Genomic DNA, 49,763 nt, shown 5'->3' on the forward strand with positions numbered 1-49,763 from the left:
GGCGCGGAGCCGGGCCACCACGGCCTCGATTCCGTCGCGGTCGATGGTTTTGATGCCCTTGGCCGAGACGGTGAGGGTGATCCGGCGGTCCTCGCTGGGCAGGTAGTAGGTCTTGCGCTGGATATTGGGGTTCCAGCGCCGGTTGGTGCGTTTGTGTGAATGCGAGACGGCTTTGCCGAACCCGGGCTTGCGGCCGGTGACCTGGCAGTGGGCCGACATGGCGGCTCCCTTCGACGGAGGACGGTGGCGACCGCAGCCCCCAACGATGATGACAATCGTTTTCGACAACGGCGAATCGACACTGTAGCGTGTGCCCCGTCCTAAATGAAAATCATTTCCGAAAGGGTCGTGGTGTCCACCTCCGCACAAGCATCAGCAGGCCGTCGCGACCGCCGCACTCCCGTCGTGGTGGTCGCCGGCCTGCACGGCGATCCGGCGGATACCGCCGGTCTCGTCGCCGGTGCCCTCGGCGCGGCCGACGGCACCGTGGTCGTTCGCCACGATCTCGCCCAACTGCACGAGGGGATCGTTCGCCGTACGCTGCAGATCGCCGGAACGACCTCCGAATCCGTACACGAACTCGCGCACGGCTGCGTGTCGTGCACGCTGAAGGCGGATCTGCTACCGCTGCTGTGCACACTGGCCGCCCGCGATTCGGTGCGGCGTATCGTCCTCGCCCTGGACCCCGCGTTCGAGGCAGAGGCCGTCTGTACAGGGATCGCGGACATATCGGTCACCGGCATCGTCGGCCGGGTGGACGGACCGGCATCCCGTGATGTCTGCGTCGCCGCCGTGCTGACCGCGATCGACGTCCGCACCTGGCCGGCCGCCGCGACGGGCGACGAAACGCTCGAGGAACTCGGCTGGGCCTGGGCCGACGACGATCGCACGGTGGCCCAATTGGCAGTAGGGCAGGTCGATTTCGCCGACGCGGTCGTGGTGGCGGGCGGTGCGGAGGTGGAGCCGGTGGAACGCGCCCGGCTGAACGCCGTGCTGTCCCGTCTGGTGCCCTCGGCACCGGTGCTCTGGCCGGAATCGGCCGATGCGATCACCCCGGGTGCGGTGGACGCGCTGCTGAGCCTGGTTCCCGCGGATTCGCGCCGCGGCCGGAGCTTCGACGCGCACGCGCCGCTACTGCGTGGCCGTCCGCCACTCGGCCCGGAGCACGGCGTGGAACTGGTGGAGTTCGCGGCGCGCCGGCCCTTCCACCCGCAGCGGCTGCACGCCGCACTGGACATGCTTTTCGACGGGGTGGTGACCGCCCGTGGACGGGTCTGGCTGGCCACCCAGCCGGACGAAGTGGTGTGGCTGGAATCGGCCGGCGGCGGCCTGCGGATCGGGGGAGCGGGCCGGTGGCTCGCGGCGATGCCGGCCGCCGAACGTGCCGGCGCCGATCCGGAGCGCCTGGCCATGGCGGCGCTGCGCTGGGACGAGCAATTCGGCGATCGCGATATTTCGCTGGTGATTCTGGTGCACGACGCCGATCCGGCGGAAATCCGGGAGGCATTGCACTGGGCGCTGGTGGACGAGACCGAACTCTTGCAGGTCGCCCGGGCGCCGCAGTTGGTGGCCGAATGGCCGGATCCGTTCGGCGAATGGCATGCCGACCCCTGCGAATCGGAGGAACCGAGCCCCGCCGCCGCCGGTGACGGGCTCGGCATGGAGACGGGCGATCGCGCCCGGAAGGAGAAATGATGAAACCGGGAATCCATCCCGAGTACGGGCCGGTCGTCTTCGAGGACGCGAGTACCGGCAAACAATTCCTGACCCGGTCCACGGCCACCGGCGATCGGACGATCACCTGGGCGGACGGCAATACCTATCCGCTGATCACGGTGGACGTCACCGCGGATTCGCATCCCTTTTGGACGGGCGCGAACCGGCTGCTCGACACCCAGGGCCGGGTCGAGAAATTCGAGCGCAAGTACGGCAAGCGCGGCGTGCGGGCGCGGAAGGAGAGCTGAGATGGCAGTCCCCAAACGGCGTATGTCGCGGTCGAATACCCGCAGTCGCCGCGCGAATTGGAAGGCGACGGCGCCCGATCTGGTCCCGGTCACCGTGGGCGGTGTCGTCCATCGGGTGCCACGCCGGTTGGTGGCGGCGGTGCGGCGGGGCCTGGTGGACCCGAAACAGCGCTGATCTGTCATGCCCCCTGGATATGAATCCGGCCGTCCGGCAGGGGTATCCGGGTGTTCTCCGGCCCGGATTCGAGGGTCCAGGCAAACATCTGGCAAGTGCCCGGCAAGGCTCGACCTGCATTTTTTCGCTTGCTGTGCGATAGCCGACCAGGGGACTGCTGTAGGCGGCTATTCCGTACTTCCACACTGTGAGAGCCGGAAAAACTTGCCGGCGGGCTGATTTCCGGTGCTGTTCCGGTTATCCTCGTGCGTGAGGGCGGGTCTCCCAGCAATGGAAGACCCGCTCATCGCCACTTCTAGGGGGTTTCACCTCGGGTTTCCGGACGGTCTTCCCGATGCACCGGTTCGCATTCCGCCCGCAGCGCCCGCGCGAGATCGTCCACCTGCCGCACCAGCGCCAGGGCCAACGCGGCCGGCAGCAGCAGCACCGAAACCGGCCAGGGCAACTGCACGCGGCCGGGATCATCGACCCGGTTCACCAGATCGGCGACCGTGGCCTCCATTTCACTGATCTCGACGCGCAGTTCGGATACTTCGGTCCGGAGGGCGTGGAGTTGCGCCCACAACTCCCGCAGCAGTGTGTCCTGATCCACGATCACGCGAGGAAGCCCGCCGGATCAGCGGGCCGGTTCGGGCAGCGGCTGAGAACGCTGTGCCAGGGCCGCGGTCGCGGAAGGGCGTGTCTTGCGGTCCGCCGCGCCGGGGCCGGTCGAATCGCCGTCGGCCGGATCGTCGTTCCCCGGAACCGCCGATCTCACCGGTTTCCTCGGTGCGGGCTGTTCGTCCCGGCGCTCGGGAGCCACCAGGACCGCCGTGATCGGGACGGCGAGCGCGAGCAGGCCGATCACCAGCATCGGGAACGCGTAACCGAACAACTCCATCCCCTCGGCCGGTGTGGCCTCGGGGTCGATCCGGAATTCCAGGCTCGAGATACCGCAGAAGTAGAAGACCGCCACACCGGCGGCGAACATGAGGATCGACCCGACCCGTGCCGCCGGGAAGCGGAATCGCTGGAACAGCCAGACGCACAGCGAGGACGCGACCACCGCGAACGCGAGCGCGACCAGATACAGCCAGATCGTCACCGATACCGAACCCTGGACATCGATCGAGGCCAGCTGGAGCCACAACATGATTCCGAAGCCCACTCCGATGGCCGCGGCGGCCGTGGCCATCCGCCGCACGTCGAATTCGCGGCCCGCCAGCAACAATCCGAGGAAAACAGCGGCGACGGCGAACACCAGGGAGAGCGTGAGTTCCGAAACGTCGTAGCGCAGGATCGTGCCCGGAATGGACACGCCGAGCAGGGATACGGTGCTGGCCAGCCAGACTCCCACACCCCCGATGGATACCGCGGCCGCGGCGATCCAGACCGGCCGGAACCGTACCGAACGGCGGCCGTTGATCGCGCACGCCAACCCGACGAACATGCCGACAGCGGAGACCACTGCGGTGAGCAGGGTGAGCCAGTAGCCCATGGTGAACAGTTCGACGGTCGCGACCGTCTCCGCGGCCAGCAGGTCAGCCATGCCGGGCGACTCCCTCGTACTCCTGTGTCTTCAAACGGTTGATCGCGTACTCGGTGACGGCCGCCAGGGCCTGACGCACCTCTTTGGCATCCCGGGCGTCGATATCGACGATCGGAACCCCTTCGCGCACCGAGAGCGCCTCCCGGAGTTCGGCCATGGCGAACCGCGGCGCGTTCGGGAAACGGTTGACGGCGATGAGGAACGGCAGCTTACGCGCCTCGAAGAAATCGACGGCGGCGAAGCTGTCCTCCAGCCGGCGGGTATCGATCAGCACCACCGCGCCGATGGCACCGCGGATGAGGTCGTCCCACATGAACCAGAACCGCCGCTGACCGGGGGTGCCGAACAGATACAGGGTCAGGTTGCCGGGCAGGATGATCCGCCCGAAGTCCATGGCCACGGTGGTGGTCTGCTTGTCCGGCGTATCGTCGAGATTGTCGACACCGTCGGAGAAACTGGTGACCATGGCCTCGGTACGCAGCGGTACGATCTCCGATACCGCGCCGACGAATGTGGTCTTCCCCGCGCCGAAACCACCGGCCACCACGATCTTGGTCGATGCGACGCGGGTGTCGGATTCCGGCGCGCCACCACCCTGAGTCTTGCTAAAGGGCTCGGAGTCCACGCAATGTCCTCTCCATCAGCGACCGGCGTTCGTCGTAGCTCGCCTGCTCGGTCAAAGTCGAATGCACTCGCAGGTTGCCGTCCACGACGAGATCGCCGATGACGACGCGGACCATACCGAGCGAACGATCGAGATGCGCGGCGATTTCGGCGACCGACAGCTGGTGGGTTCCGAGCCGGAGTATCTCGGCCCGGATATCACCGGACGGCCAATCGAATTGTGCATGATAGGAGATGGTTTCGATAACCGCCTCCATCGGCAGATCGACCGCCGGCCGGGTGCGGCCCGCGGTGAGGGCGTAGGGGCGGACCCGGCCGGCCCGGCGCGAATTGTTCGGCTGCGGCTGGGGCCGGAACCGGTGGGTACCGGTGTTGTACTGCGGAGATGTGGGACCGCCCGGCTGCGCGCCGGGCCCGAAGTTATGGGCGCCGGGCCCGTAGTCGGGTCCGCCGCCGTGGAAATCGGGCATACCTTGGCCGAATTGGGACATGGTGCTCAGACGGTGGATCGGGCGGTCGCGCTGACCACTGAGCCGACCCGGTCGACCAGTAGTGCCATTTCGTAGCCGATCCGGCCGATATCGTGCTGCTTGTTGGCCAGTACAGCGATATGCGACCCGTTGCCGACACTCATCACCAGCAGGTAGCCGCGCTGCATCTCCACGATCGATTGCATGACCTTACCGCCGTCGAACAGCTGGGCCGCGCCGGTGGACAGGCTGGCCAGGCCCGCGGTGACCGCGGCGAGCTGTTCGGCACGGTCGGCGGGCAGATGCGGGCTCACTGCCTGCAGCAGGCCGTCCGCGGAGACCAGGACGGCATGGGAGACACCCGGAACGTCGCGGGTGAATCTGGCGACCAGCCAGTTGAGGTTCTCGTCCGTGCTGCTCTTCGGGGTGGTCATGCAAGCCCTCCGTCATTGTGCTGCGCGTCGGCCCGCCCACTGCGGACCCCGCTCAGATGCCTGGTCAGATTGCTCCGGATCTCCTCCGGATTCCGCGGGGCCTCGTCTTCGACGGGGGCGAGCCCGCCGGGCACGAGCTGTGCGCCCGGCCGGCGGATCGGGAGCCCGTTCGCGGTCCTGGAGTCCGAACTGGGTCGGGCCGCGTCCTCGGCGGCCAGCCAGCCGATATCGGCCGGTGAAGTCCAGTCCTGGCGCGGCTGGTCTTGGGTGGCCGCCGGTTCGACCAGCCATTCCGACACCATGCGCTGGTAGATCGGGGTGGGGGTCGCGGCGCCGACCGGCTGCAGCCGGGACGATGTGGTCGTGGCGGGTTCGTCGAGTCGCTGGTCGGGTCGCCCGAACGGGTCCTCGCGCGCCATATCCGGGCGGCGGATCGGCAATCCCGACCGGGAAGTCAGCGACGCGGGAGGTTCCGGCGCCGGCGCCGGGCCGGGGTAGCCGTGATCGGCCGGTGTCGCGCCGTAGGTGCGGTCGGCCGACGCCGGGAACGATTCCGTTTTATAGGTTTCCGACCACAAGCCGGTCGGGGTTTCCTCCGGTTCCGGCTCCGGTACCGGGTCGAACGCGGAGAACGTATCGCGGGACCCGTTGCCGTTGCTGTTGGACCAGCCGGAACCCGTGCCGCCGCCGGCCGTGCTGTCGCCGCCGGGCCGGCGTTGTGGCAGGCCGGAGGGGGTCGCGCCGAAATCGGCGGTGACCGGTGCCGGAGCCGGGGTCAGCGGGCGCACCGGAGGTTCGGGCCGGGAGGACCAGGACTGCGCCGGCGGCGAACTCGGAACCGGCATCAGCTGCCGCGGCTGCGGCTGGGGCTCGAGCTGCGGCGGGGCGGGCGGGGTGAGGGGCGGGAGCGAGAAATCCGAGGTGAGGGTGTTGGGGTTGTCCGCGCCGGTATCCGGGGATACCAGCAGGCCGGGCAGGTGCAGGCTGGCCGTGATTCCGGGCTGCTGCGCCATGGTCGAGGTGCGGCGCAGGCCGACCGTGATCTGATGGCGTTTGGCCAGCCGGCCGACAACGAACAGGCCCATCCGGCGCGCGGTTTCGACATTGATCTCGCCACCGGAGGCCAGCCGGGCATTGGCGGCCTGTAGGTCCTCGGTGGCCATCCCGAGCCCGCGGTCGGTGACCTCGATCAGGTAGCCGCCGTCCACCGCGCGGGAAACCGTCACCGCCACCGGTGTATTGGGCGGGGAGTAGCGCAGGGCGTTGTCGATGACCTCGGCGAGCAGATGCTCGATATCGACGGCGGGCTCACCGGCCACGATACCGTCGGGTACATGGCCGATCTCGACCCGCTGATAGTCCTCGACCTGTGATACCGCACTCCACAGCATATCCGAGAGCGGAACCGGTTCGAGCTGACCGCGGCGCAACGCGGTGCCGGCCAGCACGAGCAGGTTGTCGCCGTTGCGGCGCATGCGGGTGGCGAGGTGGTCCAGCCGGAACAGGTTCTGCAGGCGGCCGGGATCGTCCTCGTCGTGTTCGAGTTCCTCGATGATGCCGAGCTGCTGTTCGACCAGCGATTGGCTGCGCCGGGACAGGGTTTCGAACATATTGCCGATCTGCACGCGCAACCGGGCCTGATCGGCAGCCAGGTTGAGGGCCTGCTGGTGCATTTCGTCGACGGCCCGGGCGAGCTGGCCGATTTCCTCGGTGCCCTGTACGCCGACCGGTTCGATCTCCGGGGTCTCGGCGCCGCCGCGCACCTGTTCGAGTTCCTCGGGCAGGCGCACATGGGCGACTTCCAGTGCGTCGCGGCGCAGCCGGCGCACCGGGACCACCAAGGTGCGGGCGACGGCGAGGGCCAGGGTCAGGCCGCCCAGCAGCGCGGCGATCAGCAGCGCGGTTTCCCGCAGGGCGCTGTTCTGCGCGGAGACGGTCGCATGGTGCAGGGCGCCGGCGATGGTGGCGGTGAGCTGATCGGTCGTGATGTCGTAGGCCTGCGAGCTGGTGTCCAGCGAATCGCGCGCGGCCGGGTCGGTGAGCGCGCCCTGGGTGCCCTGGCTGAAGATCGCCAGCCGGGTCTGCACCGCGTCCAGCAGTGGGCGCATATTGCCCGCCACATCCGGCATGATCTGGCCGTACTGGTGGATCATGGTCAGCTCGGCGCCCCCGGAGGTGAGGACGCGGGCACGCATCGCCGGATTGTCCTCGGCAGTGGGCGAACTGATCACCAGGCGTTGTGCGGTGAGCGAGCGGCGAGCATTCTGGATGGCGCTCACCTGCAGGAAATAACGCTGAATCGACAGATCGTCGACCGTGGGCGACTGCGCCAGCGCGTTACCGATCCGGACGGCGATCTCATCGGCCTGGTCGCCGACCATCGCGGGAGATCCGGTGCCGATACCGCTGCGCATGGTGCTGCCGAGGGTCAGTGCCGACGCGAGTTCCCGGGAGACCTCCGGGCGGATCCGATTGGCGTCCAGTGCGCGTTCCAGCGCCTGGTGGGCGGAGTCGAACCGGGCGAGTGCCGCGGTCGCCTGCGCTTCGGCGTCGGCGTTCTTGCCGGCGGTCGCGCGTACCGCCAGATTTTCCGCGGCGGCGTTGTAGTCGACGATCGGCTCGATGACGCGGGACTGTTCGGTCGCGGCCTCGAGCTGTTCGAGGGTGCGTAGCTCGTTGTTGATGCGCAGCACCGCGAAGAGGGTGGCCAGGACCACCGGCAGCACGAGGACGATACCGACCTTGCGGGTGACCGACCAGTTGGACAGGCTGAATTGCCACGGTCGCGGGGTTTCCATCCGCCTCTGTCGCCTCCGCATCACGATCGACCTCTATTTGGTGCGTGGCCGTTTCAGTTATGGTTGAATGCACACCCGAACCGACCAGAGGTCTAGTTTTTACCGCTCGGAACATACCGTGCATGGTTGCGGTCGGCAATCGGGGTGTTCAGACGGTTATACCCCGAATAAAGCGGATGGGGAACAGGTTTCGTGGCATATCACAGATCGGTATCCACAGGTCCGGTAATCGGATGAATTCCCTGGTCGTCCGCTTGCGCCGGACACCCGGCGAGCCCTCTCAGTAGCCTCTCAGTCGTCGGCGGCAAACTGGTGCAATGCGCATATTGGTGGTCGACGACGATCGTGCGGTGCGAGAATCGCTGCGCCGATCACTGACCTTCAACGGCTACACGGTCGATCTGGCGGTGGACGGTATCGACGCACTCGAGAAAGCGACCGCCGAACGGCCCGACGCGCTGGTACTCGATGTCATGATGCCCAGGCTGGACGGGCTGGAAGTATGCCGCCGGCTCCGCAGCACCGGCGACGACCTGCCGATCCTGGTACTGACCGCGCGTGATTCGGTCTCCGAGCGGGTGGCCGGCCTGGACGCCGGCGCGGACGACTACCTCCCCAAGCCGTTCGCCCTCGAAGAGCTGCTGGCCCGGCTACGCGCGCTGCTGCGCCGCCGCGCACCCGACGTCGGCGAAGTCTCCGAGACGATGCGGTTCGCCGATCTCTCCCTGGATCCCGTCACCCGCGAGGTCGCCCGCGGTAGCCGTTCCATCTCGCTGACCCGCACCGAGTTCTCGCTGCTGGAAATGCTGATGGCCAATCCGCGCCGGGTGCTGACCCGCGGCCGGATCCTCGAGGAGGTGTGGGGATACGACTTCCCGACCTCCGGTAACGCGCTGGAGGTCTATATCGGCTATCTGCGCCGGAAAACGGAGGCCGACGGCGAACCCCGGCTCATCCACACCGTCCGCGGCGTCGGCTACGTGCTGCGCGAAACGCCCCCGTAAGCGCGGATATGGCACGAACTCCCCGCTCGGCGGCGAAGAAACATACGGTGGCGACGCTCGGCCGGCCCTGGCCGGACGAGCCGGCACCCATGCGTCCGCCGACCCCGCTGACCCGCACCGTCTCGCTGCGCTGGCGGGTCACCCTGCTGGCCGCCTCGCTGGTGGCGATCTTCGTGGCGATCACCTCGATCGCCGCCTACGCGATGGTCGCCCGGGCGCTCTACGGTCAGGTCGACGCCCAGCTGCATGCCCGTGCGGCCACCATGATCAGTGGCGATATCGACAACATGGCTTTCCAGTCACTGGGTGTCGCGACACTGTTCTCCAACGATATCGGTGTCGCGCTGATCTATCCGGTGCCGCCGTCGGAGGCCGAGAAACCGGCGAGCATCCCCGTCTATCTGCCGCCGCAGCCCACCACACCGCCCATCGGCACCGAGGAGGTCGCGGTGGCGCAGGGGAAACGGGAGTCGTCGCTGCGCACCTACAACAGTCAGCGGGTGCTCGCCGAGCGGATGGATTCCGGGGTCACACTGGTGATCTCGCAGCGCCTGGAACCCACCCGCGAGGTGCTGGACCGGCTGGCGTGGTTGCTGTTCGCCGTCGGTGCCTGCGGCGTGGTACTCGCGGCCGGCGCGGGGACGACGGTGGGCCGCACCGGGTTACGTCCGATCGCGCGGCTCACCGCGGCCACCGAACGGATCGCCCGCACCGACGATCTGACCCCCATCCCCGTGACCGGTGACGACGAACTCGCCCGGCTCACCGAGAGTTTCAACACCATGCTCCGGGCGCTCGCCGAATCCCGGGACCGGCAGCGGCGGCTGGTGGCCGACGCCGGCCACGAACTGCGCACCCCGCTCACGTCGCTGCGCACCAATATGGAACTGCTGATCGCATCCAGTCGTCCCGACGCGCCGGCCATTCCGGAGGAGGATATGGCCGAATTGCGCTCGGATGTGATGGGGCAGATCGAGGAACTGTCGAATCTGGTCGGTGACCTGGTGGACCTGGCTCGTGAGGACGCGCCGGAAACGGTGTACGAGCGGGTCGATCTCGGCGAGGTCACCGAACGTGCGCTGGAACGGGTCCGGCGCCGTGGTGCTGTCGCCTTCGCCGCCGAACTGCGGCCGTGGTTCGTCTACGGCCACGAGGCCGCACTCGAACGCGCGATTCTCAATGTGCTCGACAATGCGGCGAAATGGAGTCCGCCCGGCGAACCGGTCCGGGTGCGGATGGCCGAAACCGGCCGCGGTCTGCTCGAATTATCGGTCGACGATGCCGGCCCGGGAATCCCCCCCGCCGAGCGGGAACTGGTTTTCGAGCGGTTCTACCGGACCACCGCCTCGCGCTCCATGCCGGGTTCGGGCCTGGGCCTGGCGATTGTGAAACAGGTTGTCACCAAACACGGCGGCACCATTGCGATCGATACCTCCGAGCGCGGCGGTGCCCGCATCCGGATCGTGCTGCCCGGCGAAACTCAATAGGAGCCCGGCCCCTGGGGCCGGAGCGACGCAAATTCACACACCGATCTCAGTCGACTCTCAGTCGTGGTCTGCACTCTGGACAGGGAATATGAGCAGAATAGAGAGACTATGACCGAGGATTTCACCAATCGGCCGGACCGGCCGCAAGAAGGATCGGTGCCGCCCTCGAACGACCGTCCCCAGCCGGGTACGGCGCCGGGGCCCGGACCGGAGGGCGGTGCGCCACCCGACGGCCGGCCGGGCGGCGCGCACTATCCGGGTACGCAGCCATTCCCGGGTGGGCAGCCCGGTGATACGGCCGCTTACCCCGCTCAGGGGTATCCGTACGGGGCGCCGCCGCCGGGTGGCCCGCCGCCCGCCGGCACCGGGCAGTTCTTCGCGGCCGGCCCGCCGCCCGCGCCGCGCAAGAGTTCCCTGCGCACCGGGCTGGTGGCGGGCGCGGTCGCGCTCGCACTGGTCAGTGGTGGGATCGGTGGTGTGGTGGGCGCCCTGGTCACCGATTCCGGTAACGGCCCGGCGGTGACGAACGCACTGGACGCGCCGGTGCCGGAGATCAAGGACGCCGCGAACGCGCCCGCGGGTTCGGTGCAGGCGGTCGCGCAGGAGGTCACCCCGGCCGTGGTGATGATCGAGGTCGCCAGTAATCGGGGACAGGGGGAGGGGTCCGGCGTGGTGCTCTCCTCGGACGGGCTGATTCTGACCAATAACCATGTCGCGGCCGGCGGCGGCGCGAACGGCGATATGCGGGTCACCTTCGCCGACGGAAGTACCGCCGCGGCGACGCTGGTGGGGGCCGATCCGGTCTCGGATCTGGCGGTGATCCAGGCCCGCGGGAAAACGGACCTGAAACCGATCGAACTGGGTAGTTCGGCCGGGCTGCAGGTGGGACAGCCGGTGGTGGCCATCGGCTCGCCGCTGGGTCTGGCCGGCACCGTGACCACCGGGATCGTTTCGGCGCTCAACCGGCCGGTATCCACCACCGGGGAGGGTGGCAGCGACCCGACCGTGCCGAACCCGGTGATCGATGCGATCCAGACCGATGCCGCGATCAACCCCGGTAACTCCGGCGGTGCGCTGGTCGACGGGCAGGGCCGGCTGATCGGTATCAATACGGCCATCGCCAGCCTCGGTTCCTCGGGCGCGGCCGGGCAGCAGAGCGGCTCGATCGGGCTGGGTTTCGCGATTCCGGTCGATCAGGCCCGGCGGGTCGCCGATGAGCTGATCAAAACCGGGCACGCCACGTACGCTCAGATCGGGATGACGGTGCAACGCGACGAATCCGTGCACGGGGCGCGGATTCTGGATGTCACCCCGAACGGCCCGGCGGCGCAGGCCGGGATCCCGGCGGGATCGATCGTGACGAAGCTCGACGATCGGACGATCGATTCCGGTGACGCCCTGGTGGCCGCGGTGCGGTCCAAACAACCCGGGGACAAGGTTTCGGTGACGTACACGAACGCGCAGGGCGGCGGTTCCGAGACGGTCGAGGTGACTCTCGCCGCCGCAGCGGTGGAAGGAGCAAGGTGATGCAGCTGGTGACCGGGGGCGGCCACGCGGGGACCGATATCGGCGCTACGGTGAGCGGTATGGAAATCGATGCTCCTGTGGCGGGGCGCGCACTGGTGGTGGTCGTCGACGATCGAACGGCGCACGGCGGTGAGGATTCGCTGGGGCCGTTGGTCACCGAACTGCTGACCGAGGCGGGGTTCCTGGTCGATGCGTCCGTATCGGTGGAGGCCGACGAGGTCGCGATCCGCAATGCCTTGAACACCGCGGTGATCGGCGGCGTGGACCTGGTGATCTCGGTCGGTGGCACCGGTATGTCGCCGCGTGATGTGACGCCCGAGGCGACGGCCGAGGTGCTCGACCGCGATCTGCCGGGGATCAGTGAGGCGCTGCGCGCCTCCGGCCGGGTGGCGGGGTCGCTGGATGCCGGCCTGTCCCGCGGGCTGGCGGGTATCTCCGGCAGCACCCTGGTGGTGAACCTGCCGGGCACCCGGGCTGCCGTCCGCGACGGTATGGCGACGCTGGGACCGTTGGCGAGTCGCGTCGTCGGCGAGCTGTCGGGGCTACTGGAATGAGCCGGAGCGCGCGGTATGAGTGAGGGCGAGACCCCCGAGGTCCCCCGCCGGGCAAGGCGCCGGGCGGGGGACCTCGCGCGTGTGGACCGGATCTTCGGCGAGGTGCTGCCGAGCACCACACGCGACGAATGGGATGACGGCGCAGCGCCGGATCGCGGCGGCGACGACTGGTTGCGATCCCAGGTTCCGCCGCATCACGGCGATACCGGCTGAGCCGATTATGTTGGCGCCGAACGTTTTTGCGTTTGAATACGGCGTGAATGCGCTATCTCGAGGGGGTAACGGGGTGGATTTCCGGGCGAATTGTCCAGGTTTGGATTCGGCGGGATTCCGATAACGGCGGCGGGGCGGTGTTCATTACCCGCGGGTGCCGGCCGGTGACGCCGATATGTTTACGGAATTTTTCCGTTCCGATGTGCCCGTTCGATGCTTCTGCTAGGGCCGCGGCGTGCACGTGCACGGGTTGCTATACATGGATGTGAAATGGATCACATCAATGTATAGCGAAAAGAAGCTTTGTCCAATCTGTTACCGACCGTTTAATCTCGGTGCGTCGGCCGCCGCAAAGGCGGCTCGGCGGGGCTGAGCATTATGTCCCCGCCGGTCGTTTTCGTGTGCATTGTCCGGTTTGTGGCGTTGCATCGAAATAACAACAGGTCACCTGTAGGTAACAAACGAGCGAAACACTGGTCGGAGCCGGAGAGCGGTGTATCCGAGCTCGAAGGCCTGCTGTTTGTCCGAATGATGAGGGGAAATATGAGCGAGAACCGCACCGACGGTGTACGTAAAGGCGCCAGGATCGCGGGTATCGGTGCCGCGTCCGCTGTCGCCGTTGGCCTCCTGTCGGTGGGCGCTGCCAATGCCGATACGTTCGTGCCGCTACCGGACGGCCAGAAGGCCGGCCCGGGCGTCACCATCACCCGTACCGGCGAGCACGCCGTTATTTCGCCCTCGATGGCCGCCAACGGCGCGGGCCGGGTCGTCTGGGTTTCCGGCAACGCGGCCGCCGATGTCGCCGTAACCCCCGAGGGGGAAGTCGGCCCGAACAACGGCCCGACCGGTGCGGACGGCACCAACAACTCCTCGACGCACGGCGCTTCGCAGCTGAACACCGGCTATATCGTCGGCTGCCAGGTGAGCATCGGTGACGATGCCATCGGCCTCGGCGGGTCCCTCGGCGTGAACCTCAACGGCGGCAACATCGGCGGCTCGGTCGGTGTGGAGCTCGGCCCGGGTGAGGTCAAGTTCGTCCAGATCGACTACAAGGACATCACCAAGCCCGGCCGGTACTCGGTCGAGTACCAGGATGCCGAGATCGAGATCCAGGGTTGCGCGGGTTACGCGCAGGCGCGGTCGTACACGGTGGTCGAGATCATCGGCGACCACTACTCGAAGACGACCCTGTACGGCCAGCCGTTCAGCATCGGCTGAACCGGCGGATCCGTCCACGTCGTATCGAAACGAACCTCCCCTCGCGTACTGCGCGAGCTCTCCCCTCGAAGGGTCCAACCATGATCAACCGCAAGAAAGTGGCACGCCTTGCCGGCGTCGGTGCCGCTGCCACCATCGCCATGGGTCTGTTCTCCACCGGCGCCGCCAATGCCGATACCTTCGTACCGCTGCCCGGCGGTGAACTCGTCAAGACGCTGTCCGACGGCACGGTGGTGACCGTGCGGATGGTGGGCGAGTCGGCCACCATCAGCCCGTCCATGGGGTCCACCCCGGTACACCGCAACGCGTGGGTTTCCGGTAGTGCCCAGGTCGAGATCGCCGGCGGCGCGGATGTCGGCGGCAAGATCTACCCCGGCTATGTGGTGGGCTGCCAGGTCAACATCGACGGTGGTGGCGCCGAGGCCGGCGCCAGTGCCGAGGTCGATTCGGAAGGCGCGGTCAGCCCGAGCGCCGAAACCGGCGGCAACCTGACCATCGGCCCCGGCCAGGCGAAGTCGTTCTACGTGCTCGATATCGAGAAGGCCGACGACTACGGCAGTGAGGATCACTCGACCAACAACAGCTTCGACGGCAACAGCGGTTCGGTCACCTGGTCCGACCAGACCATCGGCCTGAACGGCTGCGGCGGCTACGCCCAGGCGCGGTCCTTCATCAGCGTCGAGGTGGAAACCGAGAACGTGATCAGCTACGTCACCCTGTGGGGTCAGCCGTTCAGCCTCGGCTGACGAAGATCAAACTGCCATACTGGCACGGATACAGGCCCGTCGCAGCCGCGGCGGGCCTGTCTCTTACCCCGGTATTCCGGGATATCCGGTGTTAGGGTTGCGTTTTCCCAGCACCCGTCACCTTCCGGCCATCTGGGAATCACTCCGAAGACACACCGAGTCGGCGGCACGGTAGCCAAGTGTTCACCGGTTGTGTGGTTTCGGGTTCATCTTGTGGCTACAGCCGTAACCCAAGCTCTATGGAGCCTGTTCTTGGGCCGCCCCGACCTCGATCGCTGCGATGTCGGGTGTCGCTGTAAACCTTGATGAGGGGAAATATGAGCAAGAACCGCACCACCGGTCTGCGCTACGGCGCGCGCGCCCTGGGCGTGGGCGCCGTCGCTGCTGTGGCCATGGGTCTGTTCTCCACGGGTGCCGCCAACGCGGATACCTTCGTACCGCTGCCGGACGGTGAGAAACTGGGTCCCGGTGTCAAGATCACTCGCACCCACGAGAGCGCGCTCGTCTCGCCGTCCATGGCGGCCAACGGTGCGGGCCGGGTCGTGTGGGTCTCGGGTAACGCCAGCGCCGACGTCTCGGTTACGCCCGAGGGCGAAGCCGGTCCGAACAACGGCCCGACCGGTGAAGACGGCACCAACAACTCGTCCACCCACGGTGCCTCGCAGCTGAACACCGGCTACATCATCGGCTGCCAGGTGAGCATCGGTGACGACGCCATCGGGCTGGGCGGCTCCCTCGGTGTCAGCCTGGACGGCGGCACCCTCGGCGGTTCGACCAGCGTGGAGCTGGGCCCGGGTGAGGTGAAGTTCGTGCAGATCGACTTCAAGGACATCGAGAAGCCCGGCGTCTACTCCGTCGAGTACCAGGACGTCGAGATGCAGATCCAGGGTTGCGCCGGTTACGCGCAGGCCCGCGCCTACACCGTGGTCGAGATCATCGGTGACCACTACTCGAAGACCACCCTCTACGGGCAGCCCTTCAGCATCGGCTGAGGCGCTGACACCGGTCGAATTCACCCCACCAAACTCTCGCTGTAGCGAATTCAACCCCAGAGGGGCATATACACATGTTCACCCGTAAGAATCTGGCGCGCCTCGCCGGCGTCGGTGCGGCCGCCTCGGTCGCGCTGGGCCTGTTCTCCACCGGCGCCGCCAATGCCGACACCTTCGTACCGCTGCCCGGCGGCGAAATCGTCAAGACCCTCTCCGACGGCACCGTGGTCACGGTGCGCATGGTCGGCGAGTCCGCCACCATCAGCCCGTCCATGGGCTCCACCCCGGTGCACCGCAACGCGTGGGCCTCCGGTAGCGCCCAGGTCGAGATCGCCGGCGGCGGCGAAGACGTGGGCGGCAAGATCTACCCCGGCTATGTCGTGGGCTGCCAGGTCAACATCGACGGCGGCGGTGCCGAGGGCGGCGCCAGCGCCGAAGTCGACTCCGAGGGCAGCGTCAGCCCCGAGGGCGAGGTCGGCGGCAACCTGACCCTCGGCCCCGGCCAGGCCAAGGCCTTCTACGTCCTCGATATCGAGAAGCCGGACGACTACGGCAACGAGGATCACTCCACCAACAACAAGTTCAAGGGCAACACCGGTTCGGTCACCTGGTCCGACACCACCATCGGCCTGAGCGGCTGCGGCGGCTACGCCCAGGCGCGGTCCTTCGTGAAGGTCAAGGTCGAGACCGACAACGTCATGTCCGTCGTGACACTGTGGGGCCAGCCGTTCAGCCTCGGCTGATACCCCTTGTCCGGCCGGGCCACCCGCTCCGGTCGGAATCGGATACCCGAAAGGGCCCGTCGCGGACCACGCGGCGGGCCCTTTCGGCTGTCAATGGAAGATCACCGTGAGCGCGCTGCTCAGCGAGGCCGCGGCGACGGCCGCCGCGCGGCGGCCGTCCAGGGCGAGGAGTACCACCCGCTCGGCCCGGCCCGCGCTGGGTTCGCCGGGGGTTCCGGAGACCAGAACCACCGCGGCATCGGTGGCCAGGGTGGTGGCCCGGGACGGATCGGTGGTGTCGGCGGCGACCACATCCACCCGGTCGCCCGCGCGCAGGATCTCGGTGATCGCGGTATCGGCCGGCCGGATCGGTACGATCCGGGCATCCCGGGCGCCCGTGGCGATTTCGGCCAGCCGCGGGCCCACGGTCCGCACATCGGTGAGCACTTCGCCGGGCCGCAGGGCGGCGGTGAGTACCGCGCCGGTCAGCGCATCGGGATCGTGGGCGGCGCCGGCGGGGGCTACGCCCGGTGGAATCCGGGCCAGCCGCAGATCGGCCGGCTCGAGCAGATGGCCGGGCGGGAGATCACGGGCGGCGACGACGACGGAGACGCGGGTGCGCTCGGGGTCCTCGCGGAGGAACAGGACCACGGCGGCCACCGCGCACAAGCCCGCCAGAATGCGTCGCAACAGGACCGCGTCCGCCCACGGGGGCCGGTTCTCGAATGCTTCGCGCCAGGTATCACCGGACCCCAGCCGGCCCCGGGCGTTGCCACCGGGGCGCGGGCGTATACGACTCATGGGCCGAGCGTAGGGTGCGAAAACCCGGCCGACCCGGCCCTGTGGGCAGCTGTGGACAACCCACGGCCTGTGGATGAAACGGAGCCGGGCGGCATCCCCGCCCGGGGAGCCGGGCTACTCGCTCAGCTGGCGGCGGCGGCAGGCGTCGACGAGGCGCCCGACGAGCCGCTGTCCGAAGAAGACGACGAAGACGAAGACGAACTGGAACTGTCCGATTTCGCCGGTTCGCTGGCGGTCGACGCACCACTGCGGCTGTCGGTCCGATAGAAGCCGCTGCCCTTGAAGACGATGCCCACCGAGTTGAACAGCTTGCGCAGCGCTCCGGAGCATTCCGAGCACACCGTGAGCGCATCATCGGTGAAGGACTGGACGATGTCGAAGCGGTTGTCGCACTGGGTGCACGCGTATGAATAGGTTGGCACTGGGTCCTCCGCGGTATTCGTGAATTAGCACTCTACAGGCCACAGTGCCAACAGTGCCAATCCCGGTTTGATTCCCGCTGGTCGGGGACTGTGCCGGACGCCACGACGGGGCCCCGGTTCGCCCTCCGCTGTTCCCCATGTATTCAGGAGTGGGCGCTGTCCAACTCGACCGGGCCGGTGGTGGGGGTGAGCACCCACTGCATGCGGATGTCGTGTGGTTCCTCGGGGAGGTGGTCGACTATCTCGTCGTCGCGGACCACGGTCACCAGGCGGGCTGCCGGGGCGGCGAGGGGGAGGGTCCGGTCGTAGTAGCCGGCGCCTTGGCCCAGGCGTACGCCGCGCCGGTCCACCGCTAGCGCGGGGACCAGGATCAACCCGGCATCTCCGACGGTTTCGGGGGCCAGGATCGGGCCGCTCGGTTCCAGCAGGCCGTATCGGGCCGGTCGCAGTGCTTCCGGGCCGGTGTACTCGGCCCAGTAGAGCGGTCCGGGCTCGCGTGTCACCGGCAGCAGCACCCGGCTCCCGGCGGCCCGCAGCGCATCGGCGATCGCTACGGAACCGGGCTCGCCGCGCACCGGAACATATGCGCACACCCACTCGGCCGGAGCCAACCGGCCCGCTGCCGCGGCCAGCGCGGTGTCCTCCGCCGCGCGTACCGTCTCGGGCACTTGTAGACGCCGCGCGCGGATCACGGCCCGCCAGGCCTGCTTGTCGATCTCCTCGGGCATCCGCACGCGACAACCCTAGGCGCCGCCGCTGGGCTGCGGTCGGCAGCCGGACCATAGGAAGTCGAAGCCCGCGCGCCGAACACCACAACCCCGTTTGAACGGGAGTTCCGGTGGCTAGGGTGTGTATATGACAGCAGAGGCCGCAAAACAGGATAGCGGGGGCGTCCGCCCGTCGGGACCGGAATTCCGGACGGCCGTCGTACCTGCGGCCGGGCTCGGGACCAGGTTCCTGCCCGCCACCAAGACGGTTCCCAAGGAACTGCTGCCCGTGGTCGACACCCCGGGTATCGAGCTCGTTGCCAGCGAGGCGGCCGAATCCGGCGCCCAGCGGCTGGTGATCGTGACCTCGCCCGGCAAAGACGGGGTCGTCGCGCATTTCGTCCAGGATCTGGTGCTCGAGAGCACCCTCGCCGAGCGCGGGAAATTCCAGCTGCTGGAGAAGGTGCGCAAGGCGCCGGGTCTGCTCGATGTCACCTCGGTCGTCCAGGAGGAGCCGCTGGGGCTGGGCCACGCGGTGGCGCAGGCCGAGGCGGTGCTGGATCCCGACGAGGAGACCATCGCGGTCCTGCTGCCCGATGATCTGGTCCTGCCGTGCGGGGTGCTCGATGTGATGAACCGGGTCCGCCGCAAGCGCGGTGGTTCCGTGCTGTGCGCCATCGACGTTCCCAAGGACCAGGTGAGCGCGTACGGCGTTTTCGATGTGGCCCCGGTGCCCGACGCCGTCAATCCGAATGTGCTGCGGGTCAAGGGCATGGTCGAGAAGCCGAGCCTGGAGGAGGCACCGTCGACCTACACCGCGGCGGGCCGCTATCTGCTCGATCGCGCGATCTTCGACGCGTTGCGGCGGATCGGTCCCGGCGCGGGCGGGGAACTGCAACTCACCGACGCGATTTCGCTGCTGATCGACGAAGGACACCCGGTGCACGTGGTTGTCCACCGTGGGTCGCGCCACGATCTGGGTAACCCGGGCGGCTATCTTCGTGCTGCGGTGGATTTCGCGTTGGAACGGGACGAATACGGTCCCGCGCTACGCGAGTGGCTCCAGCACCGGCTGAGTCCGGAGTGGGACCCACAGCTCACCGTGGACGAATGAGTTCGCCTGCGCCGGCGAGGACATCGGGAAGGGCTGGATGCGCTCTGTCGAGGATCAGCAGATCAAGGTGACGGCCGCGGCCGTCGCGCCGCGGCCGGTGCGGGTCGCCATCTCCGAGGCCCAGGGTCTGCTGTGCGCCGAGGATGTGGTGACCGAGCGGCCGCTGCCCGGTTTCGACCAGGCCGCGATCGATGGATACGCCGTGCGCAGTGTGGATGTGGCGTCCGCGGGCGCCGATATCCGCGACGAGGACGGTGAGCTGGTCGATCTGACCCTGCCCGTGGTCGGTGAGGTGCTGGCCGGCTCCCGCCAGCCCATCCGGCTGCAGCCACGCCAGACCGTGCGGGTGGCGACCGGCGCGCCGCTGCCCACGCTGGCCGACGCCGTGCTGCCGCTGGATTTCACCGATGGCGGCCGGGGGCGGCTGAAGGTGTTCGAGCCGGTGCGGTCCGGCGATTATGTGCGCCGCGCGGGCGACGATGTGCAGCCGGGAGATGTGGCGGTGCGGGCGGGCACGATCATCGGTCCCGCGCAGGTCGGGTTGCTGGCCGCGGTGGGGCAGGACAAGGTGCTGGTGCATCCGCGGCCCCGGCTGTCGGTGATCTCCATCGGGGAAGAACTGGTGGATGTCGACCGCGTCCCCGGGCCCGGGCAGGTCTACGACGTGAACTCCTATGCGCTGGCGGCGGCCGCGCGGGACGCGGGCGCCGATGTGAACCGGGTCGGGATCGTCGACGCCGATCCGCGGCGGCTGCGCGATGTGGTCGAGGGGCAACTCGTGCGGGCGGAGGTCGTCGTGATCGCGGGCGCGGTCGGCGGCTGGGCGTCCGATCAGGTGTGTGAGGCCCTGGAGGGGCTCGGCGAACTGGAGATCGCCCGGGTCGCCATGCATCCGGGCTCGGTGCAGGGGTTCGGCCGGCTCGGTCGCGACGAGGTGCCGACCTTCCTCTTGCCCTCGAATCCGGTGGGTGCACTGGTGGTTTTCGAGGTGATGGTGCGGCCGCTGATCCGGATCGCGCTGGGCCGGCGGCAGCCGATGCGCCGGATCGTGCGGGCGCGCACGATCACGCCGATCCAGTCGATGGCGGGTCGCAAGGGATATCTGCGGGCCCAGCTGATGCGCGACGAGGCCACCGGCGAATATCTGGTGCAGCCGCTGGGGAACAGTGCGAGCGCCTCGTCACATCTGCTGGCCGCCATGTCGGAGGCCAACAGCCTGATCGTGGTCGAGCCCGACGACACCGAAATTCGCACCGGTGACAAGGTTCGGGTCGCGTTCCTGGCGCAGCGCGGCTAGAAGTGGAGTCCATGAACGTATTCCGGGCTACACAGCATCCGGGGTGGCCCGCGCATCTGGGTCCGGTGCGGGTGGCGGCCGGAGAGGTCACGTTGCGGCCGGTGCGGTTGCGCGACGCGGCGGCGTGGAGCCGGATCCGGTTGCGGGATCAGGATCATCTCGAGCCGTGGGAGCCGACCGGCCGCGGCGCCTGGGATGCGCGTAATCACGCGTCGAATTGGCCGCCGCTGTGGTCGAGTCTGAAGGCCGAGGCCCGCCGTGGGGCAATGGTGCCGCTGGTGATCGAGGTGGACGGCGCGTTCAGCGGCCAGCTCACGGTCGGCAATATCGTGCGGGGGGCGTTGCGTTCGGCGTGGATCGGGTACTGGGTCACCCGCGACCTCGGCGGGCAGGGGGTGGCGACCGCGGCGCTGGCGCTGGGCCTCGACCACTGCTTCGGGCCGGTCGGGTTGCATCGGGTCGAAGCGACTGTCCGGCCGGAGAATCTGGCCAGCCAGGCGGTGCTGCGCAATGTCGGCTTCCGTGAAGAGGGTTTGCTGCGCAGGTATCTCGATGTGGACGGGGCGTGGCGCGATCATCTGCTGGTCGCCATGACGGCGGAAGAGTTGTCCGGCAGGGTCGTCGACCGGTTGGCCCGGGAAGGGCGGTTGACGCTGCGCTGAAACCGGGCCGGGGATCGGCCTGTTCGCCACCGGCGATGGTGGAAATGTGACTCATGTGGCGGAAGTGCACGGCGCGCCTGCCGTGCCGTACCCCTACTCGGAATTAACCTACGGACGTCGGTGGTGCGTCTTGCGTCACCGGCACCGAAGCTCGTACCACGATCTGCGAGACGTGCCCGCGGGGAAGAACTCCGGCGTCGGGTCGCACAAGGTCTGGCCTGAGCTGCGACGACGACCATGCGGGACGGAGGTGCTGACGACGATGCCGAACTCGATCCTGTGGATCGGCTTGGTCGTGCTGTGGGTCTTCGTCCTGTTCCCCATCCTCGCCGATCGGCATCCGCGAATCCGCCGGACCACCGATACCGCCCTGGCCACGCGGGTACTGCACCGTGGAGATTCCAAACGGCGCAAAGGAAGTGGCCATGCCCGTAAGAAGCGGTCCGGCCGGTCATACCGAAAGCGTCACCACGGCAACGATGCGGAGGATCGCATGACCACAACAGCCGAGGAGACAGTCACCGAGGCCGAGGACGAACACCTGTTTCCGGGCGACGACGAGCCGGCCGGCGAGTTCGACGACGGCGACACCGCCGAATCCGCCCACCCGGATCCCGGCGCCGGCGACGAGCCGGAACCGTTCGATGATTCCGCGGCCGATACCGAACTCTCGTCCGCCTTCGAGGACTCCGCGCCCGCGCGGATCCCGCCGGTCCGGGCGACCACCCGGCAGGCGCCCGCCGAAGCGGACGACGCGGATTTCGTCCCCTCCCGCCGGGGCCGCGGCGGCTACGACCCCGAGGCCGATGCCATCGCCCGCGCCGCCCGCTACACCTTCCGGCAGCGTGCCGTGGTCGCGTTGATCCTCGCCGCGGTGCTCTGCGGTGGACTCGCCGTGGCCCTCGGCCCGATCTTCTGGTGGGGTTGCGGTGGTGCCGCGCTGTCGCTGGTCACCTACCTCGGCTACCTGCGTAAACAGGTGCGGATCGAACAGGAGATCCGGCGCCGCCGCAGCGCCCGGCTGGCCGACCGCGACCACGAATCGGAGGAGTCCCGGTTCGAGGACGACGAGCGGACCGGGCAGGCCGGGGCCCGCCCGGGTATGGACCGCGATACCGCCCGCGCGCTGCGCCGCCGCGCCCAGTTGCTCGAACCGGACGACGAAGACCCTGCCTTCGAGCACCTGGACGCCTACGACGCCACCATTGCCCGGACGGTGCGCCACCGCGCCAGCGGCGGGGATATCCGCCGGGCAGCCGGAGCCTGAACCCGGGCGGCCGGTAGCCGTCCGGTCACGATGTGGTTTGTAAAAACCCCAGGTCACCCCCTCGATTCGGTGTATGGTTATCGGGTTTGCTAGAGTGGCACAGCGCGGTCGGCAGACCGCACGGGGCTATAGCGCAGTTGGTAGCGCGTCTCGTTCGCATCGAGAAGGTCAGGGGTTCGATTCCCCTTAGCTCCACCACGACCGTGCAGGTCACGGCTACGATGGTAGCTCATAACGAGCAGCCATCAACAGCCTTCATCAACACCTGCACGGTTTTTTGCGTCTCGGGGGCGCACTCGGGCGGTTGCGAGAAGGCTCGAACGGAGCCGAGAAGATGTCCAGCGTGCGCGTCTGTACCCGCAAGGACGGCAGCGTCTACACCCAGGTCCTGTTCCGGGAGTTCGACCCGGCCAAGGGGCGACGGGTCCAGGCGTCGGTGTCATTCGATGACCACAAGGCCGCGTTGTCGTGGCAGAAGATCCTCGACCAAGTCGGTCCTGAGAAGGCGCGTGCCATGCTGGCGGCCGAGGAGACCGTGCAGGGCGAGAAGACGGTCACTTTGAACGACTCGTGGGCCGAGACCTACATCTCCGGGCTTACGGGCGTCGAGCAAGCCACCAGGAACCGCTACCGGCGCTATATGGCCAACGACATCGGCCCGGCTATGGGCGACCTCCCGCTGCCGGCCTTGTGTGCCGCGACGGCCGATCAGAACACTGTCGTGCAGGAGTGGGTGAACGAAATGGAGGCGGACGGGGTCGCACCCAAAACGATCGCCAACAAGCACGGGTTCCTGTCCGGGTGTTTGCGCGCCGCGGTGAAGCGTCACCTGCTGCCGTTCAATCCATGCGAGGACACGAAGTTGCCGAAGCGTCGGCGTGAGTGCGTCTTCTTGGAGCCCGAGGAGTTCGACATCGTTTACGAAGCGGCTCCGGCGAAGTGGCGGCCGCTCACACTGTTTCTTGTGACAACGGGTGCCAGGTATTCGGAGGCAACGGCTTTGCGGGTTGGGGATATCGCCCGGAATGTGGACCATGAGGGCAACGAATTCTGGACCTGTCGAATCGCCAAGGCATGGAAATATACGGGCACCTCGGACTATAAGTTGGGCGGGCCGAAAACCCAACGGGGATACCGCACGATCAACATTCCGAAAGAGACGGTCGATGCCCTACGTCTCGCTGGGCGGAACAAGGACCAGCTACTTTTTCGAACCCGCAATGACAAGAGGATCATTCCCCAGCAATTCCACAATCTGTGCTGGAAGCCAACGATGGACCAGGTTGCCGGCAGGATCGGCAAGCGCCCCCGGCCTCATGACCTACGGCATACGTGCGCGAGTTGGATGTTGAACAACGGCGCCGAGATTACCGACGTCAGCGCACATCTGGGGCATGAAAGCATCAAGACGACGGTAGACGTGTATGGGCATCTTGACCGACGTTCTGGGCATCGTGCTTCAACCGCAATCTCTCGCGCTCTGGTGCGGACGGCGGTACAAAAGGGGTGATTTGTCGAGCCCCGTTGCCGCGCACCAAGATCGGTAGCGAACTGTCAGCGTTTCACTTTTCCGGCACGCTATTCGGTAGCGGGGTGAAAAAGTAACGTTCCGGTCAAGAATCGCCCAAGTGTTCGATTCACGGCGCGGACCGGGTAACACGGAACTAACATCTAACGAAATGTCGGTGGTGGTGGGCATTTTGACGGGAAGTTGGGGAGATAGCAGAGCAGGGTGCGATGCGTGAATACGCGAGCCCAGACGAGTTGCTGGGCGAATTGCAACAGGTCGATGTGACACCGCTGGTGTTGCGACTGAATGAAGGCGCCCTGGAGCGACTCGGGTCTGGTGACCTGACCATCTCCGAGATGATGGTGGCCGCGGAATGGTTAGGCATGGAGAAACCCGAAGACATCTTCCGCGGAATGTGAAGTTCAGCCGGCGGACTCGCCCTGGGTCTCCAATGACCGGGCGAGTTCCATCGCCGATTCCATGAAGGCATGCATCGTTGTGCCAAGCGCTACGCAGATCGGGTAGAGCTGCTCGGCGCGTATCGAACGTGACCCCTGCTCGAGCCGATAAATCGTGCTCTCCGAGATCCCGCTGGCGGTCGCCAGTTGTTCTTGACTCAGGTTGCGCTCCGCGCGGAGCCCAGCGAGCTTCCGCCCGATGGCCTGGTCGATCGTCGCGGTATCCATGCGGAGCATTGTCCCGTCCAAATGGACGTCTGGCAAGCATTGTGCCTGGTCCCACGGCTGAGAAGGTTGCCCTAAGTTAGCGACAGCCTTCCGTATGGACGAACTCACCGTCTAAACAGGTTGCTAACCCGTCCGTTTGGACGGTATTGTCTTCCGTATGGACGAACTCGTAGCCAAGCTGGTTACCTCAGCGATGGAATCTGCGGGACTCAACAAGGATCAGCTGGCCGACGCCAGTGGAATCGCCCGCGTAACACTGCGCCGGCGCCTCAAGGGCAACGGCTGGAAGATCGAGGAACTCGAAAAGGTCGCGGCGGCGCTCGGCGCCGAAGTCGCTGACTTCGTTCCCCGCCTTAAGGCGGCAGCGTGATGACCGCCCCGGTGGAGCTCTACACGCTCGAAGAAGCGGCCGAGATGTTGCACGTCACCCGCATCTGGTACATGCGCAGGCTGCGCGACCGGACGTTCCCGGGTCGCAAGGTGGGCCGCAACTGGATGCTCACCCCCGGTGACATCGAGGCCGCCGTGGAGAAGATGGCGAGCCCGGCCGCTGTTCCGCTGGGCGATCCACATGGGCTCACCCGCACCAGTCGCCGCCGGGTCACTCGCCGGGGAGGTGCAGCATGACCGCCGATCTGATGCCGTTCGTCTACGAAGGCGCCACTGTCCGCACGGTCGTCATCAACGGGGAGCCTTGGTTCGTCCTCGCAGATCTCTGCGTGGTGCTCGACATAGCGAACCCACGGAACGTCGCGGCCCGACTTTCGGAGGATCAGAAGGGTGTCCGCTCGGTGGACACCCCCGGCGGCCAACAGCCGATGACCCTTGTCAATGAGTCCGGGATGTACGAGGTCGTCATCCGGTCAGATAAGCCGGGCGCCGTGACGTTCCGTCGCTGGCTCACCGCCGAGGTTCTGCCGGCGATCAGGAAGACCGGCAACTACTCCACCGCCCCAGCGCTGACCGAGGACGAACTGATCCATCGCGCGCTGGAAGTGTCGGCCCGCCGTGTGGCGGTGCTGACCGAGCGTGTCGCCGAGCTGGAGCCGAAGGCGGAGGTCGCGGACAAGCTGCTGACCGCCGACGGTGATCTCTCCGTTCGGGACGCCGCGCAGGCGTTGACCCGCGCGGGGATCAAGACCGGTCAGGGACGCCTGTTCGCCACGCTGAACGACCGCCGGTGGATCTCCCGCGCAGGGGACGGCCGATGGCGGGTCATGCAGTCCGCGATCGACCGCGGATATATGTCGGTGCTGCCGCAGTCGCACTACCACCCGAAGACCGGGGAGTTGGTGATGGATCCGCCGCAGCCGCGGGTCACGCCGAAGGGCTTGCAGCGTCTGCTCGCTGACCTCGACTCCACGTAGTAAGGCGACCCCGCCGGGATGCAGCCCAGCGGGGTCAGAACAACCCATCCACAACCAAAGGAGAAATGGGGTGTCCGAAAGCAAGGTTATCGGTCTCCACGACGACAGCGGGACCGAGGTGTCCGACTTCCGGGACGAGATGCACGAACTCGGTATGGCAGTCAGGAATCTGGCGGACTTCGTCGACCGCATGGAGATGACCTCCTACCTGGGCGGCCGACACTACACGGTCTGGTGGGACAACCTGCAGAAGCTCATCGGGATGCGTACTCGCCTGGAGGAGCTGGAAGCGAAGGTTGCCTACGCGGATTACGTGAAGCGGCAGTCGCTCGTGCCGTATCGGATCGCGTCATGACCCGGGCGGAGCGGGAGTTCTACCGGTACCTGCTGGCGCTGGTCGTCGGCGTGACCGCGGTCCTGATCTGGCTGACCTATGTCCACCCATCCCCGGTGTCGAGCCCTGGTGATGGGCGTGTCCCGGCGGTAACGGGCACCGCCGGGACTTCCACCACCCAGTGACAAGCGAACGGGGCCGGTGATTACAGCCACCGGCCCCGCCCAAACAACATCCGAAGAAGAGAGTACCAAATGACCACCATTCATACGCCGGCGTGTGACAGATATCTGTCCGCCGCGCAGGACGATCCGCAGTTCGCTGCGATGGTCGCCGAGTTCGCTCCGCTGTCCGATGCGGAGATCCGGGATCGGATCTTGCGGTACCGGGATGACGATGAGGGCACGCCGGTGGGGGATTTCATGCGCCGCCTGTGGCCGCTGCTCACCGAGGGGGCGCAGCGATGAAACACCTCTGGGAGTACGACCACCCGTACTACTGCAACGAGGGCAACTACCTGCACTCGCCCGCGCAGCATTCGAACGTCGTCGTGCACGACACCTTCCCGTCGTGGCAGGCGTTCAAGGACGAGCCAGGTGGCTTCTACGACGCCGACCCTGAGCGGAATCTTCTGTGGCGGTGGGACTGGAAGGCGTGGCACCTCGAGCACCCGGAGGACTACACGGCCGGCGAAGAGTGTCACGTCCTGATGTTGTTCTTCATGCTCCAGCGCAAGGCGCTGTCGCGGTCGCTGTATGTCGATGTCACCGGTGCGGATGAGCCGGAAATCCGGGCCTGGTTGGCGGAGCGTGCGCAGTCCATCCGTGACCTGTGGGCGCCGCTGAACCTTGGGGAGGTGGCGTCGTGATCGCCATGTCTGCCGCCTCCATGTTCATCTCCGAACTGCTGGCTGCCCCGCCCGAGTCTGTCGATCACTGGATCGCTGATGACCTGTGGGATCTCGGTTCCGGTCTTCCCGCGATGTTGGCGTATCTGGCGGGTGTTATGTCGATGCATCCGCCGGTGGATCGGGCGTATGAGGTGGCGGCCGAGGTGCTGCGGCTGCTGGTCGGCGGTGCTAAGGCGGTGGTCCAGTGAGCCTTCTCGCCGAGAAGGGCGCCGGCCACTTCGCCTTCGCCCTGATCTCCGCCCTGCCGCCTGCGCCGCGGACGCGCCTGCTGCGCCAGGCCGCCGATGACCTCACCACTCCCGCTGCGGTTGAGCGGTGGAACGAGTGGTCCCCGATCCATCAATTCATGGCCGAGCACGGCGCGAAGGGAACCAGCGATGTCTGAGGAAGAACTGATCCGGTCGATCCGCAACGACCCTCGTGGCTGGCTCGCCACCTTGGACGAGCGGAACGACCGCATCAAAGCGCTCGCAGGCGAATGTGCCGAGTTGCGGGACAGTGCACGCGGATACGAGTCGATTCGCCAGCACCAGGGCGCCCGGATCGCCGAGCTGGAGGCGCTGGTCGGTCAGGTCCGCGCCGCTCTGGCGGGCCATCCTCGCTGCGATGTGCACCCCGATGCCGATCCGGTGTCGTGCGGGTGGAAGCGCGCCGTGGCTGATGTCCAGCGGGCTCTGGATACGGGGGGCCCAGTGGCCCAGGTTCAGTCCGATCAGTGGATGGCCGAGCACGGCCGCAAGGAGAAGTCCGATGCGTAAAAGCCCTGACGAGTTCGAGCTTCCCGAAGCCGAGCTGCGTGCCGTTGCCGAATCCGAGGCGAGTGGCCTCTGGGTGCGCCCGCTCGCGGGGGAGGTTCTCAGTGCCCGCGCGGTCATCAAGAACGTCCTCGCGCTGACCCGGCAGGAAGACGACGACCACTCCGAATTCGGTCACGGTCACGAGCAGTCGAGCGAACTCGAATGCCCGGCGTGCTGGGCCGAGGAGATCCGGGACGCCGTCCAGCCGTACATCGACTACCGGGAGGCGTTCCGCAATGCCTGACCAGACACCTGCCCTACTGGCCGATGAACACCTCCAGATCGTGGCGGACGCGAGCCATCCCGACTGTCACCCCGACGGGCAGGTCCGCGACATGGCCGCCGAGCTGCTCGCCGCCCGGGCCCGTATCGCCGAGCTGGAGCCCGAACGGGACGCCTGCCGCCGTGCCGCGCAATCCTGGCTGTCCGTCGTCGAACGCCAATGCCGGGACGTCCTGGACGCCACCGGGATGCACGACATCATCGACGAGTCGGGCGACGGTGATTGGGCTCTGGTGTGGGAGCGCATCGCAACCATGGGTGCGGACCTCCGTGCCGCTCAGGCCCGTGTCTGGGAGTTGGAGGCGTTCGTCGCGGACGTCGCCTCCCACGGCCTCCGCTGCGACCTCAATCCCACGATGGACTGCTCCACTCCGGAGAAGCACGCCGAGGGGATGCTGCGGTACCTGCGGTCGGTCGACGCCACGATGCGGAAGGAAGCGCGCCGGTTCGTCCCGGATGCGGAGCGCCGTCCGGGCAGTGCTGGCCGGCCGCGTCCCGCCCCGCGGGTGGAGGTCGTCGCCGAGTCCGTGACGGAGCTGGATCTGCTGCGCGCCCAGGACGGTGACCGGTGACCGCTGTCGAATTCGTTCCGGAGCTTCCCGGTTCCCGGCGGGGCGGTCGCCCGGTCGCCAACGCTGGTTTCGCTGCCGCTCTCCGTGAGCGCCCCGGCGAGTGGGCGGTGTGGCCGAAGCCGATCACTACGGAAACCATGCGGGTGTACCGGCGGTCGATCCCGCGGGGGATCTTGCGGGCCTTCCACGGTGGCGGGTTCGAGGCGGCTGTCCGTGAGGGGCGCCTGTACGTCCGCTATGTCGGGGGTGCCCAGTGACCGGGACCGCGATCCGCACCCCGTACCCGGCCCCGGAGTCGGGCGTGATCTACGCCGTCCACCCGCCGGCGGTGATCCAGGGCAGTGAGGTGACGCCGTACGTGTACGTCACCTCCTGCCCGCAGGTCGGGGATACCCAGGTGCTGCCGTGCACCCGCGACGGCCATGTCCTGCGGCTGGTGCTGCTCGGGTTGGTGTCGACCCAGGATCACGCTGCGGCGCTGCTGGATGCGGGCTGGGAGCTGGAGGAGGTGACCTCCTGTGTCGTCGCGTGAATCCCGCCACCGCAATGAGGGCCTCTTCGACTGGCTCGACCGCACCACTCACCCGGACGCCTTCATGCACACGGCGAGCGGCGACCGGGACTGCTGCCGCCGCAACCGGGTCGACAGCGTCACCGAGACGCGCGCGCATCTCGTCTCGGACTTCTACGGAAAGGAGCAGTGATGTCGCTGCTGGAGTTGGCTCTCGCATCGGTCCTGTACGCGTTCGTCGGCGCCACTGTCATCGGTGCGCCGTCGGCCGTGATCTACGCGCTGTGGCTTCATCTCGGGGCGCGCGTGGACGCGTCTGTCCGGTACGAGGAGTCGCTCGAGCTGGACCTGGAGCGTGCCGCATGAGCATCAGCCAAGGGGCGCTGACCAAGAAGATCGACAAGAACCCGTTGTTCGGCAAGACGCCGGAGGAGCGGCAGAGCGTGCGACTTCGGGCTGCCGAGTCCGGGAAACGCCAAGGGATCCCGCCGGCCGAGGTCCGGAAGTTGCTGGACATGCTCGGTCTCCTCGACGACGCCAAGCCGGAGACCCCGCAGGGTTGCCGGGTCTGTGGTGGGGAGTTGAAGGCGTGGACGCTGGCGCCGAAGGCCGGGATGAAGGGCTGCTGCTCGCGGCCGTGCCGCGCGAAGTTCCTGGAGGGGTCCGTCCCGGCCAAGGCAAAGCCTCCCGTGCAGAACACGGGCCGCTGCACAAAGTGCGGCGTGTCCACCTTCCATGGGCAGACCGAGGAACCGATCCCCGGCGGGAAACGGTACGGGGGTCGCGGGATGTGCGCGGCCTGCTACGCGGTGGTACGCCGCGCCGAGCGGAAGGCGGACGCCCAGTGAGCGATTACCACGACCGCTTGGCCGAGGAAACACTGCGTCTCGCGGAGAACCTTCGGGAAATCGACCCCGCCATCCTCTACGCCGATCTTGTTGCCCGCGGCCGGACTGAACCGGAGCGGGTCGCGCAGATGCTGATGTGCGCCCTGGTGTGGCTGGACGTCGATGTCACCACCTCGGAGCTGGTGGCGCGCGCGGAGGCGGTGGCCGCGGACCGCAGCATGAAGGCCGCCCCGGTGGGGCAGGTGGAGGTGATCCTGTTCAAGGACTTCCTCACCGATACCGGTGTCCTACCGGCGGGTTCCCGCTATCTCGCTACCCCGGTGGAGGGCGGCATGTGGGAGCTGCGGGTTACGGACTCGACCACGGTGACGGTGCCGGAGGCGGTGATCCGGGCGGGCGCCCGGAAGCGGGGGACCCTTCTGCGGAACCGGGATGCCCGGGAGGAGTACGGGTTCGCCCGCCGCACGCTGGGTTTCGGGCATCACGCCGCGGTGGCGTGGCTGCGGTCGCACTACCGGGTGAGTGATGAGCAGGTGGAGCGGTGGCTGTCCATCGGCCGGCTGGAGGTCGCGTCATGACCGCCCAGTTCCTGCAGCTCTCCGATGGTCTCGGCTCCGCCCGGTTCGAGGAGGTCCTCGACGGCCTCACCGGCAGGACCCGGGTGGCTATCCAGGCCGAGTACGGGACGTACGGGCCGGACGACCTTCGGAATCTGCGCGCGTTCCTGGACGCCGAGATCAAGCGGATGGAGGACTCGCCGTGGCGGTGACCGAATGGAATGACATCTGCCCGACGACCGATTTGGATCGCGGCGCCTGCTGGCACTGCAAGGCGAAGGCCGCGCCCGCCCTGGTCGCCCCGACCGAGCCGGGCCTCTACCCGGACCTGCCGGAGGACATCTACCACTCGGACCCGAACAGCCTGTCCAGTACTGGCGTCCGGCTGCTGGTGAAACCGGGCGGGCCCGCGAAGCTCCGGTACGGGGTCCACGAGGACAACGACGACTTCGACATCGGTACCGCTGCGCACACGCTGCTGCTCGGCACCGGTACCGGCATCAAAGTGGTGGAGGCGGCGACCTGGCAGGGCAAGGAAGCCAAGATCGCCCGGGCACAGGCACGCGCCGAGGGGAAGGTGCCGCTGCTGCGCAAGCAGTACAACGCGACCCGCGCCATGGTCGACGCCGCCCTCGCCCGGCCGGAGGTGGCTGCCCTGTTCCCCCGTGAGGAGAACTGTGCGGCGGAGATGTCGGCCTACGCCCTGGATCTGGATACGTGGGTGATGCTGCGGGCCCGGTTCGACTACATCATCTTCCTCCCCGGCAAACGGGTTCGGGTCCGGGATTACAAGACCTCGAAAGACGCGGCCCCGAAGCCGTTCGAGAAGGGCGCGGCGAACCTCGGCTACTACGTCCAGGTCGCCCACTACATCCGAGTCCTGAAGCTCCTCGGCTACACGGTCGAGGAGTTCATCCTCCTGGCGCAGGAGAAGACCGAGCCGTACCTGACGAGCCTGCACGAGTTCGATGCCGAGGCGATCGCCGCGGGCGACGAGATCGTCTCCGCCGCCGCGAAGTTGTTCGCCGAGTGCAGCGACTTCGACCAGTGGCCCGGCTACGGCAACCAGATCAATCAGATGAGCCTGCCCCGGTGGGCGAGGGAGTGGTGAGCATGAGCGAGAAGAAGATCGAGCTCGGCGATTACGTCGAGGTAGCGCAGCGTATCGCCGAAGTGCGGGAGAAGCTGCACCCGCAGGGCTCGTTCCAGCCGGCCGATCCGGCCCGCCCGTATGCGATCGAGGTGATCGACGGCCAGACCTACCTGATCGTGGTGGCCGCCTTCTACCGGACGCCAGAGGACACGATGCCCGGCATCGGTATGGCATGGGAGCAGGTGCCCGGCAAGACTCCGTACACCCGGGGCAGCGAACTGCAGAACGCCGAGACCTCCGCGTGGGGGCGCGCACTCGTCGCCGCCCTGGCGGCTGACACGAAGAAGGGTGTCGCCTCCGCCGATGAGGTTCGGAACCGGGCGATCTGGGCGGCCAAAGATTTGGAGCCGGCGGACCTGGCGCGCGCCGAGCTGCTCGGCCTACTGAACCGACGCGGTATCGCGGGCGGGACCGCGGCGGAGTGGTTCACCGCGAATCATCCGAACGCCGGGGATATCCGCAGCAGCATGGACACCGAGGCGCTGCGGGCTGCGATCAAGCACTTCTCCGGCGGTGAGTCGTGACCGAACACAATCCCGTCAAGATCGAGGAAGCGATCCGGGGAGTCGCGAACCAGATCGCGAACAGCGTCACCGCCTGCGGCGACGCCTACATCGCGTTCCTGAAGGCCGACCACGAGTACGACGTGGCCTACGCGCACGCCTACCTGAACGCCCCGGGCCCGGCCCATGGGAAGCGGTACGACGCAGAGCTCGCCACGATCAACGAGCGCCGCGCCCGAGACGTCGCCGACGCCACGTACAAGCATGCCGACCGTCGGGCCAAGGCTCTCGATGCCGAGCTCCGTGCCTGGCAGTCGGTGGGCGCCAGCGTGCGCTCCATGTATGGCGCTGCCGGGCGGGGGGAGTCATGATCCGCCAGTCCTGGCCGAAGACCCAGCCCCGCCGGTCGCGGCGCGGGCGTGCCGGGTTCTCGCCGAAGGTGAGAGCGGGTGTCGCCGAACGGTCCAAAGGGCTGTGCGAGTTGGACGCCTGCGGGCCGGCCGGGCACATCCACCATCGGGCCCCGCGTGGCCGCGGCGGTTCACAGTTGGAGTGGATCAACCGGGCGGCGAACGCACTGCACGTCAGCGCCCGGTGCCATGACCGGATCGAGCGCAACCGTGCCGATGCGGTGGCGAACGGCTGGCTGATCCTGCGCAACGGTCAGGCCACTGCTGTGGAGACCGCGGTGTTGTATCGGGGTCGGTGGGCGCATCTCACCGACTACGGGCTGGTCGTGCCCACCGGGGACGGTGCCGCATGAGACTTCTCGACCTGTTCTGCAAAGAGGGCGGCGCCTCGATGGGCTACCACCAGGCAGGGTTCGAAGTGGTCGGTGTGGATATCGACCCGCAGCCGCGGTACCCGTTCGAGTTCCACCAGGGCGACGCCCTGGCCTTCCTCATCGCCCACGGGGACGAGTTCGATGCCTTCGCCGCCTCACCTCCCTGTCAGGCGCACTCGAACGCGCAGCGGATCCAGGGCCGGGAACATCACGACTTCATCCGCGAAGTCCGGGGGCTGTTCCGGGCGTTCGGTAAGCCGTACGTGATCGAGAACGTCCCGGGTGCTCCGCTGCTGGATCCGATCGAGTTGTGCGGCGCCATGTTCCCGGGGTTGCGGACCTACCGGCATCGGCTGTTCGAGACGAACTTCCCTGTCGTGGTCCCGCCGCATCCGGTGCACACGGTCCCGACCACGAAGATGGGCCGCCCTCCGCAGGCTGGCGAGTTCATGCATGTGGTCGGCAACTTCTCCGGGGTGGCCGCGGCGAAGGCGGCGATGGGCATCGACTGGATGTCCCGGGACGGGCTGCGGGAGGCGATCCCGCCGGCGTTCAACAGAGCTGATCGGCCGACAGCTGATGGCCCTTCTCGCCGCCGAGTCTGCTGGGGGTGCGGCATGACCTGGACTCAGCCCATCTGCCAGCCCTGCTGGTCCTTCACCTATCCGGGAAGCTTCCCGCCCCGGGTGCTCGACGACCACTCCCGGATCTGCTGCCGATGCGGCGCCGCGACCACATCCGGGCTTTACATCCGTATCGATCCGGCCTCTGTGCCGTACCCGAGCGAGGACTGATGACCGAGACATCGTTGGCCCGAGTGTCGGTCGCCACCGCCGCGGGTGTCGGCCTGCTGGGGTCGGTACTCCTCGCGAACTGGCTGACCGAGAAGTACGGGTTCATCGCCATCGGGCTCGGCCTGTCCACTACTGCGGGAACGTTGGCCGCCGGCGCCGCACTGGCACTGCGCGATGCGCTCCAGGACACCGCCGGTAAGGCTGCGGCGATGGGGGCGGTCGCGATAGGTGCCGCCCTGTCGTTCGTGGTGGCCTCGCCCGCGCTGGCTGTGGCCTCCGCTGTGGCGTTCGCGGTAGCGGAGTTGGCGGATCTGCTGGTGTACACGCCGATCCGATCCCGCGCCCGCTTCGGCTCCAGCCCCTGGGCCGTCGCGGTCATGCTCTCCGGAGTTATCGGTGCGGTGGTGGATACCGCGCTGTTCCTGGGGATCGCGTTCGGGTGGGCGGCGGTGATGCCCGCGATGCTGGGCCAACTCGTCGGCAAGACCGGTGCGTCCCTGCTGTTCGTGATCGCAGGGAAGGGGGTGAGTGGTGTTGTATCTGACTCCTCCGACCGGCAGTCCGCGCGTGCATGACGCGATCCGCTGGGGCGTGCTCGGCGGTATGGCCACCCCGGAGCAGGGCAACGTCCTGATCCCCGGATCCCGTATCGGCTTCGACTCCGGTTGCTTCGGTAAGGGCTACCCCGGCGATGAGAAGTGGCTGGCGTGGCTGGACTCCATGGCCGACAAAACCGAGCCCGGACAGCGCCTGTGGGCCACCGCTCCTGATGTGGTGGGTGACGCGGCCGGGACGTTGAAGCGGTCCCTGCCGTTCCTGCCCAAGATCCGGGACCGGGGATTCCCTGCGGCGTTCGTGGCCCAGAACTTCGCCGGCAACCTGCCGTGGGATGAGTTCGATGTCCTGTTCCTGGGCGGGATCATCGAATGCCCCAGCTGCCTGTACCTGTGGCCGCTGGAGGTGAAACGCACCCGCCGGATCGAGCGCTGCCCGTTGTGCTTCCACCCGATGTTCGAGTGGAAGCTCAGCCCCGCCGCCCGAGACCTCACTGCTGAGGCGAAAGAGCGTGGCAAGTGGGTGCACATGGGCCGCGTCAGCTCCCAGATGCGGATCGTCTACGCGGTGAATGCCGGCGTGGACTCCGCCGACGGCACCTATCTCACCAAGGGTCCCGACATCAACCTCACCAAATTGCTGGGCTGGCTCGACGCCATCGACCGCCTCGACGACGAGCCCGGCTTCTTCGAAATCCTCCCGGAGGTCTCTGTAATGAACCCGACCCTTCCTCGCCGCGTCCCCACCTCCGGCAAGGGACAGATGATCGTCAAAGGATCGCTGCGCCATCTGTGCCCGTTCAAGGACGAAGACGACGACGGCGTGATCCTCCTGTGCTGGGAGTTCGACGGCGAGACGTTCGAACTGCATTCGCTGGCTGCTTACCTGAATTCCTTCCGTCACGAGAAGGTCACTCACGAGGAACTCTCGCACCGCATCGCCTCCGACCTCGCCCCGTGGGGTGTGGATGTGCGCACGGAGTTCACCACCGCCGCCCTGGAGGTCACGGTGCTTCCCGAGGTCTCGCAGGAGCGGGTCGCAGCATGACCGCCCAATCGATCTGCGAGCCCTGCTACCGCCGCACCGGTGGCCCTGCCTGGCTCTCCGCTACCCATTTCCGCTGCTGCTGTCGCTGTGGGGCGGCGACTTCCGCGGGGCTCTACATCCGTATCGATCCGGCCTCTGTGCCGTACCCGAGCGAGGACTGATGACCAAGACATCCATCGAATGGACAGACGAGACCTGGAATCCGGTCACCGGGTGCGACAAGGTCAGCCCGGGGTGCGACCACTGCTATGCGGAGGGTATCGCCAACCGGTTCGCCGGCACCCCGCAGTTCCCGAACGGCTTCGCGGTCACCCTGCATCCGGAACGGTTGACCCACCCGCTGCGGTGGAAGAAGCCGCGGCGCGTGTTCGTGAACTCCATGTCGGATCTCTTCCATGATCAGATCTCGGACCGGTACATCGCGCAGGTCTGGGCGATTATGGCTGCGACGCCGCAGCATACGTACCAGGTGTTGACGAAGCGGCACGGCCGCATGCGGTCTCTGCTGTCGTCGACGGAATTCGATCTCGCGGTCGCTGAGGAATGGACGAAGCTCGGAACTACCGCGGGCTCCGTCCGTGAGGACCACACTCCGCCGTACCCGCTGCCGAATGTGTGGCTCGGCGTGAGTGCCGAAGATCAGCGATGGGCCGATATCCGGATTCCCGCGCTGCTCGACACCCCGGCTGCGGTCCGGTTCGTGAGCGCCGAGCCGTTGCTCGGACCGATCGACCTCGACGGCCCGCTCGATCAGACGGGCGCTCACCGACCGAAGCTGACCTACTGGCTCACCGGTCGGCCGGGTTTCGCTGAAGACGGCACTCTCACCACCGGCCCCCGTCTCGACTGGGTGATCGTGGGCGGGGAGTCCGGCCACGGTGCCCGGCCGATGGATCCGGTGTGGGCGCGATCGCTGCGCGATCAGTGCACGGCCGCAGGGGTCGCTTATCTGTTTAAGCAATGGGGTGAGTGGGTTCCGACCGGTTTCGGGTTTGGGCAGTTCGATCCACCCGACTATCTGATCGGTTCACCTGTCGATGATCTCGGGTTCCGGCAGATAGTCCGCCGGGTCGGCAAGAAGAAGGCTGGTCGCGAGCTCGACGGCCGCACCTGGGATCAGTACCCGGGCGGTGCGGAATGACCAAATACGCTGCGCTGCTTCTCGCCGGGACCGGCTTCCCGGACGGCGGAGACGGCATCTCCGAACTGTTCCTGTCCCATCTCGACGAACGGTTCCTCCCGCAGATCGTCCGCTACCCCGCGGCAGGATTCGGGACGGGCGGTATCAGCTGGGCGAAGTCCCGCGCTGCCGGGAAGCAAGCTCTCATCGACGCCACCCGCACCACCCCGTATCCCGCGATCTGGTGCGGATATTCACAGGGGGCCGGTATAGCCGGGGACGCTGCGGCGGAGTACGGCGCCGGGAAACACCGGGACCTCGAGGTGGTCGGGTGCGCCCTGATCGCCGACCCGGGCCGCCCCGCCGGCGGGACGATGCCGGGCGTTCCCGCGGCGTCGGGGTACGGGATCGTGAAATCCCGCCCGATCACCGGGATGCCCTCGTGGTTCGCCGCGGTCGAAGGCGACCCGATCACCAGCCTCCCGGCGGGGTCGTCGCTGCGCGGGATCGCCGATACCGTCGACTATTTCTCCCTGGCGTCCCCGCAGGATGCGCTGGCGTGGGGGTTCGACCTCTACGACCGGGCGATGCGCCACAACTACCAGCCGTTTTGGAAGTTGGAGTACTGGAATCAGTGGGGGCGTGCGGCCCGGTACGCCTGGAACTATCTGCCGCCTCCGCTGGGTGGGGGTTTGCACACGTACGCGTACCGGGATCAGGGGCTGTGCGTTCGTCTGGCCGACGCGGTCAACAAGGGGGTGCGGTGATGTTTGCCGGAGATCCATTTGGAATGCCGCCGAGTGACGTACATCCCTTGGATGACATGGGAATTCGCTCAGGTCCGGCGCCTGTGCTGTCACGTAGCTGGGGTAAGATCGAAGCGGCCCCGAGGGCCGGTGCGCCAACACCGGAATCACCCCAGGGCCTAACCACCAACTTCGACTACACCGAAGAAGGGGCTCGCGTGAGCATACCCAAATCACCCCTGCCTGCAGTTTCTACCCCGCGGGAATCCGTTTCCCCGGACGAGGCCCGGCCGTACATCGTCGACATGCTCGACTCGATCCGCCGGCAGCAGGAATCCCTCAACGTCAATCGTCCGCGCTACATGCTGCTCGCCCGGGAGTACGGGCTGAAGCACGCGGAGATCGCCGAAGCCCTCGGCATGACGGAATCCGGTGTCCGCCAGGCTGTGCACCGCGCCAAGGACACCCCCGGTATGGAATTCGGAGGTGATGCCTAATGGCGTGGGGCCGTCTCGACGACAAGCTGCACAGCCACCGCAAGACCTTGGCGATTCCACGCGCTCACCGATGCGCGGCGATCGGCCTGTGGACCCTGGCCAACTCCTGGTGCAACGACCACGAGACCGACGGACTGATCCCCGCGTACATGGTGGACGAGCTCGCCGGGTCGATGGATCTGGCGGAGCAGTTGTGCCGCACCGGCAAATGGCTCCCTGTCCCGAATGTGTCCCGGTGGGACAAATCCGGACGTCCGGGACATGTCCCCGAAACCGTCCCGGATCGCGCAGAAATCGAGTCGGCGGAAGCGTTTCTGGTGCTGAACTGGGAGCAGTACAACTTCACTGCGGCGCAACTTCAGGAGCGTCGAGCGGCCGAAGCGGAGCGGAAACGCAACTGGCGCCAGGCGAAAAAGGCCAAGTCAACGGCTAGTCCCGAGGATGTCCCACCGGGACATACGGGACAGTCCGAAACGGTCCCGCCGGAGTCCCCTCTTAACCCGGACCCGAACCCATCTCTATCTCCTAACGGAGATAGAGAGAGGTCGCGCAAGCGCGGAACCCGCCTCCCTGACGACTGGATGCCCTCCGAAGACACGATCGCCTGGGCGAAACAAGAGCATCCGAACGTAGACCTTCGCCGCGCTCACGAGAAGTTCATGAACCACTGGCCGGCCCAGCCCGGGCAGAAGGGTGTGCGCGCCGACTGGGACCGCACCTGGCGGAACTGGATCATCCGCGAAGACGAGCAGGCCTCCCGTCGCGCCGGTACCGACGGCGGTCCGACGAGGCGGCAGCAGAAGGTCGCGGCGGGCGAGCGCTTCAAGACCAACCCGAACCCGAACGTCATGGCGTGGGGCGGGGTCAATCAATCCGGCATCACCGAGCAGGGCTCACTCCCGATGCTCACTGCCGTTCCTGGAGGTTTGCAATGACGACACCCGACATTCCGGGGCTGACCAACGACGAGGTGGTGACCCTGCTCCAGGTGGCCACCGGCTACGACGGCCGCGAGATCGACCACTTGCTGATCGCGCTCTGGTCCGAGGCCGCTCGCCGGCGCCGCTGGTCCTTCGCCGAGGCGGTCGACGCCGTGCACGAGCACTTCGCAGACGAAACCACCTGGATCATGCCCGGCCACGTGACCCGGCTCATCCACCGCCGTAGGGGTGCAAATTGGCAGGATTGAGCGACCAGAGCGACACCCCGTACGACGAGCACGCGGAGGCGGGGCTCATCGGGGTGACCATCCTGTCCCCCGACGTGTGCCGGCAGACCTTCCTGTCGGTGCGGCCCGAGGACTTCCACGTCCCCGGCGCCAAGCACATCGCGACCGTCCTCCACGGGATGTTGCTGGCGGGCAAGCCGGTCGACCCGAACTCCGTGATAGTCGAGGCGCAGACCCGAGGCCTGATGCCCGGACGGGTTCGACCGCGCGACGTCCTCGAGTGCGTAGAGAAGGCGTGGCAGCCGTCCACCGCTCCATTGCTGGCCGAACGCATCCGGGAGCTGTCGGCGGCCCGGAAGCTTTCCGAGGCAGCGATCCGGTTGCAGCAGCGGATGGAGTCGGCCTGGCAGAACGGTGTCGAGAAGACCGACCTCAACGCCGCGTTGTCGACGATCCGCCGCGAGTGCGACGAGGCCGAGAAGATCGCCGCCGACATGACCGCGAGCAAGCCGACCCCGATGGGCGACTTCCTGTCCACCACCGTGCATCACGACTGGCTGGTCCCGGACTTGCTGGAGCGGATGGACCGCATCGTCCTTACCGGCGCCGAGGGCGGCGGCAAGTCGGTGGCCTGCTCACAGATCGCCTGCACCCTCGCGGCCGGACTGCACCCGTTCACCGGAAACGTGCTCGGCGCGGACCGGACCCGCGCCCGGGTGCTGATCGTGGACTGCGAGAACTCCCCATCGCAGTGCATCCGCCGTTACAGCTGGGTCACCGGGATGGTCGACAAGCGGCGCCGGAACCACGGCCTGTCCCCGATGGACTGGAACGACACCATGTCGATCGAGGTCCGGCCGGCCGGTATCGACCTGCTCACGAGCCTCGACACGGCGTGGCTCGAGCGCGCCATCACCGACACTGCACCGGATCTGCTGGTGCTGGGTCCGCTGTACAAGCTGCACCACGAGAACCCGAACGACGAGAAACCCGCCCGCGAGATCGCCTGGGTCCTCGACGGACTGCGGGAGCGGTACGGGTTCGCCCTGCTCACCGAAGCCCACGCGGGGAAGGGATCTGCCGGCGACGGCCAACGGAACATGGCTCCGATCGGGTCGAGCGTGTGGATGCGGTGGCCGGAGTTCGGGTTCGGCCTACGCCGCGCGCGGGAGGACCCCGGCCACGGCCGCGCCGAGATCGTCGATGTCGTCTCCTGGCGCGGAACCCGCGAGGAGCGCTCCTGGCCTTCGAAGCTCCAGCACGCCACCGCCCTGCCGTGGATGCCCGCGGACGCCGACTACTACGCCAACCAATCAAGGAAGACCGCATGATGACCGACCTCAAACCCATCGAGACCAGCTATGCCGGCTGCCGCTTCCGGTCACGCATCGAGGCCAGGTGGGCTGTGTTTTTCGACCACCTCGGTATCGGCTGGGAGTACGAGCCGCAAGGCTTCGACCTTCCCTCGGGGCGGTACCTGCCGGACTTCCTCCTCGACTTCCCTGCCTACCCAGGAGAGCACTTCGGGCCTGACCCGGCCCGGGATGGCGTCTGGTGGGAGGTCAAAGGCGCGGCGCCGACGCAGCACGAACTCAACCTGTGCTGGGAGCTACTGGAAGCGACGCACCGGCCCGTCTACATCGCGCATGGTGCGATCCCGCGAGATCACGTGGAAGAGACGCGTATCCAGCACATCGGGTTGACGCAGGTCCGGTGGTTTATCCGAGCGAACTCGATTGGGTGGGCCCCTGAGCTGCCCGGCTACCTCGCACAGGGAATCGGCCATCCAGACCTGCTCGACGCCTATCGCGCCGCGCGATCGGCTCGCTTCGAGCACGGCGAGACCCCGGAGGCGACCCGATGAGCCAGAAACCCGCTCGGCGTATGCAGATCACCCGGATACCCCAACCCGCACCCCCCGGCCCGTCCAGGAGGCAGCCAGCGCCCCGCACGGTGCCTCCCAGTGCGGACGGTTGCCCCCGCTGCGGCGCCCTGATCGTCAACTCGGCCACTCATGCGACGTTCCATGAGGGTTTGGATCGGGCGGATCGGTGGATGCAGGCGGCGACCGAGTTTCTGCGGTTGTTGGCGGCGGATCGCCCGGAGTTGGGGAGCTTTCCCGCTCAGGGGGATACGGCCAGTGGTGGGGACACCACCACCACGGATGGGGAGTGACTGGACCAATGCCTGATCAGACATACCGTGATCAGCTCGCTGAGCTGATCGATGACGACATCACCCGACAGGTCCAGGCCCACGGGTTGTACATCTCGGAAGGGCCGTACCAGGGGGAGATCGCGGACGCCATTCTCAAGGCTGGGTGGCGTCCGCCCGCCCAGCGCATCACGGAGAACCCAATGCCTGAGCGGGAACCTGCCGAACAGCTCCGCATCATCGACCGCGCGCTCTGGGTGGACCACGGCGGCGGCAGCCTGTCGGCGCTGACCGGTGAGTTGCCGATCTGGGCGGACGACTGGGCGGAACGGATCGTCGCTGCCGTCAACCGCCCACCCGCCCGCGTCATCCGCTACCGCGCCGAACTCGACCGCCTACCCGACGACACCGTGATCCACTGGGAAGCCGAAGACGGCTTGTCCCGCGGAATCCTGGAGAAAGGCGACGACCGTTGGTGGGCGCCCGGCGCGGCGCACAGCATCATCACCGACTACCTCACCCTGCCGGTCACCGTGCTGTACAGCCCCGCGAAGGGCGGTGGCACTGATGACTGACCAGACGCCGGCCGAACAGCTCGCCGAGATCTTGCACAAGCAGGGCGCCTATTGCGGAGGCTGCGACTACGAGTCCCGCTGCCCGGACTGCGACAAGGTTCTCGATAGCTACGCCGTGGCCATCCTCGCCGCGGGCTGGCGTCCACCCACCCGCGTCATCACCGACCCCGCCGAACTCGACGCGCTACCGGCCGGCTCGGTGGTCATGGACTCGCCGTACCCGGAGGGAGATGTCTACCGGCGCACCAGTGATGGCGCGTGGGAGGAGCCGGGATTCGACGCCACGTGCACCTCACGGTCCCTGTCCCTGCCCGTCGTTGTTCTGCACACACCCCAGAACGGAGAAACCGAATGAACCCCCGCGAAGGACTCGCCGTCGGCCGCCGCATTATCGCCGAAAGAGGAATCGACCTCGCCGCCGCTGGCCTGGCCTACAAGTCGATGCATCCGCAGGTCGACCCGGCACAGGTCGAACTGGCCCTCACCTTGGAGATCGCGATCCTCTCGGAACTGAAGCCGCCGATCACCGTGGAGTCGGTCGCCCAGCAGATGGCGGACAATTCGGGCGCGTTCCCATGGGATGGCCCAGTGGGCAACGGGTTCACGCGGGAGGAGTACCGGGAGCGGTTCCGTGAGATGGCGCGGCCAAAGGTGTTCCTGTCCCAGCAGCTCGGATTTCCCGAGAACGGAGACACCGAATGACCGACCTCAACCGGTTGTCCCGCGCCATAGTGCTTGACCACCTCACCTACCCGATCAACCCTGCCGAATACCTACCCCGGTCCGTGTGCGAGCAGCTCAGCCCCGAGGACACGCACACCCTGTCCGTGTTGTGCGTCGGCCTGCTGGCGTGGGTGCGCGCCCAGGTCGCCGAGCAGCTCGACGCCCCCGAGAAGGAGACACCGAATGAGCGACACCGCTGACCTCAACGAGATGCTCGCCGCCGCCCGCGCGAAAGAAGCCAAAGCGCTGGCGGACATGTTCTTCACCCCCGGCATCTGCAAGCAGTGCGGCGCCCAGGTGGTGTTCCAGGAGCAGCACAAGGCGTTCCATGACGGCATCGAGGCCTGGATGAAGAACGTCGTGAGGGCGATGGAGAAGGCAGGATTCGAGACCCCAGTTCAGCGAATCCAGCGCCGCAGACTCGCCGCCGAGCATCGCGCCGAGTCGGCCAGGGCGGGCGCCGAGGCCGCTCCTGACGCTGCCCGCGAGACCGCTGACGTGTTGGCGGATGCGGCGGAGTTCGACGACGGGATCCCGCGATGACCGCGCGCATCGAGCCCACCATCACGCACGGGATCGCCAGGGACCTCCCACGCTGCCAGCGGGCCCTGGAGGTTCCTCTCCCGGATGCCGGGGACGGCTACGAGAACTCGACGCTGGTGTTGCAGTGCGAGCGGGACGCCGGCCATCGGGGCACACACCGATACCCCGGACCCATCACCTGGACCACACCGAAGGAGAACGCCGATGTCCAAGCTCGCACGTAGCCTTGCAGATCAGATCCGGACACAGGCGGCCATCGCCGCCCGACCGGGACAGGCCGTAGTGCTGGAGCGGATCGCGGACCAGGTCGCCGAGTTGGAGGCGGCTCAGCGTCCCCCACTCGGGTACGTCGTCGGCTTCGTCACCTCCGCCCACGGGCTGACCTTCGCCAAGGACTACGGCGGCCCGAACCTCACACGCGCCGCCGCGGAGCAGGAGTTGGCGCATGAGGCCGAGGAGAACCCTGGCGTGGAGTTCAAACTGCTCGAGCTGCGGGAGGCGCGGTCGTGAGCAACTACTGGGATCTCGAATGCCGCACCTGCGGCGACACCTGCGACCTCCACTGGAACCGCGGCGGCGACTACATCCAGCAGCTCATCCAGTACATCCCCGATATCGCGAAGATGGGCCCGGTCGACGACATCCTGTCGATGCGAGCGGATTTCCAGTTCCCGTCCGGCCTGCTGTGGTTCGCCAAGGCGCACGAGGGGCATGACCTGATCGCGGTGGACGAGTACGGCGCCTACCACGGGGACTGCTCGAAACGGTATGTGTGCGCGTGCTGTGAGACGCGGTTGCACTGCCGGAAGCCGCTCGGCCACGAGGGTGACTGCGGGAAACCGGAGGCGTCGGATGGTTGACAACGTTGTCACGCTCGACTCGTACCGGGAGCGTCAAACCACCCGCCAAGCCCTCTCCGTGTCCTGTCCGTGGTGTGGTCAGCCTCCGGGGCAACGCTGCCTGATGTACGACATCGATGGTGGTTGGGCGGGGTTCCTGCCGGAGAAGTATGTGGCGCATTGGAAGCGCCGCCAAGCAGCCCGAGGAGGGCCCGATGCCTGAGCAGAGCGAAGACCAAGGGGGTGTGTGGATCGTCGCCGATCACATGGGCGATAGCGACAACATCGTCGTGTTCCCCACGGAGCTGGAGGCGTTGCGGTTCGTGAACAGCGCGGACAACTACGCGATGAACCGGGCCCGGTTCCTTCGGTTCGGGGAGAACCTCCACGACCTCAACTACCCACCGAAGGGCGTGACCGCGTGAACGCCGAACAGATCCGGGCCGAGGCCATCGAGGCACTGGCGCGCTCACGATACGAGCGGGTCCGTCTCGCATCGAACAGCCGGAGCATGCCGCCATGGGACGACGAGCCGGGGGAGCCGTATGACATCGGCGGGGTGACTGCGGTCCAGGTGGGCTCGTTCGATCCGCGACGTCGATACAGGGTGCAGGCTGCATTTGAGGTCGATGCTCTTGCCGCGGCCGGGCTACTGCCGACCATCGTCGAGGAGGTGGAGACCGGCGTGTGGGGTGTTGACAAGCCTGTCCGCCGCCGCGTCCGCTACCTCACCGAGTGGCGGGAGGTGTCCGAGTGACCCACCACATCCTCGACATCCCCCTACCCCGGCCGCCGCTCACCTCCAACCAGCAGCGCGGCGCCCACTGGTCGAAGGTGAAAGCCGCCCGAGATGCCGTGGCCTGGCACATCCGATCCGCCGGCGGGGACACGCTGCCCCGCCTGGACCGCTGTCATGTGGCGATCACCTGGTATGCCCCGGACCGCCGCACCCGCGACGCCGGAAGCCTGCATGCGTTCGGGAAGGCCGCGATCGACGCTCTGGTCGATTTGGGGGTGTTGGCGAAGGATGACGCGAACCATGTGCTGTCGGAGTCGTACTCGGTGCAGCAGGGCAGCGACCATCCACGGATCACCATCACATTGACCGCCGAGGAGGCGGCATGACCGGTCGGTGGATCATGTGCTGGGCGTGCCAGGGCGACGAAGGCGAGATGGTCAACGGCGAGTGGATCGACTGCTCATGCTGTCAGGGGGAAGGCGGCCGGATGGACGGCGCGAAGTGGTCCTGCACGTGCGATCCGAGGCCATGAAATGCCCTGTGAACTGGTAAAATTCGAGGTGGCCGGGGGATCGCACCCACCCGGCCACCGACCGAACCGTGAAGGGGTTCAGCCATGAATGATCGTACCGACGGACCGCCGAGCGAACACGAACAGCTCGCCCCCGCGCTGGCTCTGGTAGAGGACTTGCGCCTCATGACGAATTTCGATGACCTCGAATTGCTCGTGCCCGAAGGCATGCTTGTGGGGATGACGCGGGCTTACGGCGTCCCGGTGCGTCACATCCCGGGCATCGATTGCGTATACGTGGGCAAGCGGGCCGAGATTCGACAGGAGCGTCTGCTGTGACGGACCCGCTGTCCCGTGTGAGGGCCGGGCTGGCCCGGGACACCGAGATCGCGCGGGCGGCCATCGACTCTCTCCGCCGCGACATGGACCCGAGCCTGCGTTACGAGGGTGATGTGGGTTCCTGGATCGCGAAGCCCGGCCCGGACGGGGCTGGCGTACGTTCCGTGGATGGAGAGATCCGGGAGGAGGGTGAACCCGAGTCGTGGCGTGGACACCGTCAGGTGATCTTCTCCGGTGACGGGCAGCCCACATCGGCGGCGGCGGAGCATATCGCGAAGTTCGACCCCTCCCGTGTCCTACGCCAGACGGAAGCCCTTCAGGAGGTCCTGAACATCATCGGACGGGCGATCGAGTGGGAGGAGCGGGACCCGAAGGCGGCGTATGCGGATATCGTCTCGGCCCTGGCCTCCATCTACCCCGAGGACACCACCGAGACGACAGGAGTGTCCAATGCGGAAGGTTGAGCTCATCGACGGGTCGGTCATCTACCACGTCACGGCCGACGACTTCAATGACGAGCAGCGGGCGGCGCTCCGCCGTCACGGTTACCGCGATGACATTCCGCCCTGTGGCGTCGGTGGCGGCCCGGATCGAACTTACGGAGGGATAGGCAATCCCTTGCGGGCGCGTGTCTGCCAGCTCGACGGTGTCGAGATCGACGGGCATGAGTCATCGGATCTCGACATCGACCCGACGTGCATTCACTGCGGGGCCAACGATCCGGACGCCGAGGACACCACCGAGACGGAGGCGCCATGAGCGCGCGCACCTACAGGCGAAAGCCCTACGACGTTCAGGCAATCCAGTGGGATGGAAGCAACGCCGCCGAGCTGGCCGAGTTCACCGGCGGCGACTTCGAGCCCGAAGACGGATCACCGTATGACAAGTCGGCCACCGGCTATCTGTTCACTGGCGAGAGCTATGACCAGAAGGGGCGGTATCTCCATACCGGAGACTGGGTTATCCGCAACCCGACTGGCGGACCCTGCCAGGTTGTCGACGCTGACTTCTTCCGTGAGGTGTACGAGCTGGCCGAGGACACCACCGAGACGGAGGCCTGACAATGGGCTATCAAGTAATCCGGCAACCGGACACGGATCTGTTCGGGATCTTCTCGTCGAACACCGACACGTTCGTGATGTGGGAAGCGACCCGTGATGAGGTCGTCGAGTTCTTCGTCGAGGAAGCAACGCAACGGGCACGTCGGGATGCTGAGCGGGTCGTCGGTCTTGTCGAGGCGGGCAAGTCGCGAGACGCGTACTACCAGTTCGCTCTGTCGTGGGACGACGCTGTGCGGGAAGACCGTGAGCACGGCGGTGAGATGTCGGCCGAGGACACCACCGAGACAGGAGACACCCCATGAGGACTGCCGTCGCTCATGTCCACGCCGGTGAGCCCACGGACATCTCCCCATGCCCCCGCTGCTCCCATGTCTCCCTGTGTGTCTTCCCGTTGACCGGTCTCACCGAATTGGGTGTGGCGCCGGTGGGAGTGGTGACGGTGTGCGTGGAGTGCGGTTCGGCAGCGGAAGCTGTGCGTGAGTTCCTGGGCGGGGTGGAGGAGAACCGGTGAGTGACAGGCATCGACTTCAGGCGCAGGCTGCCGGGCATTCCGGTTGGGGTGTCATCGCTTCCTCTGAACAGCACATCCGCTACGCCGAACTCCTGCCCGGCAGATGGCGCAACCGTCGGAGGTGCTACTGCGGATGCGGCGGGAAGGCATCACATTCCGGCCGGGCGAACGGCCTGACTCTCGTCATGGGCTGCGAGCTGTCCATGCAGCGGTGGGTGAAGACTGGCGAATTTCGGACACAGGCCGAGCTCGACAGGACCCACCAGGCGTATCAGTGACCCGGTAGCATCAACACCGCACCCCTCCCAAAGTGCATCACCAACGTCGCACACGCTGCGGCAGACCCTACGGCCCCGGTCCCCTTCCGGGGCCGTAGCTGTGTCGGGGGCATGGCCGATATCACCTCTGACCGCGCCGGATGGCGGCTCGAGATCGTCGGCGATTCGGCGTAGGCTCCGGGTACATGAGTACACGGGATGCAGGGCCCGAGCACACATGCCGGCAGGGACGGAAATGCAAGGCCCGTACCCGAGATGCCGAAGGCCACTGGCACGGCGCCGGGATCGAAAGACCGGACGGCCTGTGTCGCTCCTGCGAGGAGCACATGTTCGCGGCGATCGGTGAACTCGGCTCCGACTTCGACCGGCTCATCCCCGAACGCGTCGCCGTCCAACGCGCTACCGCGGGCGGTCCGAAAGTCTCCGGGTCCAGTGAGCGCCCGTGCCCGATCTCCCTCGCCGCCGACACCCTCATGACCGATATCGACGACGAGACAATGCGGTGGGCCCTGCGCATCACCAAGGGTGACCCACTTCCGACCGATCAGCAGCAGCGCGTACACCGCTGCGTGGCGATTCTGGGCGCGAACCTGGGCACCCTCGTGGACATGCCCAAGCGGACGGTGCCGCACTGGTTCCCGTACCCGGACGGCGGGGACTGGGATGGCCGCATGGAGCTCGACGGCGTAGATGCGGCATTGCGCCTGGCCCGCCTCCACGACCGGGCGGTATCGGTGCTCGGGTTGGCGGAAACGAAGTACGAGTGGCTACGGGAACCCTGCCACGTGTGCGGACACAAGACCGTCACCGCCAGCCTGGAGGAACCGCTGGTGAAATGCCGCCACTGCCTCAACGTCTGGCACCAGGACGAGTTCACCAGGTTGAACAATCCGCTGGCGGTGGCGGCATGACCCGAGACCTGTGGCCTTGGCCGGAAGACACCCCGCTGGAGCGGGCGCGGCGTATCGCGAACTCCTATCGGTCCGCTCTGCTCACTGTCGCTCCGGACTTGTGCAAGCAGATGGATGAGAAGGCGGTGGCGCTCGGGCAGTCCTGGGTTCGGCCGATGGAGACCGAGATCGCCGACCTGGATCGGATGATGACCGCCGATCAGATCGGGGAGTTGCTGACCATCGACCCCCGGACGGTTCGGATGTGGGGGTATCGCGGACATATCCCTCGGCTGGGTACGAAGCGGGCGCCGCGGTATCGGCTCAGGGATGTCGTGGATCACCTTGCCCGGGCGCGTACGGCGCGTCAGCGTGACACCGCGTGAAGCAACGCGTAGTGTCAATGCCTGGATACTCGTGTCCATATCGCGCGTGACGATCTCCGCGCCCCCAATCCCCGCAGTGCTACCAGTCCCCCCGGACGCCCCCTGTAGGTAGCGCTGCGGCCCTCTTCCCCCGCGAGGAGCCCCGATGGCCTGCCTGGCCGCCCTGCTGCACTCCCTGTGTCATCCCACCCCGCGCCCGTTCGTGGAGCCCACCGTGCTGATGGCGGTGCAGTGGTGAGCGTCCTGACTGTCCTGCGTCGCGCGTCGTGGCCGATGCGCATTTTCCTCACAGCCGTCGTCCTGTGCGGCGCCTGGCACACCCTGGTCATCCTCGCGTGGGCCGTTCTCGGCCTACTGGGGCAGGGCTGGGACGTGTCGCTGGTGGAGCACAACCTGACAGCGGTTCTGGTGGTGTCGCTGGTGGTGGAGCTCCACTACTGGCGCGGACGGGCCTTGGAAGCCCACGGCCGCCGTATCGACGTGACCAATACGCTGTCGATCCCGGACGGCAGGCCCACTCCGGAGTTCCTTGCCGCCATGGATCGGGAGTTCAAGGCACGGCGCGCCACCCGGAACGGCCTCTCCCGCTGATGATCCTCACCGGTTCGTCCGGCCGGGAGTACGAGACCTGTACGTACGCCGAGGAGCTGGAACGCCGCAAGACCGAGGAGCAGGCCGATGCGTAAGTGGCTGGCCGGCCTGATCGGTGAGCTATCCCAGTGGCTCCAGGACAAGCTGTGGCCGACC

Annotated in this window: 83 protein-coding genes and 1 tRNA gene (1 of these 84 cut by a window edge); 73 read left to right on the top strand and 11 right to left on the bottom strand. The window is 67.2% G+C overall.

Annotation, left to right across the window (positions count from 1 at the left end; translation table 11 throughout):
* Positions 1-219, bottom strand: the 5' portion of a protein-coding gene (gene rpmB, locus ACQEVO_RS34390) for a 50S ribosomal protein L28 (protein WP_432921360.1). It extends 18 nt beyond the left edge of the window; 219 of the gene's 237 nt are visible here — the first part of the coding sequence; its start codon is at positions 217-219; the stop codon falls past the left edge of the window.
* A 105-nt stretch (positions 220-324) separates the two neighbouring features.
* Here rpmB and mrf point away from each other — a divergent pair, with 105 nt between their 5' ends.
* From mrf to rpmF, 3 genes are read left to right on the top strand one after another with little or no spacing between them, the layout of a single operon-like run.
* Positions 325-1,695, top strand: coding sequence for a ribosome hibernation factor-recruiting GTPase MRF (gene mrf, locus ACQEVO_RS34395; protein WP_432921363.1), 1,371 nt, complete (start codon positions 325-327; stop codon positions 1,693-1,695).
* Positions 1,695-1,964, top strand: coding sequence for a type B 50S ribosomal protein L31 (locus ACQEVO_RS34400; protein ID WP_432923335.1), 270 nt, complete (start codon positions 1,695-1,697; stop codon positions 1,962-1,964). Before mrf ends, ACQEVO_RS34400 begins: the two co-directional genes overlap by 1 nt.
* Position 1,965: 1 nt before the next feature.
* Positions 1,966-2,139 carry a 50S ribosomal protein L32 gene (gene rpmF / locus ACQEVO_RS34405; protein ID WP_432921366.1) on the top strand — a complete coding sequence of 58 codons (174 nt, stop codon included), beginning with the start codon at positions 1,966-1,968 and terminating at the stop codon, positions 2,137-2,139.
* Positions 2,140-2,434: 295 nt separating this feature from the next.
* Here the strand turns inward: rpmF and ACQEVO_RS34410 are convergent, their stop codons facing one another.
* The 6 genes from ACQEVO_RS34410 to ACQEVO_RS34435 all read right to left on the bottom strand — a co-directional run bounded on the left by ACQEVO_RS34410 (position 2,435) and on the right by ACQEVO_RS34435 (position 7,993).
* Positions 2,435-2,737, bottom strand: coding sequence for a hypothetical protein (locus tag ACQEVO_RS34410; protein WP_432921369.1), 303 nt, complete (start codon positions 2,735-2,737; stop codon positions 2,435-2,437).
* 18 nt (positions 2,738-2,755) lie between these two features.
* On the bottom strand, positions 2,756-3,667 hold the full coding sequence (locus ACQEVO_RS34415; RefSeq protein ID WP_432921371.1) for an MHYT domain-containing protein: 912 nt from the start codon (positions 3,665-3,667) through the stop codon (positions 2,756-2,758).
* The gene (locus ACQEVO_RS34420; RefSeq protein WP_432921373.1) at positions 3,660-4,292 is read right to left on the bottom strand and encodes a GTP-binding protein; all 633 of its coding nucleotides are present in this window, start codon (positions 4,290-4,292) and stop codon (positions 3,660-3,662) included. Before ACQEVO_RS34420 ends, ACQEVO_RS34415 begins: the two co-directional genes overlap by 8 nt.
* Positions 4,273-4,554: a DUF742 domain-containing protein gene (locus tag ACQEVO_RS34425; RefSeq protein ID WP_280398197.1), complete on the bottom strand. Its 282-nt coding sequence runs from the start codon at positions 4,552-4,554 to the stop codon at positions 4,273-4,275. Before ACQEVO_RS34425 ends, ACQEVO_RS34420 begins: the two co-directional genes overlap by 20 nt.
* Before the next feature lie 233 nt (positions 4,555-4,787).
* Complete coding sequence (locus ACQEVO_RS34430) at positions 4,788-5,195, bottom strand: roadblock/LC7 domain-containing protein (RefSeq protein ID WP_280396775.1); 408 nt, start codon at positions 5,193-5,195, stop codon at positions 4,788-4,790.
* Positions 5,192-7,993 (bottom strand): sensor histidine kinase, encoded by a 2,802-nt coding sequence (locus ACQEVO_RS34435; RefSeq protein WP_432921376.1) that lies wholly within the window; start codon positions 7,991-7,993, stop codon positions 5,192-5,194. Before ACQEVO_RS34435 ends, ACQEVO_RS34430 begins: the two co-directional genes overlap by 4 nt.
* A gap of 317 nt (positions 7,994-8,310) precedes the next feature.
* On the opposite strand from ACQEVO_RS34435, the gene ACQEVO_RS34440 reads away from it, so the two are divergent.
* The 9 genes from ACQEVO_RS34440 (at position 8,311) to ACQEVO_RS34480 (ending at position 16,477) form a co-directional block, all read left to right on the top strand.
* Positions 8,311-8,997 carry a response regulator transcription factor gene (locus tag ACQEVO_RS34440; RefSeq protein ID WP_432921378.1) on the top strand — a complete coding sequence of 229 codons (687 nt, stop codon included), beginning with the start codon at positions 8,311-8,313 and terminating at the stop codon, positions 8,995-8,997.
* Positions 8,998-9,005: 8 nt separating this feature from the next.
* Complete coding sequence (locus tag ACQEVO_RS34445) at positions 9,006-10,484, top strand: ATP-binding protein (protein WP_432278544.1); 1,479 nt, start codon at positions 9,006-9,008, stop codon at positions 10,482-10,484.
* Between the two features lie 108 nt (positions 10,485-10,592).
* Positions 10,593-12,011 (top strand): S1C family serine protease, encoded by a 1,419-nt coding sequence (locus ACQEVO_RS34450; RefSeq protein ID WP_432921383.1) that lies wholly within the window; start codon positions 10,593-10,595, stop codon positions 12,009-12,011.
* Positions 12,011-12,565: a MogA/MoaB family molybdenum cofactor biosynthesis protein gene (locus ACQEVO_RS34455; protein ID WP_280396779.1), complete on the top strand. Its 555-nt coding sequence runs from the start codon at positions 12,011-12,013 to the stop codon at positions 12,563-12,565. The genes ACQEVO_RS34450 and ACQEVO_RS34455 overlap by 1 nt, the downstream gene beginning before the upstream one ends.
* A gap of 15 nt (positions 12,566-12,580) precedes the next feature.
* A complete protein-coding gene (locus ACQEVO_RS34460; RefSeq protein WP_432921387.1) occupies positions 12,581-12,778 on the top strand; it encodes a hypothetical protein in 198 nt (65 codons plus the stop codon).
* 543 nt (positions 12,779-13,321) lie between these two features.
* Positions 13,322-13,996: an MspA family porin gene (locus ACQEVO_RS34465; RefSeq protein WP_432921390.1), complete on the top strand. Its 675-nt coding sequence runs from the start codon at positions 13,322-13,324 to the stop codon at positions 13,994-13,996.
* Between the two features lie 80 nt (positions 13,997-14,076).
* On the top strand, positions 14,077-14,742 hold the full coding sequence (locus ACQEVO_RS34470; protein WP_432921393.1) for an MspA family porin: 666 nt from the start codon (positions 14,077-14,079) through the stop codon (positions 14,740-14,742).
* A gap of 317 nt (positions 14,743-15,059) precedes the next feature.
* Entirely contained in the window at positions 15,060-15,734 is a 675-nt protein-coding gene (locus ACQEVO_RS34475; protein WP_432921396.1) for an MspA family porin, read from the top strand.
* A 74-nt stretch (positions 15,735-15,808) separates the two neighbouring features.
* Complete coding sequence (locus tag ACQEVO_RS34480; RefSeq protein ID WP_432921399.1) at positions 15,809-16,477, top strand: MspA family porin; 669 nt, start codon at positions 15,809-15,811, stop codon at positions 16,475-16,477.
* Positions 16,478-16,567: 90 nt separating this feature from the next.
* Here ACQEVO_RS34480 and ACQEVO_RS34485 read toward each other — a convergent pair whose 3' ends face one another.
* From ACQEVO_RS34485 to ACQEVO_RS34495, 3 genes are all read right to left on the bottom strand, one after another.
* Positions 16,568-17,257 (bottom strand): SAF domain-containing protein, encoded by a 690-nt coding sequence (locus tag ACQEVO_RS34485; protein ID WP_432921402.1) that lies wholly within the window; start codon positions 17,255-17,257, stop codon positions 16,568-16,570.
* 122 nt (positions 17,258-17,379) lie between these two features.
* Positions 17,380-17,679: an FmdB family zinc ribbon protein gene (locus ACQEVO_RS34490; protein WP_432921405.1), complete on the bottom strand. Its 300-nt coding sequence runs from the start codon at positions 17,677-17,679 to the stop codon at positions 17,380-17,382.
* 143 nt (positions 17,680-17,822) lie between these two features.
* On the bottom strand, positions 17,823-18,407 hold the full coding sequence (locus ACQEVO_RS34495; RefSeq protein WP_432923339.1) for a 5-formyltetrahydrofolate cyclo-ligase: 585 nt from the start codon (positions 18,405-18,407) through the stop codon (positions 17,823-17,825).
* A 127-nt stretch (positions 18,408-18,534) separates the two neighbouring features.
* On the opposite strand from ACQEVO_RS34495, the gene ACQEVO_RS34500 reads away from it, so the two are divergent.
* The 7 genes from ACQEVO_RS34500 to ACQEVO_RS34530 all read left to right on the top strand — a co-directional run bounded on the left by ACQEVO_RS34500 (position 18,535) and on the right by ACQEVO_RS34530 (position 24,655).
* Positions 18,535-19,500 carry a UTP--glucose-1-phosphate uridylyltransferase gene (locus ACQEVO_RS34500; RefSeq protein ID WP_432921408.1) on the top strand — a complete coding sequence of 322 codons (966 nt, stop codon included), beginning with the start codon at positions 18,535-18,537 and terminating at the stop codon, positions 19,498-19,500.
* Between the two features lie 37 nt (positions 19,501-19,537).
* Positions 19,538-20,797 (top strand): molybdotransferase-like divisome protein Glp, encoded by a 1,260-nt coding sequence (gene glp / locus ACQEVO_RS34505; RefSeq protein ID WP_432921411.1) that lies wholly within the window; start codon positions 19,538-19,540, stop codon positions 20,795-20,797.
* A gap of 11 nt (positions 20,798-20,808) precedes the next feature.
* Positions 20,809-21,459, top strand: coding sequence for a GNAT family N-acetyltransferase (locus tag ACQEVO_RS34510; protein WP_432921414.1), 651 nt, complete (start codon positions 20,809-20,811; stop codon positions 21,457-21,459).
* A gap of 262 nt (positions 21,460-21,721) precedes the next feature.
* Complete coding sequence (gene sepX / locus ACQEVO_RS34515; protein WP_432921417.1) at positions 21,722-22,726, top strand: divisome protein SepX/GlpR; 1,005 nt, start codon at positions 21,722-21,724, stop codon at positions 22,724-22,726.
* A gap of 122 nt (positions 22,727-22,848) precedes the next feature.
* A tRNA-Ala gene (locus ACQEVO_RS34520) sits at positions 22,849-22,924 on the top strand.
* Between the two features lie 136 nt (positions 22,925-23,060).
* Positions 23,061-24,236, top strand: coding sequence for a tyrosine-type recombinase/integrase (locus ACQEVO_RS34525; protein ID WP_432921420.1), 1,176 nt, complete (start codon positions 23,061-23,063; stop codon positions 24,234-24,236).
* 227 nt (positions 24,237-24,463) lie between these two features.
* On the top strand, positions 24,464-24,655 hold the full coding sequence (locus tag ACQEVO_RS34530; RefSeq protein WP_432921423.1) for a hypothetical protein: 192 nt from the start codon (positions 24,464-24,466) through the stop codon (positions 24,653-24,655).
* A 3-nt stretch (positions 24,656-24,658) separates the two neighbouring features.
* On the opposite strand, the gene ACQEVO_RS34535 is transcribed toward ACQEVO_RS34530, so the two are convergent.
* Entirely contained in the window at positions 24,659-24,922 is a 264-nt protein-coding gene (locus tag ACQEVO_RS34535; protein ID WP_432921426.1) for a helix-turn-helix domain-containing protein, read from the bottom strand.
* Between the two features lie 157 nt (positions 24,923-25,079).
* Between ACQEVO_RS34535 and ACQEVO_RS34540 the strand changes: the two genes are divergently transcribed.
* The 54 genes from ACQEVO_RS34540 (at position 25,080) to ACQEVO_RS34805 (ending at position 49,607) form a co-directional block, all read left to right on the top strand.
* The gene (locus tag ACQEVO_RS34540) at positions 25,080-25,292 is read left to right on the top strand and encodes a helix-turn-helix domain-containing protein (protein ID WP_432921429.1); all 213 of its coding nucleotides are present in this window, start codon (positions 25,080-25,082) and stop codon (positions 25,290-25,292) included.
* A complete protein-coding gene (locus tag ACQEVO_RS34545) occupies positions 25,292-25,549 on the top strand; it encodes a helix-turn-helix domain-containing protein (RefSeq protein ID WP_432921432.1) in 258 nt (85 codons plus the stop codon). The genes ACQEVO_RS34540 and ACQEVO_RS34545 overlap by 1 nt, the downstream gene beginning before the upstream one ends.
* Positions 25,546-26,289 (top strand): BRO family protein, encoded by a 744-nt coding sequence (locus tag ACQEVO_RS34550; protein WP_432921435.1) that lies wholly within the window; start codon positions 25,546-25,548, stop codon positions 26,287-26,289. The genes ACQEVO_RS34545 and ACQEVO_RS34550 overlap by 4 nt, the downstream gene beginning before the upstream one ends.
* Before the next feature lie 70 nt (positions 26,290-26,359).
* A complete protein-coding gene (locus ACQEVO_RS34555) occupies positions 26,360-26,644 on the top strand; it encodes a hypothetical protein (RefSeq protein ID WP_432921438.1) in 285 nt (94 codons plus the stop codon).
* Positions 26,641-26,808: a hypothetical protein gene (locus ACQEVO_RS34560; RefSeq protein ID WP_432921441.1), complete on the top strand. Its 168-nt coding sequence runs from the start codon at positions 26,641-26,643 to the stop codon at positions 26,806-26,808. The genes ACQEVO_RS34555 and ACQEVO_RS34560 overlap by 4 nt, the downstream gene beginning before the upstream one ends.
* 69 nt (positions 26,809-26,877) lie before the next feature.
* Positions 26,878-27,090, top strand: a complete 213-nt coding sequence (locus tag ACQEVO_RS34565; RefSeq protein WP_432921444.1) for a hypothetical protein — start codon at positions 26,878-26,880, stop codon at positions 27,088-27,090.
* Positions 27,087-27,491 carry a hypothetical protein gene (locus tag ACQEVO_RS34570; protein WP_432921447.1) on the top strand — a complete coding sequence of 135 codons (405 nt, stop codon included), beginning with the start codon at positions 27,087-27,089 and terminating at the stop codon, positions 27,489-27,491. Before ACQEVO_RS34565 ends, ACQEVO_RS34570 begins: the two co-directional genes overlap by 4 nt.
* Positions 27,488-27,721 (top strand): hypothetical protein, encoded by a 234-nt coding sequence (locus ACQEVO_RS34575; RefSeq protein WP_432921450.1) that lies wholly within the window; start codon positions 27,488-27,490, stop codon positions 27,719-27,721. The genes ACQEVO_RS34570 and ACQEVO_RS34575 overlap by 4 nt, the downstream gene beginning before the upstream one ends.
* Positions 27,718-27,918, top strand: coding sequence for a hypothetical protein (locus ACQEVO_RS34580; RefSeq protein ID WP_432921453.1), 201 nt, complete (start codon positions 27,718-27,720; stop codon positions 27,916-27,918). The genes ACQEVO_RS34575 and ACQEVO_RS34580 overlap by 4 nt, the downstream gene beginning before the upstream one ends.
* A complete protein-coding gene (locus ACQEVO_RS34585) occupies positions 27,911-28,291 on the top strand; it encodes a hypothetical protein (protein ID WP_432921456.1) in 381 nt (126 codons plus the stop codon). The genes ACQEVO_RS34580 and ACQEVO_RS34585 overlap by 8 nt, the downstream gene beginning before the upstream one ends.
* Positions 28,284-28,574 (top strand): hypothetical protein, encoded by a 291-nt coding sequence (locus ACQEVO_RS34590; protein WP_432921459.1) that lies wholly within the window; start codon positions 28,284-28,286, stop codon positions 28,572-28,574. The genes ACQEVO_RS34585 and ACQEVO_RS34590 overlap by 8 nt, the downstream gene beginning before the upstream one ends.
* A complete protein-coding gene (locus ACQEVO_RS34595) occupies positions 28,567-29,184 on the top strand; it encodes a hypothetical protein (protein WP_432921462.1) in 618 nt (205 codons plus the stop codon). The genes ACQEVO_RS34590 and ACQEVO_RS34595 overlap by 8 nt, the downstream gene beginning before the upstream one ends.
* Entirely contained in the window at positions 29,181-29,441 is a 261-nt protein-coding gene (locus tag ACQEVO_RS34600) for a hypothetical protein (protein ID WP_432921465.1), read from the top strand. Before ACQEVO_RS34595 ends, ACQEVO_RS34600 begins: the two co-directional genes overlap by 4 nt.
* Positions 29,438-29,716 (top strand): hypothetical protein, encoded by a 279-nt coding sequence (locus ACQEVO_RS34605; protein WP_432921468.1) that lies wholly within the window; start codon positions 29,438-29,440, stop codon positions 29,714-29,716. Before ACQEVO_RS34600 ends, ACQEVO_RS34605 begins: the two co-directional genes overlap by 4 nt.
* On the top strand, positions 29,703-29,888 hold the full coding sequence (locus ACQEVO_RS34610) for a hypothetical protein (RefSeq protein ID WP_432921471.1): 186 nt from the start codon (positions 29,703-29,705) through the stop codon (positions 29,886-29,888). Before ACQEVO_RS34605 ends, ACQEVO_RS34610 begins: the two co-directional genes overlap by 14 nt.
* Positions 29,888-30,061: a hypothetical protein gene (locus ACQEVO_RS34615; RefSeq protein ID WP_432921474.1), complete on the top strand. Its 174-nt coding sequence runs from the start codon at positions 29,888-29,890 to the stop codon at positions 30,059-30,061. The genes ACQEVO_RS34610 and ACQEVO_RS34615 overlap by 1 nt, the downstream gene beginning before the upstream one ends.
* Positions 30,058-30,543 carry a hypothetical protein gene (locus ACQEVO_RS34620; RefSeq protein WP_432921477.1) on the top strand — a complete coding sequence of 162 codons (486 nt, stop codon included), beginning with the start codon at positions 30,058-30,060 and terminating at the stop codon, positions 30,541-30,543. Before ACQEVO_RS34615 ends, ACQEVO_RS34620 begins: the two co-directional genes overlap by 4 nt.
* The gene (locus tag ACQEVO_RS34625) at positions 30,540-31,121 is read left to right on the top strand and encodes a hypothetical protein (protein ID WP_432921480.1); all 582 of its coding nucleotides are present in this window, start codon (positions 30,540-30,542) and stop codon (positions 31,119-31,121) included. The genes ACQEVO_RS34620 and ACQEVO_RS34625 overlap by 4 nt, the downstream gene beginning before the upstream one ends.
* Entirely contained in the window at positions 31,118-31,312 is a 195-nt protein-coding gene (locus ACQEVO_RS34630) for a hypothetical protein (protein ID WP_432921483.1), read from the top strand. Before ACQEVO_RS34625 ends, ACQEVO_RS34630 begins: the two co-directional genes overlap by 4 nt.
* Complete coding sequence (locus ACQEVO_RS34635; RefSeq protein WP_432921486.1) at positions 31,309-32,211, top strand: PD-(D/E)XK nuclease-like domain-containing protein; 903 nt, start codon at positions 31,309-31,311, stop codon at positions 32,209-32,211. Before ACQEVO_RS34630 ends, ACQEVO_RS34635 begins: the two co-directional genes overlap by 4 nt.
* 2 nt (positions 32,212-32,213) lie before the next feature.
* Complete coding sequence (locus tag ACQEVO_RS34640) at positions 32,214-32,777, top strand: hypothetical protein (RefSeq protein ID WP_432921489.1); 564 nt, start codon at positions 32,214-32,216, stop codon at positions 32,775-32,777.
* Positions 32,774-33,127 carry a hypothetical protein gene (locus ACQEVO_RS34645; RefSeq protein WP_432921491.1) on the top strand — a complete coding sequence of 118 codons (354 nt, stop codon included), beginning with the start codon at positions 32,774-32,776 and terminating at the stop codon, positions 33,125-33,127. The genes ACQEVO_RS34640 and ACQEVO_RS34645 overlap by 4 nt, the downstream gene beginning before the upstream one ends.
* Positions 33,124-33,519, top strand: coding sequence for a hypothetical protein (locus ACQEVO_RS34650; RefSeq protein WP_432921494.1), 396 nt, complete (start codon positions 33,124-33,126; stop codon positions 33,517-33,519). The genes ACQEVO_RS34645 and ACQEVO_RS34650 overlap by 4 nt, the downstream gene beginning before the upstream one ends.
* Positions 33,516-34,334, top strand: a complete 819-nt coding sequence (locus ACQEVO_RS34655; protein ID WP_432921496.1) for a DNA cytosine methyltransferase — start codon at positions 33,516-33,518, stop codon at positions 34,332-34,334. Before ACQEVO_RS34650 ends, ACQEVO_RS34655 begins: the two co-directional genes overlap by 4 nt.
* Entirely contained in the window at positions 34,334-34,909 is a 576-nt protein-coding gene (locus tag ACQEVO_RS34660; protein ID WP_432921499.1) for a VUT family protein, read from the top strand. The genes ACQEVO_RS34655 and ACQEVO_RS34660 overlap by 1 nt, the downstream gene beginning before the upstream one ends.
* Complete coding sequence (locus tag ACQEVO_RS34665; protein ID WP_432921502.1) at positions 34,902-35,936, top strand: hypothetical protein; 1,035 nt, start codon at positions 34,902-34,904, stop codon at positions 35,934-35,936. The genes ACQEVO_RS34660 and ACQEVO_RS34665 overlap by 8 nt, the downstream gene beginning before the upstream one ends.
* Before the next feature lie 157 nt (positions 35,937-36,093).
* A complete protein-coding gene (locus ACQEVO_RS34670; RefSeq protein WP_432923342.1) occupies positions 36,094-37,077 on the top strand; it encodes a DUF5131 family protein in 984 nt (327 codons plus the stop codon).
* Complete coding sequence (locus tag ACQEVO_RS34675; protein ID WP_432921505.1) at positions 37,074-37,823, top strand: hypothetical protein; 750 nt, start codon at positions 37,074-37,076, stop codon at positions 37,821-37,823. The genes ACQEVO_RS34670 and ACQEVO_RS34675 overlap by 4 nt, the downstream gene beginning before the upstream one ends.
* Positions 37,824-38,020: 197 nt before the next feature.
* Positions 38,021-38,299 carry a sigma factor-like helix-turn-helix DNA-binding protein gene (locus ACQEVO_RS34680; protein ID WP_432921508.1) on the top strand — a complete coding sequence of 93 codons (279 nt, stop codon included), beginning with the start codon at positions 38,021-38,023 and terminating at the stop codon, positions 38,297-38,299.
* Positions 38,299-39,234 carry a hypothetical protein gene (locus ACQEVO_RS34685; protein WP_432921511.1) on the top strand — a complete coding sequence of 312 codons (936 nt, stop codon included), beginning with the start codon at positions 38,299-38,301 and terminating at the stop codon, positions 39,232-39,234. Before ACQEVO_RS34680 ends, ACQEVO_RS34685 begins: the two co-directional genes overlap by 1 nt.
* On the top strand, positions 39,231-39,488 hold the full coding sequence (locus ACQEVO_RS34690; RefSeq protein WP_432921514.1) for a hypothetical protein: 258 nt from the start codon (positions 39,231-39,233) through the stop codon (positions 39,486-39,488). The genes ACQEVO_RS34685 and ACQEVO_RS34690 overlap by 4 nt, the downstream gene beginning before the upstream one ends.
* Positions 39,485-40,798: an AAA family ATPase gene (locus tag ACQEVO_RS34695; RefSeq protein WP_432921517.1), complete on the top strand. Its 1,314-nt coding sequence runs from the start codon at positions 39,485-39,487 to the stop codon at positions 40,796-40,798. The genes ACQEVO_RS34690 and ACQEVO_RS34695 overlap by 4 nt, the downstream gene beginning before the upstream one ends.
* Entirely contained in the window at positions 40,795-41,331 is a 537-nt protein-coding gene (locus ACQEVO_RS34700) for a hypothetical protein (protein ID WP_432921520.1), read from the top strand. Before ACQEVO_RS34695 ends, ACQEVO_RS34700 begins: the two co-directional genes overlap by 4 nt.
* A gap of 319 nt (positions 41,332-41,650) precedes the next feature.
* Positions 41,651-42,196, top strand: a complete 546-nt coding sequence (locus tag ACQEVO_RS34705; protein WP_432921523.1) for a hypothetical protein — start codon at positions 41,651-41,653, stop codon at positions 42,194-42,196.
* On the top strand, positions 42,189-42,551 hold the full coding sequence (locus tag ACQEVO_RS34710; RefSeq protein ID WP_432921526.1) for a hypothetical protein: 363 nt from the start codon (positions 42,189-42,191) through the stop codon (positions 42,549-42,551). Before ACQEVO_RS34705 ends, ACQEVO_RS34710 begins: the two co-directional genes overlap by 8 nt.
* Positions 42,548-42,898, top strand: coding sequence for a hypothetical protein (locus ACQEVO_RS34715; protein ID WP_432921529.1), 351 nt, complete (start codon positions 42,548-42,550; stop codon positions 42,896-42,898). The genes ACQEVO_RS34710 and ACQEVO_RS34715 overlap by 4 nt, the downstream gene beginning before the upstream one ends.
* Complete coding sequence (locus ACQEVO_RS34720) at positions 42,895-43,119, top strand: hypothetical protein (protein WP_432921532.1); 225 nt, start codon at positions 42,895-42,897, stop codon at positions 43,117-43,119. The genes ACQEVO_RS34715 and ACQEVO_RS34720 overlap by 4 nt, the downstream gene beginning before the upstream one ends.
* A complete protein-coding gene (locus ACQEVO_RS34725; RefSeq protein WP_432921535.1) occupies positions 43,103-43,462 on the top strand; it encodes a hypothetical protein in 360 nt (119 codons plus the stop codon). Before ACQEVO_RS34720 ends, ACQEVO_RS34725 begins: the two co-directional genes overlap by 17 nt.
* Positions 43,459-43,686, top strand: a complete 228-nt coding sequence (locus tag ACQEVO_RS34730) for a hypothetical protein (RefSeq protein WP_432921538.1) — start codon at positions 43,459-43,461, stop codon at positions 43,684-43,686. Before ACQEVO_RS34725 ends, ACQEVO_RS34730 begins: the two co-directional genes overlap by 4 nt.
* Positions 43,667-43,972, top strand: a complete 306-nt coding sequence (locus ACQEVO_RS34735; protein WP_432921541.1) for a hypothetical protein — start codon at positions 43,667-43,669, stop codon at positions 43,970-43,972. Before ACQEVO_RS34730 ends, ACQEVO_RS34735 begins: the two co-directional genes overlap by 20 nt.
* Positions 43,969-44,322 (top strand): hypothetical protein, encoded by a 354-nt coding sequence (locus ACQEVO_RS34740; RefSeq protein WP_432921544.1) that lies wholly within the window; start codon positions 43,969-43,971, stop codon positions 44,320-44,322. The genes ACQEVO_RS34735 and ACQEVO_RS34740 overlap by 4 nt, the downstream gene beginning before the upstream one ends.
* Positions 44,315-44,524 carry a zinc finger domain-containing protein gene (locus ACQEVO_RS34745; RefSeq protein WP_432921547.1) on the top strand — a complete coding sequence of 70 codons (210 nt, stop codon included), beginning with the start codon at positions 44,315-44,317 and terminating at the stop codon, positions 44,522-44,524. The genes ACQEVO_RS34740 and ACQEVO_RS34745 overlap by 8 nt, the downstream gene beginning before the upstream one ends.
* Positions 44,517-44,726 (top strand): hypothetical protein, encoded by a 210-nt coding sequence (locus ACQEVO_RS34750; protein WP_432921550.1) that lies wholly within the window; start codon positions 44,517-44,519, stop codon positions 44,724-44,726. The genes ACQEVO_RS34745 and ACQEVO_RS34750 overlap by 8 nt, the downstream gene beginning before the upstream one ends.
* Positions 44,723-45,058, top strand: coding sequence for a hypothetical protein (locus tag ACQEVO_RS34755; protein ID WP_432921553.1), 336 nt, complete (start codon positions 44,723-44,725; stop codon positions 45,056-45,058). The genes ACQEVO_RS34750 and ACQEVO_RS34755 overlap by 4 nt, the downstream gene beginning before the upstream one ends.
* Positions 45,055-45,426 (top strand): RusA family crossover junction endodeoxyribonuclease, encoded by a 372-nt coding sequence (locus tag ACQEVO_RS34760; protein ID WP_432921556.1) that lies wholly within the window; start codon positions 45,055-45,057, stop codon positions 45,424-45,426. The genes ACQEVO_RS34755 and ACQEVO_RS34760 overlap by 4 nt, the downstream gene beginning before the upstream one ends.
* Before the next feature lie 230 nt (positions 45,427-45,656).
* Positions 45,657-45,890, top strand: a complete 234-nt coding sequence (locus tag ACQEVO_RS34765) for a hypothetical protein (protein ID WP_432921558.1) — start codon at positions 45,657-45,659, stop codon at positions 45,888-45,890.
* Complete coding sequence (locus ACQEVO_RS34770; protein ID WP_432921561.1) at positions 45,887-46,354, top strand: DUF6221 family protein; 468 nt, start codon at positions 45,887-45,889, stop codon at positions 46,352-46,354. Before ACQEVO_RS34765 ends, ACQEVO_RS34770 begins: the two co-directional genes overlap by 4 nt.
* Complete coding sequence (locus tag ACQEVO_RS34775; protein ID WP_432921564.1) at positions 46,341-46,649, top strand: hypothetical protein; 309 nt, start codon at positions 46,341-46,343, stop codon at positions 46,647-46,649. The genes ACQEVO_RS34770 and ACQEVO_RS34775 overlap by 14 nt, the downstream gene beginning before the upstream one ends.
* Positions 46,646-46,951 carry a hypothetical protein gene (locus tag ACQEVO_RS34780; protein WP_432921567.1) on the top strand — a complete coding sequence of 102 codons (306 nt, stop codon included), beginning with the start codon at positions 46,646-46,648 and terminating at the stop codon, positions 46,949-46,951. The genes ACQEVO_RS34775 and ACQEVO_RS34780 overlap by 4 nt, the downstream gene beginning before the upstream one ends.
* Positions 46,952-46,953: 2 nt before the next feature.
* On the top strand, positions 46,954-47,253 hold the full coding sequence (locus ACQEVO_RS34785) for a hypothetical protein (protein WP_432921570.1): 300 nt from the start codon (positions 46,954-46,956) through the stop codon (positions 47,251-47,253).
* Positions 47,250-47,462 carry a hypothetical protein gene (locus tag ACQEVO_RS34790; RefSeq protein ID WP_432921573.1) on the top strand — a complete coding sequence of 71 codons (213 nt, stop codon included), beginning with the start codon at positions 47,250-47,252 and terminating at the stop codon, positions 47,460-47,462. Before ACQEVO_RS34785 ends, ACQEVO_RS34790 begins: the two co-directional genes overlap by 4 nt.
* A gap of 604 nt (positions 47,463-48,066) precedes the next feature.
* The gene (locus ACQEVO_RS34795; RefSeq protein WP_432921576.1) at positions 48,067-48,651 is read left to right on the top strand and encodes a hypothetical protein; all 585 of its coding nucleotides are present in this window, start codon (positions 48,067-48,069) and stop codon (positions 48,649-48,651) included.
* The gene (locus ACQEVO_RS34800) at positions 48,648-49,016 is read left to right on the top strand and encodes a hypothetical protein (RefSeq protein ID WP_432921579.1); all 369 of its coding nucleotides are present in this window, start codon (positions 48,648-48,650) and stop codon (positions 49,014-49,016) included. Before ACQEVO_RS34795 ends, ACQEVO_RS34800 begins: the two co-directional genes overlap by 4 nt.
* Positions 49,017-49,250: 234 nt before the next feature.
* Positions 49,251-49,607 (top strand): hypothetical protein, encoded by a 357-nt coding sequence (locus ACQEVO_RS34805; RefSeq protein WP_432921582.1) that lies wholly within the window; start codon positions 49,251-49,253, stop codon positions 49,605-49,607.
* Positions 49,608-49,763 lie beyond the last annotated feature (156 nt).

Origin of the sequence: Nocardia sp. CA-290969, assembly GCF_050936135.1 — a bacterium.
GTDB lineage: Bacteria > Actinomycetota > Actinomycetes > Mycobacteriales > Mycobacteriaceae > Nocardia.

What these genes read in the sequence shown, in the direction of transcription:
- rpmF (WP_432921366.1), top strand. Translation starts at nt 1,966, where the DNA reads ATGGCAGTCCCCAAACGGCGTATGTCGCGGTCGAATACCCGCAGTCGC.
- sepX (WP_432921417.1), top strand. Translation starts at nt 21,722, where the DNA reads ATGCCGAACTCGATCCTGTGGATCGGCTTGGTCGTGCTGTGGGTCTTC.
- ACQEVO_RS34585 (WP_432921456.1), top strand. Translation starts at nt 27,911, where the DNA reads ATGTCTGAGGAAGAACTGATCCGGTCGATCCGCAACGACCCTCGTGGC.
- ACQEVO_RS34570 (WP_432921447.1), top strand. Translation starts at nt 27,087, where the DNA reads ATGAAACACCTCTGGGAGTACGACCACCCGTACTACTGCAACGAGGGC.
- ACQEVO_RS34715 (WP_432921529.1), top strand. Translation starts at nt 42,548, where the DNA reads ATGAACCCCCGCGAAGGACTCGCCGTCGGCCGCCGCATTATCGCCGAA.
- glp (WP_432921411.1), top strand. Translation starts at nt 19,538, where the DNA reads ATGCGCTCTGTCGAGGATCAGCAGATCAAGGTGACGGCCGCGGCCGTC.
- ACQEVO_RS34560 (WP_432921441.1), top strand. Translation starts at nt 26,641, where the DNA reads ATGACCCGGGCGGAGCGGGAGTTCTACCGGTACCTGCTGGCGCTGGTC.
- ACQEVO_RS34685 (WP_432921511.1), top strand. Translation starts at nt 38,299, where the DNA reads ATGGCGTGGGGCCGTCTCGACGACAAGCTGCACAGCCACCGCAAGACC.
- ACQEVO_RS34800 (WP_432921579.1), top strand. Translation starts at nt 48,648, where the DNA reads ATGACCCGAGACCTGTGGCCTTGGCCGGAAGACACCCCGCTGGAGCGG.
- ACQEVO_RS34775 (WP_432921564.1), top strand. Translation starts at nt 46,341, where the DNA reads ATGCGGAAGGTTGAGCTCATCGACGGGTCGGTCATCTACCACGTCACG.
- ACQEVO_RS34795 (WP_432921576.1), top strand. Translation starts at nt 48,067, where the DNA reads ATGTTCGCGGCGATCGGTGAACTCGGCTCCGACTTCGACCGGCTCATC.
- ACQEVO_RS34430 (WP_280396775.1), bottom strand. Translation starts at nt 5,195, where the DNA reads ATGACCACCCCGAAGAGCAGCACGGACGAGAACCTCAACTGGCTGGTC.
- ACQEVO_RS34435 (WP_432921376.1), bottom strand. Translation starts at nt 7,993, where the DNA reads ATGGAAACCCCGCGACCGTGGCAATTCAGCCTGTCCAACTGGTCGGTC.
- ACQEVO_RS34750 (WP_432921550.1), top strand. Translation starts at nt 44,517, where the DNA reads ATGCCTGAGCAGAGCGAAGACCAAGGGGGTGTGTGGATCGTCGCCGAT.
- ACQEVO_RS34710 (WP_432921526.1), top strand. Translation starts at nt 42,189, where the DNA reads ATGACTGACCAGACGCCGGCCGAACAGCTCGCCGAGATCTTGCACAAG.
- ACQEVO_RS34650 (WP_432921494.1), top strand. Translation starts at nt 33,124, where the DNA reads ATGATCCGCCAGTCCTGGCCGAAGACCCAGCCCCGCCGGTCGCGGCGC.
- ACQEVO_RS34470 (WP_432921393.1), top strand. Translation starts at nt 14,077, where the DNA reads ATGATCAACCGCAAGAAAGTGGCACGCCTTGCCGGCGTCGGTGCCGCT.
- mrf (WP_432921363.1), top strand. Translation starts at nt 325, where the DNA reads ATGAAAATCATTTCCGAAAGGGTCGTGGTGTCCACCTCCGCACAAGCA.
- ACQEVO_RS34700 (WP_432921520.1), top strand. Translation starts at nt 40,795, where the DNA reads ATGATGACCGACCTCAAACCCATCGAGACCAGCTATGCCGGCTGCCGC.
- ACQEVO_RS34455 (WP_280396779.1), top strand. Translation starts at nt 12,011, where the DNA reads ATGCAGCTGGTGACCGGGGGCGGCCACGCGGGGACCGATATCGGCGCT.
- ACQEVO_RS34765 (WP_432921558.1), top strand. Translation starts at nt 45,657, where the DNA reads ATGAATGATCGTACCGACGGACCGCCGAGCGAACACGAACAGCTCGCC.
- ACQEVO_RS34595 (WP_432921462.1), top strand. Translation starts at nt 28,567, where the DNA reads ATGCCTGACCAGACACCTGCCCTACTGGCCGATGAACACCTCCAGATC.
- ACQEVO_RS34450 (WP_432921383.1), top strand. Translation starts at nt 10,593, where the DNA reads ATGACCGAGGATTTCACCAATCGGCCGGACCGGCCGCAAGAAGGATCG.
- ACQEVO_RS34725 (WP_432921535.1), top strand. Translation starts at nt 43,103, where the DNA reads ATGAGCGACACCGCTGACCTCAACGAGATGCTCGCCGCCGCCCGCGCG.
- ACQEVO_RS34485 (WP_432921402.1), bottom strand. Translation starts at nt 17,257, where the DNA reads ATGAGTCGTATACGCCCGCGCCCCGGTGGCAACGCCCGGGGCCGGCTG.
- ACQEVO_RS34530 (WP_432921423.1), top strand. Translation starts at nt 24,464, where the DNA reads ATGCGTGAATACGCGAGCCCAGACGAGTTGCTGGGCGAATTGCAACAG.
- ACQEVO_RS34735 (WP_432921541.1), top strand. Translation starts at nt 43,667, where the DNA reads ATGTCCAAGCTCGCACGTAGCCTTGCAGATCAGATCCGGACACAGGCG.
- ACQEVO_RS34510 (WP_432921414.1), top strand. Translation starts at nt 20,809, where the DNA reads ATGAACGTATTCCGGGCTACACAGCATCCGGGGTGGCCCGCGCATCTG.
- ACQEVO_RS34440 (WP_432921378.1), top strand. Translation starts at nt 8,311, where the DNA reads ATGCGCATATTGGTGGTCGACGACGATCGTGCGGTGCGAGAATCGCTG.
- ACQEVO_RS34480 (WP_432921399.1), top strand. Translation starts at nt 15,809, where the DNA reads ATGTTCACCCGTAAGAATCTGGCGCGCCTCGCCGGCGTCGGTGCGGCC.
- ACQEVO_RS34640 (WP_432921489.1), top strand. Translation starts at nt 32,214, where the DNA reads ATGAGCGAGAAGAAGATCGAGCTCGGCGATTACGTCGAGGTAGCGCAG.
- ACQEVO_RS34535 (WP_432921426.1), bottom strand. Translation starts at nt 24,922, where the DNA reads ATGGATACCGCGACGATCGACCAGGCCATCGGGCGGAAGCTCGCTGGG.
- ACQEVO_RS34445 (WP_432278544.1), top strand. Translation starts at nt 9,006, where the DNA reads ATGGCACGAACTCCCCGCTCGGCGGCGAAGAAACATACGGTGGCGACG.
- ACQEVO_RS34545 (WP_432921432.1), top strand. Translation starts at nt 25,292, where the DNA reads ATGACCGCCCCGGTGGAGCTCTACACGCTCGAAGAAGCGGCCGAGATG.
- ACQEVO_RS34615 (WP_432921474.1), top strand. Translation starts at nt 29,888, where the DNA reads ATGTCGCTGCTGGAGTTGGCTCTCGCATCGGTCCTGTACGCGTTCGTC.
- ACQEVO_RS34745 (WP_432921547.1), top strand. Translation starts at nt 44,315, where the DNA reads ATGGTTGACAACGTTGTCACGCTCGACTCGTACCGGGAGCGTCAAACC.
- ACQEVO_RS34495 (WP_432923339.1), bottom strand. Translation starts at nt 18,407, where the DNA reads ATGCCCGAGGAGATCGACAAGCAGGCCTGGCGGGCCGTGATCCGCGCG.
- ACQEVO_RS34500 (WP_432921408.1), top strand. Translation starts at nt 18,535, where the DNA reads ATGACAGCAGAGGCCGCAAAACAGGATAGCGGGGGCGTCCGCCCGTCG.
- ACQEVO_RS34590 (WP_432921459.1), top strand. Translation starts at nt 28,284, where the DNA reads ATGCGTAAAAGCCCTGACGAGTTCGAGCTTCCCGAAGCCGAGCTGCGT.
- ACQEVO_RS34655 (WP_432921496.1), top strand. Translation starts at nt 33,516, where the DNA reads ATGAGACTTCTCGACCTGTTCTGCAAAGAGGGCGGCGCCTCGATGGGC.
- ACQEVO_RS34565 (WP_432921444.1), top strand. Translation starts at nt 26,878, where the DNA reads ATGACCACCATTCATACGCCGGCGTGTGACAGATATCTGTCCGCCGCG.
- ACQEVO_RS34660 (WP_432921499.1), top strand. Translation starts at nt 34,334, where the DNA reads ATGACCGAGACATCGTTGGCCCGAGTGTCGGTCGCCACCGCCGCGGGT.
- ACQEVO_RS34415 (WP_432921371.1), bottom strand. Translation starts at nt 3,667, where the DNA reads ATGGCTGACCTGCTGGCCGCGGAGACGGTCGCGACCGTCGAACTGTTC.
- ACQEVO_RS34550 (WP_432921435.1), top strand. Translation starts at nt 25,546, where the DNA reads ATGACCGCCGATCTGATGCCGTTCGTCTACGAAGGCGCCACTGTCCGC.
- ACQEVO_RS34525 (WP_432921420.1), top strand. Translation starts at nt 23,061, where the DNA reads ATGTCCAGCGTGCGCGTCTGTACCCGCAAGGACGGCAGCGTCTACACC.
- ACQEVO_RS34400 (WP_432923335.1), top strand. Translation starts at nt 1,695, where the DNA reads ATGAAACCGGGAATCCATCCCGAGTACGGGCCGGTCGTCTTCGAGGAC.
- ACQEVO_RS34630 (WP_432921483.1), top strand. Translation starts at nt 31,118, where the DNA reads ATGACCGCCCAGTTCCTGCAGCTCTCCGATGGTCTCGGCTCCGCCCGG.
- ACQEVO_RS34780 (WP_432921567.1), top strand. Translation starts at nt 46,646, where the DNA reads ATGAGCGCGCGCACCTACAGGCGAAAGCCCTACGACGTTCAGGCAATC.
- ACQEVO_RS34675 (WP_432921505.1), top strand. Translation starts at nt 37,074, where the DNA reads ATGACCAAATACGCTGCGCTGCTTCTCGCCGGGACCGGCTTCCCGGAC.
- ACQEVO_RS34690 (WP_432921514.1), top strand. Translation starts at nt 39,231, where the DNA reads ATGACGACACCCGACATTCCGGGGCTGACCAACGACGAGGTGGTGACC.
- ACQEVO_RS34730 (WP_432921538.1), top strand. Translation starts at nt 43,459, where the DNA reads ATGACCGCGCGCATCGAGCCCACCATCACGCACGGGATCGCCAGGGAC.
- ACQEVO_RS34540 (WP_432921429.1), top strand. Translation starts at nt 25,080, where the DNA reads ATGGACGAACTCGTAGCCAAGCTGGTTACCTCAGCGATGGAATCTGCG.
- ACQEVO_RS34475 (WP_432921396.1), top strand. Translation starts at nt 15,060, where the DNA reads ATGAGCAAGAACCGCACCACCGGTCTGCGCTACGGCGCGCGCGCCCTG.
- ACQEVO_RS34465 (WP_432921390.1), top strand. Translation starts at nt 13,322, where the DNA reads ATGAGCGAGAACCGCACCGACGGTGTACGTAAAGGCGCCAGGATCGCG.
- ACQEVO_RS34790 (WP_432921573.1), top strand. Translation starts at nt 47,250, where the DNA reads ATGAGGACTGCCGTCGCTCATGTCCACGCCGGTGAGCCCACGGACATC.
- ACQEVO_RS34720 (WP_432921532.1), top strand. Translation starts at nt 42,895, where the DNA reads ATGACCGACCTCAACCGGTTGTCCCGCGCCATAGTGCTTGACCACCTC.
- ACQEVO_RS34460 (WP_432921387.1), top strand. Translation starts at nt 12,581, where the DNA reads ATGAGTGAGGGCGAGACCCCCGAGGTCCCCCGCCGGGCAAGGCGCCGG.
- ACQEVO_RS34620 (WP_432921477.1), top strand. Translation starts at nt 30,058, where the DNA reads ATGAGCATCAGCCAAGGGGCGCTGACCAAGAAGATCGACAAGAACCCG.
- ACQEVO_RS34785 (WP_432921570.1), top strand. Translation starts at nt 46,954, where the DNA reads ATGGGCTATCAAGTAATCCGGCAACCGGACACGGATCTGTTCGGGATC.
- ACQEVO_RS34705 (WP_432921523.1), top strand. Translation starts at nt 41,651, where the DNA reads ATGCCTGATCAGACATACCGTGATCAGCTCGCTGAGCTGATCGATGAC.